51 protein-coding genes (2 of these 51 cut by a window edge) are annotated in these 56,621 nt (G+C 60.5%); 26 read left to right on the forward strand and 25 right to left on the reverse strand.

Going from position 1 to position 56,621, the window contains the following annotated elements:
- Positions 1-70 carry the 3' portion of a N(5)-hydroxyornithine transformylase PvdF gene (locus tag AOA59_RS19775; RefSeq protein ID WP_099488804.1) on the forward strand. It extends 758 nt beyond the left edge of the window, so 70 of the gene's 828 nt are visible here — the last part of the coding sequence; its start codon lies beyond the left edge, outside the window; its stop codon occupies positions 68-70.
- Positions 71-186: 116 nt separating this feature from the next.
- Here AOA59_RS19775 and AOA59_RS19785 read toward each other — a convergent pair whose 3' ends face one another.
- From AOA59_RS19785 to pvdM, 3 genes are read right to left on the reverse strand one after another with little or no spacing between them, the layout of a single operon-like run.
- Positions 187-1,059 carry a formylglycine-generating enzyme family protein gene (locus AOA59_RS19785; protein ID WP_099488805.1) on the reverse strand — a complete coding sequence of 291 codons (873 nt, stop codon included), beginning with the start codon at positions 1,057-1,059 and terminating at the stop codon, positions 187-189.
- A gap of 32 nt (positions 1,060-1,091) precedes the next feature.
- On the reverse strand, positions 1,092-2,372 hold the full coding sequence (locus AOA59_RS19790) for an aminotransferase class V-fold PLP-dependent enzyme (protein WP_099488806.1): 1,281 nt from the start codon (positions 2,370-2,372) through the stop codon (positions 1,092-1,094).
- An 18-nt stretch (positions 2,373-2,390) separates the two neighbouring features.
- Positions 2,391-3,740 (reverse strand): pyoverdine-tailoring dipeptidase-like protein PvdM, encoded by a 1,350-nt coding sequence (pvdM, locus tag AOA59_RS19795; RefSeq protein ID WP_099488807.1) that lies wholly within the window; start codon positions 3,738-3,740, stop codon positions 2,391-2,393.
- A 142-nt stretch (positions 3,741-3,882) separates the two neighbouring features.
- On the opposite strand from pvdM, the gene AOA59_RS19800 reads away from it, so the two are divergent.
- Positions 3,883-5,496: a twin-arginine translocation signal domain-containing protein gene (locus AOA59_RS19800; protein WP_099488808.1), complete on the forward strand. Its 1,614-nt coding sequence runs from the start codon at positions 3,883-3,885 to the stop codon at positions 5,494-5,496.
- Here the strand turns inward: AOA59_RS19800 and AOA59_RS19805 are convergent.
- Positions 5,489-6,436 (reverse strand): DUF1853 family protein, encoded by a 948-nt coding sequence (locus AOA59_RS19805; RefSeq protein ID WP_099488809.1) that lies wholly within the window; start codon positions 6,434-6,436, stop codon positions 5,489-5,491. The genes AOA59_RS19800 and AOA59_RS19805 overlap by 8 nt on opposite strands.
- A 144-nt stretch (positions 6,437-6,580) precedes the next feature.
- Here AOA59_RS19805 and AOA59_RS19810 point away from each other — a divergent pair, with 144 nt between their 5' ends.
- From AOA59_RS19810 to AOA59_RS19855, 10 genes are all read left to right on the forward strand, one after another.
- Complete coding sequence (locus tag AOA59_RS19810; RefSeq protein WP_010210870.1) at positions 6,581-7,471, forward strand: NAD(+) kinase; 891 nt, start codon at positions 6,581-6,583, stop codon at positions 7,469-7,471.
- The gene (locus AOA59_RS19815) at positions 7,471-8,442 is read left to right on the forward strand and encodes a metallophosphoesterase (protein ID WP_065931285.1); all 972 of its coding nucleotides are present in this window, start codon (positions 7,471-7,473) and stop codon (positions 8,440-8,442) included. Before AOA59_RS19810 ends, AOA59_RS19815 begins: the two co-directional genes overlap by 1 nt.
- Entirely contained in the window at positions 8,439-9,308 is an 870-nt protein-coding gene (locus AOA59_RS19820) for a rhomboid family intramembrane serine protease (protein ID WP_099488810.1), read from the forward strand. Before AOA59_RS19815 ends, AOA59_RS19820 begins: the two co-directional genes overlap by 4 nt.
- 14 nt (positions 9,309-9,322) lie before the next feature.
- Entirely contained in the window at positions 9,323-9,583 is a 261-nt protein-coding gene (locus AOA59_RS19825; RefSeq protein WP_017138108.1) for a YeaC family protein, read from the forward strand.
- Complete coding sequence (locus tag AOA59_RS19830) at positions 9,580-10,410, forward strand: DUF2797 domain-containing protein (protein ID WP_099488811.1); 831 nt, start codon at positions 9,580-9,582, stop codon at positions 10,408-10,410. Before AOA59_RS19825 ends, AOA59_RS19830 begins: the two co-directional genes overlap by 4 nt.
- A gap of 14 nt (positions 10,411-10,424) precedes the next feature.
- Positions 10,425-13,082, forward strand: a complete 2,658-nt coding sequence (pepN, locus tag AOA59_RS19835; protein WP_099488812.1) for an aminopeptidase N — start codon at positions 10,425-10,427, stop codon at positions 13,080-13,082.
- Positions 13,083-13,263: 181 nt separating this feature from the next.
- Entirely contained in the window at positions 13,264-13,980 is a 717-nt protein-coding gene (locus AOA59_RS19840) for a YafY family protein (protein ID WP_099488813.1), read from the forward strand.
- 51 nt (positions 13,981-14,031) lie between these two features.
- Positions 14,032-14,367 carry a nuclear transport factor 2 family protein gene (locus AOA59_RS19845; protein ID WP_056860303.1) on the forward strand — a complete coding sequence of 112 codons (336 nt, stop codon included), beginning with the start codon at positions 14,032-14,034 and terminating at the stop codon, positions 14,365-14,367.
- Positions 14,368-14,382: 15 nt separating this feature from the next.
- Positions 14,383-15,489, forward strand: coding sequence for a cell division protein ZapE (gene zapE / locus AOA59_RS19850; protein WP_099488814.1), 1,107 nt, complete (start codon positions 14,383-14,385; stop codon positions 15,487-15,489).
- A 157-nt stretch (positions 15,490-15,646) separates the two neighbouring features.
- Entirely contained in the window at positions 15,647-16,138 is a 492-nt protein-coding gene (locus AOA59_RS19855) for a GNAT family N-acetyltransferase (protein WP_065931278.1), read from the forward strand.
- Positions 16,139-16,251: 113 nt separating this feature from the next.
- Here the strand turns inward: AOA59_RS19855 and AOA59_RS19860 are convergent, their stop codons facing one another.
- From AOA59_RS19860 to AOA59_RS32685, 4 genes are all read right to left on the reverse strand, one after another.
- A complete protein-coding gene (locus AOA59_RS19860) occupies positions 16,252-16,464 on the reverse strand; it encodes a hypothetical protein (RefSeq protein WP_069787268.1) in 213 nt (70 codons plus the stop codon).
- Between the two features lie 142 nt (positions 16,465-16,606).
- Positions 16,607-18,847 (reverse strand): TonB-dependent siderophore receptor, encoded by a 2,241-nt coding sequence (locus tag AOA59_RS19865; RefSeq protein ID WP_099488815.1) that lies wholly within the window; start codon positions 18,845-18,847, stop codon positions 16,607-16,609.
- Between the two features lie 126 nt (positions 18,848-18,973).
- The gene (locus AOA59_RS19870; protein ID WP_099488816.1) at positions 18,974-20,716 is read right to left on the reverse strand and encodes a phosphoethanolamine transferase CptA; all 1,743 of its coding nucleotides are present in this window, start codon (positions 20,714-20,716) and stop codon (positions 18,974-18,976) included.
- A 152-nt stretch (positions 20,717-20,868) separates the two neighbouring features.
- Positions 20,869-21,045 carry a DUF6026 family protein gene (locus AOA59_RS32685; RefSeq protein ID WP_256122271.1) on the reverse strand — a complete coding sequence of 59 codons (177 nt, stop codon included), beginning with the start codon at positions 21,043-21,045 and terminating at the stop codon, positions 20,869-20,871.
- A 270-nt stretch (positions 21,046-21,315) separates the two neighbouring features.
- Between AOA59_RS32685 and gnd the strand changes: the two genes are divergently transcribed.
- Genes gnd through AOA59_RS19885 form a run of 3 tightly spaced genes read left to right on the forward strand, consistent with a single transcriptional unit; the run spans position 21,316 to position 24,640 of the window.
- Positions 21,316-22,299 (forward strand): phosphogluconate dehydrogenase (NAD(+)-dependent, decarboxylating), encoded by a 984-nt coding sequence (gnd, locus tag AOA59_RS19875; protein ID WP_017138121.1) that lies wholly within the window; start codon positions 21,316-21,318, stop codon positions 22,297-22,299.
- Entirely contained in the window at positions 22,296-23,819 is a 1,524-nt protein-coding gene (gene zwf / locus AOA59_RS19880; protein WP_056860297.1) for a glucose-6-phosphate dehydrogenase, read from the forward strand. Before gnd ends, zwf begins: the two co-directional genes overlap by 4 nt.
- Positions 23,816-24,640 carry a Cof-type HAD-IIB family hydrolase gene (locus AOA59_RS19885; RefSeq protein ID WP_099488817.1) on the forward strand — a complete coding sequence of 275 codons (825 nt, stop codon included), beginning with the start codon at positions 23,816-23,818 and terminating at the stop codon, positions 24,638-24,640. Before zwf ends, AOA59_RS19885 begins: the two co-directional genes overlap by 4 nt.
- A 67-nt stretch (positions 24,641-24,707) precedes the next feature.
- On the opposite strand, the gene AOA59_RS19890 is transcribed toward AOA59_RS19885, so the two are convergent.
- Positions 24,708-24,968: a hypothetical protein gene (locus tag AOA59_RS19890; protein ID WP_056860295.1), complete on the reverse strand. Its 261-nt coding sequence runs from the start codon at positions 24,966-24,968 to the stop codon at positions 24,708-24,710.
- A gap of 344 nt (positions 24,969-25,312) precedes the next feature.
- Here AOA59_RS19890 and AOA59_RS19895 point away from each other — a divergent pair, with 344 nt between their 5' ends.
- On the forward strand, positions 25,313-26,638 hold the full coding sequence (locus tag AOA59_RS19895; RefSeq protein WP_065931272.1) for a sigma-54 dependent transcriptional regulator: 1,326 nt from the start codon (positions 25,313-25,315) through the stop codon (positions 26,636-26,638).
- Positions 26,639-26,744: 106 nt separating this feature from the next.
- On the opposite strand, the gene AOA59_RS19900 is transcribed toward AOA59_RS19895, so the two are convergent.
- The 7 genes from AOA59_RS19900 to AOA59_RS19930 all read right to left on the reverse strand — a co-directional run bounded on the left by AOA59_RS19900 (position 26,745) and on the right by AOA59_RS19930 (position 32,697).
- On the reverse strand, positions 26,745-28,043 hold the full coding sequence (locus AOA59_RS19900; protein WP_099488818.1) for a transporter: 1,299 nt from the start codon (positions 28,041-28,043) through the stop codon (positions 26,745-26,747).
- Between the two features lie 49 nt (positions 28,044-28,092).
- The gene (locus tag AOA59_RS19905) at positions 28,093-28,842 is read right to left on the reverse strand and encodes a hypothetical protein (protein WP_099488819.1); all 750 of its coding nucleotides are present in this window, start codon (positions 28,840-28,842) and stop codon (positions 28,093-28,095) included.
- A 37-nt stretch (positions 28,843-28,879) separates the two neighbouring features.
- Entirely contained in the window at positions 28,880-29,557 is a 678-nt protein-coding gene (locus tag AOA59_RS19910; protein ID WP_099488820.1) for a C39 family peptidase, read from the reverse strand.
- Between the two features lie 62 nt (positions 29,558-29,619).
- Entirely contained in the window at positions 29,620-30,303 is a 684-nt protein-coding gene (locus tag AOA59_RS19915; protein ID WP_065931268.1) for a heme utilization protein, read from the reverse strand.
- A 67-nt stretch (positions 30,304-30,370) separates the two neighbouring features.
- Positions 30,371-30,931 (reverse strand): adhesin, encoded by a 561-nt coding sequence (locus tag AOA59_RS19920; protein WP_099488821.1) that lies wholly within the window; start codon positions 30,929-30,931, stop codon positions 30,371-30,373.
- The gene (locus tag AOA59_RS19925) at positions 30,928-31,386 is read right to left on the reverse strand and encodes a hypothetical protein (RefSeq protein ID WP_099488822.1); all 459 of its coding nucleotides are present in this window, start codon (positions 31,384-31,386) and stop codon (positions 30,928-30,930) included. Before AOA59_RS19925 ends, AOA59_RS19920 begins: the two co-directional genes overlap by 4 nt.
- 315 nt (positions 31,387-31,701) lie before the next feature.
- Complete coding sequence (locus AOA59_RS19930) at positions 31,702-32,697, reverse strand: FecR family protein (RefSeq protein ID WP_099488823.1); 996 nt, start codon at positions 32,695-32,697, stop codon at positions 31,702-31,704.
- A gap of 152 nt (positions 32,698-32,849) precedes the next feature.
- Here AOA59_RS19930 and AOA59_RS19935 point away from each other — a divergent pair, with 152 nt between their 5' ends.
- Positions 32,850-33,119, forward strand: coding sequence for a PepSY domain-containing protein (locus tag AOA59_RS19935; RefSeq protein WP_099488824.1), 270 nt, complete (start codon positions 32,850-32,852; stop codon positions 33,117-33,119).
- Positions 33,120-33,138: 19 nt separating this feature from the next.
- Here the strand turns inward: AOA59_RS19935 and AOA59_RS19940 are convergent, their stop codons facing one another.
- Positions 33,139-38,283: a dermonecrotic toxin domain-containing protein gene (locus tag AOA59_RS19940; protein WP_099488825.1), complete on the reverse strand. Its 5,145-nt coding sequence runs from the start codon at positions 38,281-38,283 to the stop codon at positions 33,139-33,141.
- A 183-nt stretch (positions 38,284-38,466) separates the two neighbouring features.
- Between AOA59_RS19940 and AOA59_RS19945 the strand changes: the two genes are divergently transcribed.
- On the forward strand, positions 38,467-39,504 hold the full coding sequence (locus tag AOA59_RS19945; protein WP_099488826.1) for an Ldh family oxidoreductase: 1,038 nt from the start codon (positions 38,467-38,469) through the stop codon (positions 39,502-39,504).
- A gap of 92 nt (positions 39,505-39,596) precedes the next feature.
- On the opposite strand, the gene AOA59_RS19950 is transcribed toward AOA59_RS19945, so the two are convergent.
- On the reverse strand, positions 39,597-39,917 hold the full coding sequence (locus AOA59_RS19950; protein ID WP_056860283.1) for a YqjD family protein: 321 nt from the start codon (positions 39,915-39,917) through the stop codon (positions 39,597-39,599).
- A gap of 163 nt (positions 39,918-40,080) precedes the next feature.
- On the opposite strand from AOA59_RS19950, the gene AOA59_RS19955 reads away from it, so the two are divergent.
- Entirely contained in the window at positions 40,081-40,335 is a 255-nt protein-coding gene (locus AOA59_RS19955; RefSeq protein WP_003190904.1) for a hypothetical protein, read from the forward strand.
- Here AOA59_RS19955 and AOA59_RS19960 read toward each other — a convergent pair.
- Positions 40,328-41,227 (reverse strand): LysR family transcriptional regulator, encoded by a 900-nt coding sequence (locus AOA59_RS19960; protein ID WP_099488827.1) that lies wholly within the window; start codon positions 41,225-41,227, stop codon positions 40,328-40,330. The genes AOA59_RS19955 and AOA59_RS19960 overlap by 8 nt on opposite strands.
- A gap of 91 nt (positions 41,228-41,318) precedes the next feature.
- Between AOA59_RS19960 and AOA59_RS19965 the strand changes: the two genes are divergently transcribed.
- Positions 41,319-42,245, forward strand: a complete 927-nt coding sequence (locus tag AOA59_RS19965; RefSeq protein WP_099488828.1) for a carbon-nitrogen hydrolase family protein — start codon at positions 41,319-41,321, stop codon at positions 42,243-42,245.
- Between the two features lie 111 nt (positions 42,246-42,356).
- Here the strand turns inward: AOA59_RS19965 and AOA59_RS19970 are convergent, their stop codons facing one another.
- Genes AOA59_RS19970 through AOA59_RS19980 form a run of 3 tightly spaced genes read right to left on the reverse strand, consistent with a single transcriptional unit; the run spans position 42,357 to position 44,816 of the window.
- The gene (locus tag AOA59_RS19970) at positions 42,357-42,914 is read right to left on the reverse strand and encodes a GNAT family N-acetyltransferase (RefSeq protein WP_099488829.1); all 558 of its coding nucleotides are present in this window, start codon (positions 42,912-42,914) and stop codon (positions 42,357-42,359) included.
- Positions 42,914-43,375, reverse strand: coding sequence for an LEA type 2 family protein (locus tag AOA59_RS19975; RefSeq protein WP_099488830.1), 462 nt, complete (start codon positions 43,373-43,375; stop codon positions 42,914-42,916). The genes AOA59_RS19970 and AOA59_RS19975 overlap by 1 nt, the downstream gene beginning before the upstream one ends.
- 13 nt (positions 43,376-43,388) lie before the next feature.
- Positions 43,389-44,816: a nucleobase:cation symporter-2 family protein gene (locus AOA59_RS19980; protein WP_065931257.1), complete on the reverse strand. Its 1,428-nt coding sequence runs from the start codon at positions 44,814-44,816 to the stop codon at positions 43,389-43,391.
- A gap of 235 nt (positions 44,817-45,051) precedes the next feature.
- On the opposite strand from AOA59_RS19980, the gene AOA59_RS19985 reads away from it, so the two are divergent.
- Complete coding sequence (locus tag AOA59_RS19985) at positions 45,052-46,677, forward strand: methyl-accepting chemotaxis protein (protein ID WP_099488831.1); 1,626 nt, start codon at positions 45,052-45,054, stop codon at positions 46,675-46,677.
- Between the two features lie 35 nt (positions 46,678-46,712).
- On the opposite strand, the gene AOA59_RS19990 is transcribed toward AOA59_RS19985, so the two are convergent.
- Positions 46,713-47,828: a Gfo/Idh/MocA family protein gene (locus tag AOA59_RS19990; protein ID WP_099488832.1), complete on the reverse strand. Its 1,116-nt coding sequence runs from the start codon at positions 47,826-47,828 to the stop codon at positions 46,713-46,715.
- A 429-nt stretch (positions 47,829-48,257) separates the two neighbouring features.
- Between AOA59_RS19990 and AOA59_RS19995 the strand changes: the two genes are divergently transcribed.
- The 5 genes from AOA59_RS19995 (at position 48,258) to AOA59_RS20015 (ending at position 53,559) form a co-directional block, all read left to right on the forward strand.
- Positions 48,258-49,295 (forward strand): YCF48-related protein, encoded by a 1,038-nt coding sequence (locus AOA59_RS19995; protein WP_178076275.1) that lies wholly within the window; start codon positions 48,258-48,260, stop codon positions 49,293-49,295.
- Between the two features lie 15 nt (positions 49,296-49,310).
- Positions 49,311-51,686 carry an RND family transporter gene (locus tag AOA59_RS20000; RefSeq protein WP_099488834.1) on the forward strand — a complete coding sequence of 792 codons (2,376 nt, stop codon included), beginning with the start codon at positions 49,311-49,313 and terminating at the stop codon, positions 51,684-51,686.
- A 79-nt stretch (positions 51,687-51,765) separates the two neighbouring features.
- Positions 51,766-52,062 carry a DUF5629 family protein gene (locus tag AOA59_RS20005; protein ID WP_099488835.1) on the forward strand — a complete coding sequence of 99 codons (297 nt, stop codon included), beginning with the start codon at positions 51,766-51,768 and terminating at the stop codon, positions 52,060-52,062.
- On the forward strand, positions 52,049-53,224 hold the full coding sequence (locus tag AOA59_RS20010; RefSeq protein ID WP_099488836.1) for a lactonase family protein: 1,176 nt from the start codon (positions 52,049-52,051) through the stop codon (positions 53,222-53,224). The genes AOA59_RS20005 and AOA59_RS20010 overlap by 14 nt, the downstream gene beginning before the upstream one ends.
- A gap of 155 nt (positions 53,225-53,379) precedes the next feature.
- Positions 53,380-53,559, forward strand: coding sequence for a hypothetical protein (locus AOA59_RS20015; RefSeq protein WP_065931250.1), 180 nt, complete (start codon positions 53,380-53,382; stop codon positions 53,557-53,559).
- Positions 53,560-53,701: 142 nt separating this feature from the next.
- On the opposite strand, the gene AOA59_RS20020 is transcribed toward AOA59_RS20015, so the two are convergent.
- A complete protein-coding gene (locus tag AOA59_RS20020) occupies positions 53,702-54,295 on the reverse strand; it encodes a glutathione S-transferase (protein WP_065931249.1) in 594 nt (197 codons plus the stop codon).
- A protein-coding gene (locus AOA59_RS20025) for an AAA family ATPase (RefSeq protein ID WP_099488837.1) crosses the window boundary here: on the reverse strand, positions 54,292-56,621 show its 3' portion. It continues 1,309 nt past the right edge of the window; only the last 2,330 of its 3,639 coding nucleotides appear in the window; its start codon lies beyond the right edge, outside the window; the stop codon is at positions 54,292-54,294. Before AOA59_RS20025 ends, AOA59_RS20020 begins: the two co-directional genes overlap by 4 nt.

Consider the following 56,621-nt stretch of genomic DNA (forward strand, 5'->3'; position numbering starts at 1 on the left):
GAACAACTTCAATAACAGCCTGTTCCCGGCGTTGCATGAAGGGTTGGAGTTGTTGGCCAAGCAGGCTTAAGGCGATCCAAGTGTGGGAGCTGGCTTGCCTGCGATGGCATCAACTCGGTGTACCTGATGTACCGAGGTGTCTGCATCGCAGGCAAGCCAGCTCCCACATTCTGCTCGATGTGCTGCTTAAAGGTCGCGCACTACCCGAAACCCGATCCAGTCCCCGCGCGTTTGCGGGTAGATGGTGTTGCGGTTGCCGGAGCGTGAGAATACCGGCGCTTCGCCCCAGTCATTGCCGCGGATCTGGTAGCCCTCGCAGTGGGGCTCCAGCCAGGCGCTGCCGTCGGTAGGAGCGCCGATGTAGTTGGGGTGCTCACAGTCTGCCACCCGCTCATACACATTGCCGTGCATGTCGTACATGCCAAATGCATTCGGCGGGTAGCTGCCCACCGGCGAGGAATAACTGTAGCCATCTGCCGGGCCGTAGGTGTTGGCGTGCTGGGCGATGCTGTAGCCCTTGCCCTCGTCGAACGGGAAGGGGAACGGCCCGGTGGAGCCGGCGCGGGCGGCGTATTCACGCTGGGCTTCGCTGACCATGTGGTACTTCTGCCCGGTTTTCTTCGACAGCCAGGCGATGTAATTTTTGATGTCGTCCATGTCCATGCACACCGCCGGCTGGCGTGGCCCTTGCGGGTAGCGCGGCTTGCTGGCGATGCATTCGCGGCCGGGGCGGGTGTCGCCGTCGGCGATCTTGACGCCGGTCTGGCGGATATAGCTGTCCCACTCGCCGGCGGTGATGTGGAAGCGGCTCATGGCAAAGGGTTTGGCGAAGGTCACGTCGTGCATCGGGCCTTCATCGGGCTCGCGGCCGACTTCGTCTTCCGGCGTGCCCATGGTGAAAGTGCCGGCGGGCAGCACCACCATTTCCGGGCAGTCCTTGCAGTCCTTGAACACTTTGCCGGGTTGTGGCGTGGCGGCTTGCGCCAGGTTGGGCAGCCATGCCGTGCACAGGGCCGTCAGCGCCAGGGCGGTCAGGGGTTTGAGTCGGGATGGATTCATGGGGGCATCTCGTTCAAAGGAAAAAGTGGGCATCACAGGCGTTGGCTCAACAGGGCCATGAACTGCTGGATTTCGTCCGTGTTGTTAAGCAAACCGGGGGAAGTGCGGATCACCGGGCCAACGTCACGGTCGACGGCATCGATCACCACGCGGTTTTTCAGCATATGGGCGACGACCGCTTCGCTGTCCTGGTCCTTGACCCGAAAGAAGGTAAAGCCGGCCGACAGGTCGGCGCTGCGCGGTGTCACCAGTTCGACCTGCGGATGCGCCAGCAACTGGGTTTTGAGTTCGCTGTTAAGTGCGTGGATGCGCGCCTCAACCTGGGCCTTGCCCAGTTGCAGGTGCAGCTTGAAGGCCTCGTCCGCCGCCCAGCGATGTTCAAAGGCGTGGTAGCCGCCGGGCGTCATGGTGGTAGCAAAATTGGTGTCTTCGGAGAAGGTCGGCACCATGGGCGTGACGTATTTGTTTTCGGCATCGCGGGCGCAGACCAGCCCGGTGCCGCGTGGGCCGAACATCCATTTATGCGTGCCGGCGATAAAGAAGTCGCAGCGCATGGCCGGGAAGTCGAGGTTTTCCACGCCAAAACCATGCACGCCATCGACCACATACAGGATGCGGTCGTTGTCGTCGCGGTTGCGATTGAGTTCCTCCACCAGCTTGCCGATTTCGCCGATCGGCAGCTTCACGCCGCTGCCGGACTGCACCCAGGTCATGCCCAGCACGCGAGTGGTGGGGCGAATGGCGCGCTTGATGTTGCCCAGCACTTCGTCACTGGAAACCAGGCTGGCCCGCTCGAACAAGCGTATGCGCCGCACCTGCGTGCCCTGGCGGGCGACGCGAAAATCCAGCACGTTCTGGGTGGCGTAGTGTTCGTGTTCGGTGGTGAGGATTTCCTGGTCAGGGCGCAGTTTGATTCCGCCGTAGATCATCGCCAAGCCTTCGGAGGTGCTGCCGGTCAGCGCGATCTGCGCCGGCTGGGCGTTCAGGTAACGACCGGCCCATTCGCGCACCTGACCTTCACGTTTCCAGGTTTCTTCCAGGCCCCAGTCCATGGCCAGGCCGGGGTTGCGGTCGATCTGCTGGCGGTAGCGCTCAATGGCTTCGCGCACGGGGCGTGGGTGGGAGGTCACCAGGAAGTTGGAAAAGTGCAGGTAGTCCGGGTCCTGAGTGAACAGCTGTTTGAAACCCGTCCATGGGTCGTTGGTGGCGGGCGCCTGAGTGGCTGCCTGGGCGTGCGCGAGCAATGCGCTGCCCAAAGGCAGGCTGGCGGCGAGTACCCCGGCCTGCTTGAGGAATGTACGGCGGTCGGTCATGGACTGGCTTCTGGGTAATTAGCGGTTGGCCAACGGCTTGGCGGCTTTTTGCACCTGGTCCCACACCCGCAGGAAGTTGCCTCCCCACAGCTTGGCGATGTCGGCCTCGGAGTAGCCGCGCTGGATCAGTTCGGCGGTGACATTGCGCACGTCGCCGACGTTCTCCCAGCCCTGGATGCCGCCGCCGTCGTTGAAGTCCGAGGCGATGCCGACGTGGTCGATGCCGATCTTGCGCACGGTGTAGTCGATGGCATCGCCCCAATCCTTGAGGGTGGCCTTGGGTTCTTCCTCAAGAATGGCGTACAGCCCTTGAGCGTACTGGCCGAACTTCTGCTCGGACCAGGCGGCGATGATGGCGTCGCCGGGCATCAAGGCCATGGCCAGGTTGGGCAGCGGCGGCAAATCGAAGCGCGCACGCAAGGTGTTGAGCTTGTCCTGAGTGGGTTGGCTCAATGGGCGCAAATAGGCCGGGAAGCCCACCACCTGCACCACGCCGCCGCTGTTTTTGATCAGTTGCAGTTCTTTGTCGCTGAGGTTGCGCGGGATATCCACCGAGGCACGCGGCGCCGAGTGCGAGGCAATCATCGGGGTGCGGCTCAATTGCGCGACTTGTTCCAGCGCCTTGGTCGACATCTGCGACACATCGATGATCACGCCCAGGTCATTGAGGCGGTGCACGGCTTGTTGGCCGATGGGTGACAGCCCTTCAAGTGCGTCGGTGGTGTCATTGAAAAAAGGCAGCGGGCGTGACGAGTCGGACCAGGCGTTGTTGCCGATATAGCTGAAGCCGAACATGCGCATGCCGCGTGCGGCCCACAGGTCCAGCTGGTTGAGGTCGTCGCCCAGCGGGTAGGCGTTGAGCATGCTGATAAAGATCGCAAACTTGCCTTCGCCATGCAGGCGCCGCATATCGTCCGGGGTGTAGGCGATGCCGACCTGGTTGGGGAAGTCGCGCACCATGCCGGAGATGATCTTGTAGCGCACCTCCTGCTCGTGACGGGCCTCCTCGACAAAGCCGTCGGTGGGTTTGTGTGGTGCGTTGGGGCCATTCCAGATTTCCGGCCAGCCGAAAATCGTCAGGGCCGCGCCCGACAAGCGCCCGCGTGCCGCCTTGGCGAGGTCAAACTGGCCGCTGCCATCCTTGTCGGCTTCGTTGCCGGCCGTGCCGAAATCCATGGGCACGGTGATATGGCTGTCGAACGACAACAAGCGGTCCTGCATTTCATTGGCCTGCTTGATCACCTCCAGCGGGTAGCCGGCATTGCCTTTGAACCAGTGATCCCAGACCAGGAAACCGGCCCCGGCGCCGATGGCCAGTGCCAGCGGCAGGCCGATATACAGCGCCTTTTTCGAACGTGGTTTTGTCATTGCCATCTCAGTCAGTTGAGGCCTTTGCTATCAGGAAAGAACGAGCCATGGCCGGGGAAATTTAGGCCTGGGCGCGGCACCGCTAAATTTCTCGCGGCCGTCAACGTTCTAGCTCTGATCAAGCTGTTTCCTAAGGTAGACAATGACCCTCTCTCGACGTGGCTTCATCGCCGGCCTGGCGCTGACCGGCGCTGCCGTGCCCGCGGCCCTTTATGCCCACCGCGAGCTGACGCGTGAAGCATTCCCGATCACGCCGGGCGAGGCCACGGTGGACCTGGCCGACACCGCCGGCCAACACTTGGCCGATACCCTGCGCGGCGTGTGGAGCTTGCGCCTGGAAGGCCGCGATGCGGGCCTTAAGGGCTTGCCGCTGCAGGGCCTGCAGCTGTTGCTCGACATCGCCCCGCGCGGCCGTGGCTTGCGCGGCTATCTGGACACCGCTGAAAACCTGCGTGCCGAGGGCGAACCGCGTTACCGCGTGCTCGGTGATCTGCTGACGGGCGAGGGCGCCGTACTCTACTGGCGCCTGATCGACCGCGACGCTGTGCAGGGCGCACCGGCCTATGAGTTCAAGATGACCCTCGACGAAGTCTGGGCCGACTTCGCCAATGCCGGCAGCAGCACGTTAAGCGGGCAGATTCTCGACCTTGAACGCCCCCTGGCCTTGACCGAGCGCGACAACCGCTTTATCGCCCACAAGCAGCTGTTCCCCGAAGCGCGCCAGCGTATCGGCCTTGACCCGACCCTGCTGGCGTGGCTGATCGCCCCCGAACACCGGCTGTTTCATCAGCTGTGGCATGCCACCCGCGACCAATGGCACAAGCTGTCCGAGGAAAAACGTGATGCCCTGCGCGGTATCGGCTGGCAACCAGGCCCACGCGGCCAGGAGCGCGACGCACGGGGCAAACGCAAAGACCGCAACGGTTCGGGTATCGACTTCTTTTTCATGCACCGGCATATGCTCGGCACTGCGCGCTCCCTGCAAGAGCTGCCATCCTGGCCGCAATTCCCGGAGCCACAGCCGGCGCTGGAGCGCGACCGCCTGGGGTTTTTGCGTTATTTCGACAACCACGACGGCTTTGCGCTGCCGCCCTGTTGGTCGGCACCCGATGACAGCGACTACACCCAATGGGTCAGCGATATCAAGGCAGCCGAGACCTACCACAGCAACTTCCAGGTGTGGGAGTCGCAGTACCGTGACCCGCGTTACCTGGCCAAGCTGACCTTGGGCCAGTTGGGCTCCGAGATGGAGCTGGGCCTGCACGACTGGTTGCACATGCGCTGGGCATCGGTGCCCCGCGACCCGTCCAACGGCGCGCCGGTGCCGTTCGCCCGTGACCCGGCGGACTTTGCCGCGCGTTGGTACGCGCCGGAGAACGACTTCCTGGGCGACCCGTTCTCATCCCATGTAAACCCGGTGTTCTGGCACTTTCACGGCTGGATCGATGATCGCATCGAGGACTGGTTTCGCGCCCATGAGCGGTTCAATCCAGGCGAGGTCAGCCGGCTGCAGGTCAACGGGGTTAACTGGTTTGCCCAGGGCCGCTGGGTGGAAGTCGCTGACCCGTGGCTGGGGCCGGACACCCACGGTTGCAGCACCACGCCGGGGCTGCAGATGGGGCGGTCGATGGAGATGGACCCGGAGACCATGAAGCTGGCGCTGCGCATCACCTTCGCCGAAGACGAAGGATTGCAGGGCTTGTTCAAGCGCGTGCCGAAACGGCCCTGGTATGCACGCCACTTGAAGCTCAAGTAATGCCCGGGACGTTTGGCCACAGGTCTGCAACGAGGAACAAACGTTCGGCTTCTTCCCAGTCTTCTCCCGTCTGCACCAGTCGCACCAGCAACTGGGCCGGCGCCATCGGGTCCAGGTCTGCCAGCCAGGCTTGCATCTGGTCTTCGCTCCACACCTGATCCGCCGGGTAATGCGCCGGCGCCAGCCAGGCATGCCGAGGCAGGGGTTGCCAGCGCCCTGGCGGGCTCTGGCTGACGAAATCGCGCCAGTCACGCTGATGCAGCCAGCGCCCGCGCAGGTGCTGTGGGTCGACGCCCAGCGGGGATTCGGCGGTGCCGGGCCATGGATAGAGCAAATACCCGCCCAGCCACAAATGTGCATCGAACTGCGCAATATCCAGCGCCGCCAGGGCTTCGCGGCTCTCCGGGCGGGCTGAAATCGGCAATTGATGCTGGGCCAGGTGCGCGAGCTTGCGGTCCAGCCGGTCATGACAGCCGGGGCCGAGCCATTGCGCGGGGTCCTGGCCGTTGCCGTCCTGCGGCCCCAAATACAGTTTGATCGCCAGTTCCAGGTGGTGCACACCGTCGCGGTCGCGCACTAGCATGTCCAGCTCACCCAGCGTATGCCCGGCGCGGCGGATCGGCAGGTTGGCGGCCAGCAACTCCACACCCGGCGCATGCCGCACCGCAAATTGCCACAGGCGTTCGTAGTACAGGCCCAGGCGCCGCGTGCGCGAAAGGCTGAGCCAGTGCTGCAAGGCGCTGCTGTCCTGGTCGAGGGTGCGTAACCACTGTTCGAGCCGGTGCGGCGCCTGCACCCAGTCGCTGCCGGCCAGCGGATGGCGCTGGGGCCAGGGCGTTTGCGCAAGCATCGGTGGGGCGAGCATCACCCACGCCAGGTCGCGCACCTCGGGGTGCCGTAATTGGCGGGGCAGGTTGAGCAGGGCGGGGAACACAGTCATGGTCCGAGCATAGCCTTTTAGAGCGCCTACGGGTGGCTGAGAACCATTGTCATCAAGGCCTTGAGGCGACAAAGGGTTTTGCCTGACGCGGCCTTTCGCCCATAATCGTTCTTTTCGCCACACCCCACATCCCGCAGGAGCCCCATGGAGCAATTTCGCAATATCGGCATTATCGGTCGCCTGGGCAGTACTCAGGTGCTGGACACCGTCCGCCGACTGAAAAAGTTCCTGCTGGAACGCCACCTGCATGTGATCCTCGAAGACACCATCGCCGAAATCCTCCCCGGCCACGGCCTGCAAACTTCCTCGCGCAAGATGCTCGGCGAAGTTTGTGACATGGTGATTGTGGTCGGCGGCGACGGCAGCCTGCTGGGCGCCGCCCGTGCCCTGGCGCGGCACAACGTGCCGGTGCTGGGGATCAACCGTGGCAGCCTGGGGTTTCTCACGGATATCCGTCCGGATGACCTGGAAGTCGAAGTCGCCAAGGTGCTCGACGGCCATTACCTGGTGGAAAACCGCTTCCTGCTGCAAGCCGAAGTGCGCCGCCATGGCGAGGCCATCGGCCAGGGCGACGCGCTCAATGACGTGGTGCTGCACCCCGGCAAATCCACGCGGATGATCGAGTTCGAGTTGTATATCGACGGCCAGTTCGTGTGCAGCCAGAAGGCCGACGGGCTGATCGTGGCCACGCCGACCGGCTCCACTGCGTACGCGCTGTCGGCCGGCGGCCCGATCATGCACCCCAAGCTCGACGCCATTGTGATCGTGCCGATGTACCCCCATATGTTGTCCAGCCGGCCTATTGTGGTCGATGGCAACAGTGAGCTGAAAATTGTGGTGTCCAAAGATATGCAGATCTACCCGCAAGTCTCCTGCGACGGGCAGAACCATTTCACCTGCGCCCCCGGTGACACCATCACCGTGAGCAAAAAGGCACAGAAGTTGCGGTTGATCCACCCGCTGGACCACAACTACTACGAAGTGTGCCGCACCAAGCTGGGCTGGGGCAGCCGCTTGGGGGGTGGAGGCGACTGATGCTCGATCCCGCGCGTAGCTATGACCTGATCGGTGACGTGCACGGTTGCGCTCATACCCTTGAGCACTTGCTCGACCGGCTGGGCTACCAAAAACAGGCTGGAACCTGGCGCCATCCGACGCGTATGGCGGTGTTCCTCGGCGATATCATCGACCGTGGGCCGCGCATCCGCGAGGCGCTGCATATCGTCCACGATATGACCGAGGCCGGCCAGGCGCTGTGCATCATGGGCAACCACGAGTTCAATGCGCTGGGCTGGACCACACCGGCGCCGCCGGGCAGTGGCAAGCAGTTCGTGCGCGAGCACAACCCACGCCATGCGCGGTTGATCCACGAAACCCTGACCCAGTTCGAGCACCACCCGGCCGACTGGCACGACTTCCTCGGCTGGTTCTACGACATGCCGCTGTTTGTCGACGCCGGGCGGTTTCGCGTGGTGCATGCGTGCTGGGACGAAGGCTTTATCCAGCCGCTGCGCGCAACGTTCCCGGATGGCTGCATCGACCAGCACTTTTTGCAGGCGGCCGCCGTGCCGGGCAGCTTTGCCTGCAACGCCTTCGACCGCCTGCTGCGCGGCACCGACATGCGCCTGCCGGACGGTTTGACGCTCACGGGTGGCGATGGCCTGACGCGCTCATTTTTCCGCACCAAGTTCTGGGAAGACGACCCGAAAACCTACGGCGATATCGTGTTTCAACCCGATGCACTGCCGGAGCCGGTGGCGCGCACGCCGTTGTCGTCGACCGAAAAAAATGCCCTGCTGCGTTATGGCGTCGACGAACCGTTGCTGTTCGTCGGCCATTACTGGCGCAGCGGCAAACCGGCGCCGATCCGCGACAACCTGGCCTGCCTGGACTACAGCGCGGTGCTGTACGGCAAGCTGGTGGCGTACCGACTGGACCAGGAAACACGCCTGGATCCGCGTAAATTTGTATGGGTCGACGTTGAGCGGCCTGAGGTGATTGCATGAGTTCCGTAGCTGTATTGCGCTTGCCGCTGAGTGTCGACCTGGGCGGTTTCGTCAAACTGCTGCAACGCATGCAAGTGCCCCATCGCGTCAGTGAAGAAGCAGGCGAGCAAGTATTGTGGGTGCCCGAGAACATCAGTGCCGACGTACAAGTGTTGTATCAACGCTTTCCCGCCGGTGATCCGGACCAGCAACTGGATATTCCCGAGCAGGCGCCGGTTAAGCGGCCAAGCTTTGTTCAGCAAGTGCGTTTCAGCCCGGTGACGGCGCTGGTGCTGCTGGCGAGCATGATTGTCGGCGCAGTGACCTTGCTGGGTGAAAACCTGCAGACCATGAGCTGGCTGACCTTCCTGCCGTTTCACGTGATGGGCGACTACATCCAGTTCACCCCGTTTGCCGAGACCATGGCGTCGGGGCAGTGGTGGCGGCTGGTCACGCCGATGCTGATCCACTTCGGCATCCTGCACCTGGCCATGAACGGCATGTGGTACTGGGAGCTGGGGCGGCGCATTGAAGTGCGCCAGGGCAGTATCAACCTGCTGGGCCTGACCCTGTTGTTCAGCCTGGTGTCCAATTATGCGCAATACGCCTATGGCGGCCCGAGCCTGTTTGGCGGCCTGTCCGGCGTGTTGTATGGCTTGCTCGGACATTGCTGGATCTTCCAATTGTTGTCGCCCAACCCGGCTTATCGCCTGCCGCGCGGCGTGCTGGCGATGATGCTGATATGGCTGGTGCTGTGCATGTCGGGGCTGATCTCGATGATCGGTTTCGGCGAAATCGCCAACGCGGCTCACCTGAGCGGCTTGGTCATCGGTTGCCTGACGGGTTTGCTGGGCGGGTTGTACAACCGCCGCAAAGCCTCTATTTGATAAGGAAGAGCCTTATGTCCTCTTTTGCTGAAATGATCGAAAACATCACCCCGGACATCTACGAGAGCCTCAAGCTGGCCGTGGAAATCGGCAAGTGGTCCGATGGCCGCAAGCTCACCGCCGAACAGCGTGAGCTGTCGCTGCAAGCGGTGATCGCCTGGGAAATCCAGAACCTGCCCGAGGAGCAGCGCACCGGCTACATGGGCCCGCAGGAATGCGCGTCGAAGTCGGCGCCGGTGCCGAACATTCTGTTCAAGTCGGATGCGATCCATTGATTGAAATTGGTCGCGGTGCAGTCAACAAAATGTCGGCGCAACTCGGTGAGCCGACTGTTCAATATGCGTTTCGCCTGGGCGACACCGAGGTGCCGGTCAACCCGTTGATCGGTACCCACGTGCGCCTGGAGTACCTCGGTGCCATCCATTGCAGCCATTGCGGCCGCAAGACCAAGACCAGTTTCAGCCAGGGTTATTGCTACCCGTGCATGACCAAACTGGCCCAGTGTGACCTGTGCATCATGAGCCCCGAGCGTTGCCATTACGACGCCGGCACCTGCCGTGATCCGGGCTGGGGCGAACAATTCTGCATGACCGACCACGTGGTGTATCTGGCCAATTCGTCGGGCATCAAGGTCGGCATCACCCGCGCTACCCAGTTGCCGACCCGCTGGCTCGACCAGGGCGCCAGCCAGGCGCTGCCGATCATGCGCGTGGCGACCCGTCAGCAATCCGGTTTCGTTGAAGACCTGTTTCGCAGCCAAGTGGCCGATAAAACCAACTGGCGTGCTTTACTCAAGGGCGATGCGCAATCGGTGGACCTCAAGCAGGTACGCGATGAGCTGTTCGCCAGCTGCGCCGGGGGCCTGCTGGGTTTGCAGGAACGCTTTGGCTTGCAGGCCATCCAACCGGTGACCGACATTGAGCCGATCGAGATTCGTTACCCGGTCGAGCAATACCCGGCCAAGATCGTCAGCTTCAACCTGGACAAGAACCCGATTGCCGAAGGCACGTTGCTGGGGATCAAGGGCCAATACCTGATCTTCGACACCGGCGTTATCAACATTCGTAAGTACACGGCCTACCAGCTCGCCGTGCATCAGTAAAAAGGATGCTATCCATGCGCACCGAACAACCGAAGATGATCTACCTGAAGGACTATCAGGCGCCGGACTACCTGATCGAAGAGACGCACCTGACCTTCGAGTTGTTCGAGGACCACAGCCTGGTCCATGCGCAGCTGGTGATGCGCCGCAACCCTGAGCGCGGGCCCGGCCTGCCGCCGCTGGTGCTCGATGGCCAGCAGTTGGAGCTGTTGACGGTCAACCTGGGTGACAAGGAGCTGACCGAGGCCGACTACCAGTTGACCGACAGCCACCTGACCCTGCACCCGACCCGCGAAACCTTCACGGTCGACACCAGCGTGCGTATCCACCCGGAAACCAACACCGCCCTGGAAGGCCTGTACAAATCCGGCGGCATGTTCTGCACCCAGTGCGAGGCCGAAGGTTTCCGCAAGATCACGTATTACCTCGACCGCCCGGACGTAATGAGCACCTTCACCACCACGGTGATCGCCGAGCAACACCGCTACCCGGTGCTGCTGTCCAACGGCAACCCGATTGCCAGCGGCCCTGGTGAAGACGGCCGCCACTGGGCGACCTGGGAAGACCCGTTCAAGAAACCGGCCTATCTGTTCGCGTTGGTGGCCGGCGATTTGTGGTGCGTTGAAGACAGCTTCACCACCATGACCAACCGCGAAGTGGCGCTGCGCATCTACGTCGAGCCGGAAAACATCGACAAGTGCCAGCACGCCATGACCAGCCTGAAAAAATCCATGCGCTGGGACGAAGAAACCTACGGCCGCGAGTATGACCTCGATATCTTCATGATCGTCGCCGTGAATGACTTCAACATGGGAGCCATGGAGAACAAGGGCCTCAATATCTTCAACTCCAGCGCCGTGCTGGCCCGCGCCGAAACCGCCACCGACGCCGCGCACCAGCGTGTCGAGGCGATTGTTGCCCACGAATATTTCCACAACTGGTCGGGCAACCGCGTGACCTGCCGCGACTGGTTCCAGCTGTCGCTCAAGGAAGGCTTCACCGTGTTCCGTGACTCGGGCTTCTCCGCCGACATGAACTCGGCCACGGTCAAGCGCATCCAGGATGTGGCGTACCTGCGCACCCATCAGTTCGCCGAAGACGCCGGCCCGATGGCCCACGCAGTGCGCCCGGACAGCTTTATCGAGATCTCCAACTTCTACACCCTGACCGTGTACGAAAAGGGCTCGGAAGTGGTCGGCATGATCCACACCTTGCTCGGCGCTGAAGGCTTCCGTAAAGGCAGCGACCTGTACTTCGAGCGCCATGACGGCCAGGCCGTGACCTGCGACGACTTCATCAAGGCCATGGAAGACGCCAACGGTGCCGACCTCAGCCAGTTCAAACGCTGGTACAGCCAGGCCGGTACCCCGCGTCTGGCGGTGAGCGAGTCGTTTGATGCCGCCGCCAAAACCTACAGCCTGACGTTCCGTCAAAGCTGCCCGGAAACGCCGGACAAGGTTGAGAAACTGCCGTTCGTGATTCCGGTGGAGTTGGGCTTGTTGGACGGGCAGGGCGCCGCTGTCGCCTTGCGCCTGGCCGGTGAAGCGGCAGCTGGCGGCACGTCACGGGTGATTTCGGTGACAGAGGCCGAGCAGACTTTCACCTTCGTCGATATCGCCGAAAAGCCGTTGCCTTCGCTGCTGCGTGGCTTCTCCGCGCCGGTGAAACTGAGCTTCCCGTACAACCGCGACCAGCTGATGTTCCTGATGCAGCACGACAGCGATGGTTTCAATCGCTGGGATGCCGGCCAGCAATTGTCGGTGCAAGTGTTGCAGGAGCTGATCGCCCAGCACCAGGCGGGGCAGGCGTTGAAGCTCGACCAGCGCCTGATCGACGCACTGCGCACGGTCTTGAGCGATGAAAGCCTGGACCAGGCCATGGTCGCCGAAATGCTCTCGCTGCCAAGCGAAGCCTACCTCACGGAAATCAGCGAAGTGGCGGATGTGGAGGCTATCCACGCCGCCCGTGAGTACGCCCGCAAGCAACTGGCCGACAACCTGTTCGAAGCGCTGTGGCTGCGTTACCAGGCCAATCGCGAGCTGTCCAAGCAGACGCCTTATGTGGCGGCGGCCGAGCACTTTGCCCGGCGCGCCTTGCAGAACATTGCGCTGTCGTACCTGATGCTCAGCGGCAAACCCGAAGTGTTGGCCGCCACCCTGGATCAGTTCGACACCAGCGACAACATGACCGAGCGCCTCACGGCATTGGCGGTGTTGGTGAACTCGCCGTTCGAAGCGGAAAAAGCCCAGGCGCTGGCGGTGTTTGCCGAGAACTTCAAGGATAACCCGTTGGTCATGGACCAGTGGTTCAGCGTACAGGCGGGCAGCACGTTGCCGGGCGGGTTGGCGCGGGTCAAAGCGTTGATGGAACACTCGGCGTTCAACATCAAGAACCCGAACAAGGTGCGTGCACTGGTGGGCGCCTTTGCCGGGCAGAACCTGATCAACTTCCATGCGGCGGACGGCTCGGGTTATCGCTTCCTGGCGGACCTGGTGATCCAGCTCAATGGCTTCAACCCGCAAATCGCTTCGCGCCAGTTGGCGCCGTTGACCCGCTGGCGTAAATACGACAGCGCCCGTCAGGCGCTGATGAAGGCGGAGCTGGAGCGCATTCGCGCCTCCGGCGAGCTGTCGAGCGATGTGTTCGAGGTGGTCAGCAAGAGCCTTGCATAAAAGTTGGGCGCATAAAAAAAACGGCCTGTTCAGGCCGTTTTTTTTGTCTCAAATAACCGGTGGTCGCGGTATGTCTGCGCCTTGGTCGAGTGCGAAGCGCTCCGAGATAAATACTGCTGACGTTTTCTGACAGGAGGCTCTGCTAAGCTGCGGCACTTTTGGCTGTTTCGGCGGGGTCCACGTGTCGCGCACTACTCGTTTACTGACCTTGTTGCAGGCCCTGCGGGGCAAGAAGCGCCCGGTAACCGCGGCCGTACTGGCTGAGCAACTGGAAGTGTCCGAGCGCACGCTGTATCGCGATATCGCTGAGTTGACGGCCCTCGGCGCGCCGATTTTTGGTGAGGCCGGGGTGGGCTATGTGTTGCGCAGTGGGCTGTTCCTGCCGCCATTGATGCTCAACGCCGAGGAAACCGAAGCCATCGTGCTGGGCTTGCGTTATGTGGACCAGCGCGGCGATGACGTGCTCAGCCGTGCGGCGGCCAATGCCTTGGCAAAAATTGCCGATGTGCTCGACCCGGCGGCGCAGGAAGCCTTGCGTAACCCCACGCTGCTGCCAGGGCCGCCGGGGTTTGGCTACCCGGAAAACCGCGTGCCGCTGAATGTGTTTCGTGAGGCGATTCGCAACCAGGCCAAGCTGCATATCGATTATGCCGACGCCAGCCAAACCCAGAGCCAGCGGCTGATCTGGCCGCTGGCATTGGGGTTTCTCAATGAGGTGCGTGTGATCGTGGCCTGGTGCGAGTTGCGTGGTGCCTATCGTACGTTTCGCACCGACCGGGTGGCCGCAGCTGACGCCCACGGTGAGCGTTACCCTGGCCGGCGCAGCGACCTGCTGCGCGGCTGGCGCAAGTTGATGGAACAAAACGATTCAGGACCCTTTACTCCTGACAAAAACTGACACAGGGCTGGCTTAGCATGGCGCCATAAATCACTAAAAAGGAGCTGTGCCATGTCATTTCCAGCGTTGGCCCCTGCCATTGCAGCCTACATAACCGCGACCAATACCGGCGACACCTCTGCTATTGCCCAGTACTTTGCCGACGATGCCAATGTGTTCGATGAAGGCGAGCATCAGGTCGGTCCGACAGCCATTGCCCGCTGGGTCGAAGACACCGGGCGGCGCTATCAGCCCCGTGTAGAAGTGCTCAACGTGCAGCACCGCACCGGCAAGGTATTGGTCAGTAACCGGGTCTCGGGCAATTTCCCCGGTAGCCCACTGGAGCTGCGCTATACCTTCCGCCTGAACGAGCAGGGCAAGATTTCACGGCTGGATATCTCGCTGTAAGTCATACTGGCAGGCATGACTTTCGACTCGCCGCTCGCCGCCTACCAACACGCCATCGCCCAGCAAGGCTTCGTGCCCGACGACGCCCAGCGCCGCGCGGTACAAGCCCTGCAAACCTGCTTTGAGGCCCTGCACCAAGGCCGCTCGCCGATTCCCGGGGTATACCTGTGGGGGCCGGTGGGCCGGGGCAAGACCTGGCTGATGGATCAGTTTTATCAGAGCCTGCGCGTTCCCGCGCGGCGCCAGCATTTTCATCACTTCATGGGCTGGGTGCATCAGCGGTCTTTCCAGCTCAGCGGCATCCAGGATCCCTTGCAGGCTTTGGCGCGGGAACTCAGCCGGGAGGTGCGCGTGCTGTGTTTCGACGAGCTGTTCGTCAACGACATTGGTGATGCGATCATTCTCGGCCGCCTGTTCCAGGTGATGTTCGAGGAAGGCGTGGTCATGGTCTGCACCTCCAACCAACCGCCGGACGAGCTGTACGCGGGCGGCTTCAACCGCGAGCGATTCGTGCCGGGCATCGAGGCTATCAAGCGGCATATGCACGTGGTGGCGGTAGACGGCGGTGAAGATCACCGTTTGCACCCTGGTGTGGGGTTGCAGCGCTATTGGGTGAATCAACCGGAGGCACTCGCTTCGGTGTTCAAGCAATTGAGTCAAGGGCAGGTGGTCAGCTGCGGGGCGGTCGCCGTCGGTTTTCGCTCGATCACGGCGGTACAGTCCTGCGATTCGGTACTCTGGTGTCGTTACGCCGATCTGTGCGAGCAGCCTTTGGCGGCGATGGACTTCATGCTGCTGTGCGATCGCTACAAGGCGATCCTGCTGGGCGAGGTGCCCAACCTGAGCGCACAAAAACGCCCGGCGCGGATTGCCCGTGGCACCGAGGATGCGGCTCAACGTGTGGTGGCGGGGGATCGAGAGCTGCCTGAATTGTCGGTACACGATGACAGTGTGCGGCGCTTCATCGCACTGGTCGATGAATGCTATGACCGCAAGGTGCCGTTGTTTATCGAGGCACAGGTGCCGTTGGCAAGCCTTTACACCGAGGGTTATCTGGAGTTTGCGTTCCGGCGCACCCTGAGCCGTTTACAAGAAATGCAACTGCAGCGGTTCGGCGCCTAGGAAATATCCCAGGCCAGAAGCGCTTGTTGGGCGGCACAAGCCTCGTCATTTCCGTCAGGTATTTGTAGCTAATCTCCTTCATCTGCGACTGGCTCCCCGCTTACAATCATCCTCTCAAAGGGAACAGACTCCCTTGTTGTCGTGATTGAGGAAGGAAATGGATACCCCAGACATCCTGGTGCTGCAAGCCAGCTACACCAACCCTGTGCACGCTGACGCCATTGGCTTGGTGCTCAACCATTACGCTGAAGACCCAATGGGCGGCGGCCACGCGCTGCCGGCCGATCTGTTGCTGCAACTGCCAGCCGAACTGGCCAAGCGCCCCCACGCATTCAGCGTATTGGCGTTTGTCGGCGGGGAGCCGGCGGGTCTGGTCAATTGCTTCGAAGGGTTCTCGACGTTTGCCTGCCGCCCGTTGATCAACGTGCACGATGTGGCGGTGATGAATCAGTTTCGTGGCCTGGGGCTTAGCCAGAAAATGCTGCTCAAGGTCGAGGAGATCGCCCGTCAGCGCGGTTGCTGCAAGATCACCCTGGAGGTGCTCGAAGGCAATGACGTGGCGCAAGCGGCCTATCGCAAGTTCGGTTTTGATGATTCGATCTTTGATCCCGCCCATGGCCGCATGCTGTTTTGGAGCAAAGCGCTTTAATCACGGCGATAAATATCGGCGGCATAAAAAAAGGCGCCATTAACTGGCGCCAAATTAACCTTTGCCAAAGGAGCGGATTGGCACAGGGGCATGCGGATTAACTAAAGATTAAATCAGCTGTTAGGTTGTTGCTCCGCGCGGGACTGTTCGGTCTTAACACTCTTGCCGTCGGCCAGTGCGGTGTTATCCGTGGTGCCGTGAATTTGCTGCTGGGTGAAGGCGAAGTTGTTATAAAACTCCTTGGAGCGCTCTGAGCCGCCCTCTGCGAAGGCCGCTACGGAGGTCAGGCTCATCAGGCCGGCAAGCATCAAGGTCGAAAGTTTCATGGCAGTATTCCCATTAAGAGTGATTGGTGTCTGATCGCTCCGTGATCCGATTCATGGCGCGACTATGCCGCCATCTTATTAAGTGGGAATTAACATGGAACTGCCCCGAAGTTAACGTTTTTGTTAACTTCGGGGTTGCAGTTTATAGCTGCCAATCCAGTGCCAGTGTGATGGAGCGTGGGTCTCCCCAATACACACCATTATAAAAGCCGACGCGCTCGTAATATTTTTTATCAAATAGATTGTTGACGTTAACTGACGCGGAAACATGCTCGTCGAATTGATAGCGCGACATCAGGTTGACCACGGTGTAGGCCTGCTGGGTGATCCTGGCTCGTGTGGTGATCAGGTTGCCGTTGTCGTCCCGGGCGCCCGTCGGCCGATTGCTGAGGCCGTAGAAATCGCTCTGCCAGTTCACCGCACCACCCACGGTAAGGTTGCGCCATTCGCCTGGCAGCCGGTAGGCGCTGGAGACTTTCAGCAGGTTGAGGGGCTGTTCGGTATTGTTGCGTTTGCCCGTGCCGTACGTTGAGTGGGTGTAGGTGTAGCCGGCTGTCACATTCCAATCGGGCATGATTTCACCGGCGGCCTCCAGTTCGAAGCCCTTGACCTTGTTACCTTTTCCACCGGTTTTGTAGTACTCCTCACCCGTGACTGGATTGGGTGGCACCGAGTCGTCCAGCTCTGCGACATTGTCCTGACTGCTCCAGAAATACGCCGCCGCCAGGTTCAAGCGTTCGTCCAGCACGCTGCCTTTGAGTCCCACCTCATAGTTGCTGCCCACCACAGGCTCGAGGTATTTCTTGTTGGCATCCCGGTTGCTTTGTGGCTTGAATATATCCGTGTAGCTGGCGTAGACCGTGTAGTGCGGCGTCAGGTCATAAAGCAGCCCGGCGTAGGGGGTCCACATATCATTGTGGGTCTGGCGGGTTTTGTTGGCAGCAGTCAGTTGATCATTGGCGTTGTAGGCCGGTTCTGCGCTTTCCAGCGACCAGCTGCCGTAGCGGCTGCCGAGCACGGCGTGCAAACGATCTGTCAGGCTCAGGCGCGTGGCCAGGTAGCCAGCTTTCTGTTCCTTACTGCTGTGCTCACCCTTGAGGCCCGTGACGGTGTCGGGAAATTTGCCGATTCCGCCCATGTATTTCCAATCTGGAATAGTTTCGTAACCCGCAGGGTTTTGGCCTCTACGCAGAAAGGGTGATACATCGCGTTGGGCGGCTTCGCCATACCCCACCATCAGCGCGTGTTCGCGGCCCAATAGCGTGTAGCTGCCGGCGAGATTGAGGTCGATGGCTTCCATGGTTGATTTGCCGAGCATATGGCTGGACCAAGAATACATGCCGCTGCGATCTTCATTCGGGAAGCCCGCACCGCCGTAGTAAACCTTGCCGTCAGTGTCGCTTTGCCGATGGGTGTAGGCTGCCTTCAAATGCCAGTCACCGGCGAACCGATGGTCCAGTGTCGCGAAGGCGGTTTTGTCCGTCAGCGGCCACGAACTCCAGTCTGCCGCCATGTTGGTTGAGCGCGAGAGACCGGCCTTGCCGCCCTGGCTGTTCCAGTAGGGCACAGTGCCCCAGGAGGTGCCTTGCACATGCTTGTCTTGGTAATCAAACCCTACAGCCAGCACGGTATCGTCTGAAAGGTCGCCTTCCAGAATGCCGTAGCCCACCGACCGCTGCAGCCCGTAGTTGTCTCGGAACGATTTGCTGTCGCGGTAAGCCAGTACGGTGCGTCCGCGCAATCGCCCGTCAAATGCCAGCGGCCCGCCGACATCCACGTAGCTGTAATAGTTGTCATGGCTGCCGCCACTCACGCCGGTTCGCGCCTGCCATTGGGCGGCGGGGCGCTTGCGCACCATATTGACGGTGGCCGAAGGGTCGCCTGCACCCGTGGTCAACCCCGTGGCGCCGCGTACCACTTCAATGTGGTCGTAAATGATGGTGTCCGAATCCGACTTCATGTAGCCGAAGGTATTGAGCATCCCGTCAATCTGGTAGTTATTGATGCCGTAGCCACGGGCGGAATAGTAGACACGGTCGGAGTCATAATGCTGGACGTTGACACCTGTGGTCTGGCGCAGCACTTCGGTGAGGGTATTGAGGTTGAAGTCATCCATCTGCTGACGGGTAATCACCGAAACCGACTGCGGGGTTTCCTTGATGGACAGGTTCAGCTTGGTGGCCGTGTTCATCGAGCCGGTGGTGTAGGCACCGGTGTGTTCGGTGGTCGCGCCCAGGCCTTCGGCGGTGATGCTGGTGGCACCCAGCTCAAGGGCGCGTGGCGGGGCACGCTCGGGGTCGGTTTCAGCCAGCAGGTCCGGGCTCAGCGCGACGCTGAACAGGCCAATGGTTAGAGTCATGGAACGGGTAAAGGGCGCGAACATCGCAGCAGACTCCTTGTCGTCTTTGCGGCCTTCCAAAAGGGAAGGCCATGGCTCAAAGACGAAAGGAGGCGCGGGACTTTAGGCTTAAACGAGAATGATTGTTATCTTTCTGTTACAAGGCTCAGTCTATTTGGCAACCACTTCGGCGGTGTCCGACTTCTTCGGTTTGATCAGGCTGAAATCAATCAAACCCTTTTTCTGGCCGATGTAAGGGTCACCAATCAGTAACGGGCGCGGCTTGAAGCTGTCGTTGACCAGGCTCTTGCTGCGGTCCCATTCATCGAAGCTCAGCCCGGCCAGGTCGGCCCAGGTGTGGATCAACTGCGAACTGCTGTAAGGCCGTTGCAGGTCGCCGGCAAAGCTCCAGTCGTGGGTTTGACGCCACTTCGGCGAGGCGTAGGCCATGAACGGGATGGTGTACATCGGCGCCGTCGGCTTGCCTTCGTTACGGCCCAAGGTACTGTGGCCGGCCGAGTCGAACACATCTTCGCCGTGGTCCGAGAGGTACAGCAAAAAGCCGTTCGGGTCGGTCTTGGCGTAATCCTTGATCAGGCTCGACACCACGAAATCGTTGTACAGCACCGCATTGTCGTAGCTGTTGTAGGTCGGCAACTGATCATCGCTGATGCCGGCCGGTACGCCCTGGCGATCGGTGAACTTGTCGAAGGTCGGCGGGTAACGGTACTGGTAGCTCATGTGAGTGCCCAGCAGGTGCACCACGATGAACTTGCGCTCGGCGGGCTCGGCCAGGGCCTTGGCGAACGGCGCCAGCACATCACCGTCGTATTGGCGGGCGTTCTGGTTGCGGGTGTTGTTGAGGTACACCTGCTCGTCAGCCTGCTCGGAAAAGGTCGTGAGCATGGTGTTGCGCTTGGTCATGGTCTGCTGGTTGGTGATCCAGTAGGTCTTGTAGCCGGCCTGTTTCATCACGCTGACGATCGACGGCGTCTTCAAGTACAAGTCCGGGTTTTCTTCGTCGGCAAACGTCAGCACCTGTTGCAGCGCTTCGATGGTGTAGGGGCGCGGGGTGATGACGTTGTCGAACACCGCCAACTGGTCGCGCAGCTTGTCCAGTTCCGGCGTGGTGTTACGCGGGTAGCCGTAGAGGCTCATGCGCTGACGGTTGGTGGATTCGCCGATCACCAGCACCAGGGTCGACGGCTGGTCGACCATGGTGTCCTTGAGGTTCTTCAAGGGCGGAATTTTGCTGGCGCTGGTGAGCATGCCCTGCATGCTGTTGAGCTGTTCGGTGTAGCGGCGGTAGGCAACGATCATCTGCCATGGCACGGCCGGTTCGACGCGGCTTTCGAAGCCGTCGATGGCCAGTTCCATGGTCGGGTTGGTCGCAATCTGCTTGACCAGCGGGTAACCGACCACCGCCAGCACAATCGCGGTGGCTGCCAGCAGCGCCTGGCCACGCGGCAGGTAAACCGGGCGCAGGCGGGTCCACAGGAAAATGGCCGCGGCGGTATGGGCGATGAACGCCAACACGATCCACCACGCGAAGTACTGGGTCGCGTATTCGCCCGCTTCAGAGATGTTCGACTCGAACATAATGAAGATGACGCTTTGTGAAAATTCCTGCTGGTAGATAAAGAAATAACCCAGGCTGGCCATCGAGCAGGCCCATAGCACCACGCCGATCAAGCCCGCGAGCAAGCGTGTACGCTTTGGGAACAGCAGCATCGGCGCGAGCCAGAACGCACTCAGGAAGAAGGCTTGGCGAAAGCCACTGAAACCGGAGGTGCCGGTCAGTTGGATCAGGAGTTGGGTAATACCCGAGAAATACCAGAAAAACAGGAACAACCAGCCAAGACCGGCCCAATCAAAGCCTTTCGCAGACTTGGTGCTGCGTTTGAACATCGCCATCCAGTACTCCAACCCGATAATTGCTCAGTCGCTGCGCAGGAATGCACGCGACAGTGGGCCGCCGCGTGTGCGTGGCCCTATTCGGCGGGAGTATCGGGAGGAGGATGTGAAAACTTTGTGAGTTATTTCTGAAGGCTTCGTTCAGCTCAGGTTCAGCAAAGCGCAGGATGGGTGCCGGATGCCTGATTGACCTGTGCTTGAAGGTGTGCGCGCAGACGCAGAACCTCCTGCTGCAGTTGATCGCGTTCTTCTTTTAATTGGCGCAATTCATCGCGACGCACGCTCACGTAGAGGGTCTGTGGCGGTCGGGTCATCTGTGCTGTGCTCATTGCTTACCTCGCAAATAGCCGGTAGATCGCGGTGCCGGAACGCGTCAATCGAAGTTCTCGGCAACAGTCGGAAGCAATTCTGAATTCTTTTTTAGGTCAATGGAACTTTTTTATTTTTGGTGGTCGCTGTGACTTTTTTGGCGGTGATGCTGAAACGATGGCATTTTTTTGTCATGAAACTACACGGATCCGCTCTGGACTAACCCTCATTAGCCTCATTGCGCTATAAACTATGTCACACATTTATTTAGTAGTTAGGAGCATCAGCACATGCAACTGGGGATTATCGGACTAGGCCGCATGGGCGGTAACATTGCGCGGCGCCTGATGCTCAATGGGCATACCACCGTTGTATACGACCGTAACGAAGCATTCGTCAAAGGCCTGAGCGAGGAGGGCGCCACCGGCGTCGCCGACCTTAAGGCCCTGGTAGCCGGCCTGCAAAAGCCGCGCGCTGTTTGGGTGATGTTGCCGGCAGGCGCGCCCACCGAAGACACCATCAATACACTCAGTGAGTTGCTCGAAGACGGTGACGTGATCATCGACGGCGGCAACACCATGTATAAAGATGACATCCGTCGTGCCAAGGCTCTGTCGGAAAAAGGCCTGCACTACGTCGACGTCGGCACCTCCGGCGGCGTCTGGGGCCTGGAGCGCGGCTACTGCATGATGATCGGCGGCGACGTCGAGACCGTGCAGCGCCTCGACCCGATTTTCGCCAGCCTGGCACCGGGCCTGGGCAGCATCCCGCGCACCAAGGACCGTTCGGCCTCTGCCGACAGCCGCGCCGAACACGGTTACATCCATGCAGGCCCAGCCGGTTCCGGGCACTTTGTGAAGATGATCCACAACGGCATCGAGTACGGGATGATGCAGGCCTTTGCTGAAGGCTTCGACATCCTCAAGACCAAAAACTCGGAGAACCTGCCGGAGCATGAGCGCTTCGATCTCAATGTTGCCGATATTGCCGAAGTCTGGCGCCGTGGCAGCGTGGTCTCGTCCTGGTTGCTGGACCTGACCGCCGACGCATTGGCCACCGACCCGAAACTGGACGGTTACTCCGGCTCCGTGGCCGACAGTGGCGAAGGCCGCTGGACCATCGAAGCCGCCATGGAGCAGGCCGTGCCGGTACCGGTGCTGTCCACCTCGTTGTTCGCCCGCTTCCGTTCCCGTCAGCAGAGCACCTACGGTGACAAAATGCTGTCTGCCATGCGCTTCGGCTTTGGTGGCCATGTGGAGACTTCCAAAAAATGACCGCTAACGGCAAGAAACCCAAGGCCGAACCCGCTCCACCCACTACCTTGTTTCTGTTTGGCGCCCATGGCGACCTGGTCAAGCGCCTGCTCATGCCGGCGCTGTACAACCTGAGTCGTGACGGGCTGCTGGGCGACGGCCTGCGTATTGTCGGCGTTGACCACAACGCCATCAGTGATGCCGATTTCGCCAAGAAACTTGAGGACTTCATCCGCACCGAGGCCGCCAGCAAAGTCCGGGGCAATGCCGAAAACGCCCTGGATCCCGAGCTGTGGGCGCAGTTGGCCAAAGGCATCAGCTACGTAGAGGGTGATTTCCTCGACGACAGCACCTACGCCGACATCGGCAAGAAGATCGCCGACAGCGGCACCGGTAACGCGGTGTTCTATCTGGCCACGGCACCGCGCTTCTTCGGTGAAGTGGCGCAGCGCCTGGGCAGTGCCGGTTTGCTTAACGAAACCGATGACGGTTTCCGTCGTGTGGTGATCGAGAAACCGTTCGGGTCGGACCTTGCCACCGCCGAAGCGCTGAACGCGTGCCTGCTCAAGGTGATGAGCGAGAAGCAGATCTATCGCATCGACCATTACCTGGGCAAGGAGACGGTGCAGAACATCCTGATCAGCCGTTTCTCCAACGTGCTGTTCGAAGCGTTCTGGAACAACCATTACATCGACCACGTGCAAATCACTGCGGCGGAAACCGTCGGTGTCGAGACGCGGGGTAATTTCTTCGAGAAAACCGGCACCCTGCGCGACATGGTCCCCAACCACCTGTTCCAGCTCCTGGCGATGGTAGCCATGGAGCCGCCGGCGGCGTTTGGCGCTGATGCGGTGCGCGGTGAAAAGGCCAAGGTCGTGGGGGCGATCCGCCCGTGGTCGTTGGAAGATGCGCGCGCCAACTCGGTACGCGGCCAGTACAGCGCCGGCGAAATCGGCGGCAAGTCGTTGCCCGGTTATCGTGAAGAAGCCAACGTTGCGCCCGACAGCAGCACCGAGACGTTTGTCGCCCTCAAGGTGATGATCGACAACTGGCGTTGGGTCGGCGTGCCGTTCTACCTGCGTACTGGCAAGCGCATGAGCATTCGCGACACCGAAATCGTGATCTGCTTCAAGCACGCGCCGTATGCGCAGTTTCGCGACACGGACGTGGATGAGCTCAAGCCTACTTACCTTAAAATCCAGATCCAGCCGAACGAAGGCATGTGGTTCGACCTGTTGGCCAAAAAGCCCGGGCCGGCCCTGGAAATGGCCAATATCGAATTGGGTTTCGACTACAAGGACTTCTTCGAAATGCAGCCGTCGACCGGGTATGAAACCCTGATCTACGACTGCATGACCGGTGACCAGACCTTGTTCCAGCGCGCCGACAACATTGAAAATGGCTGGCGTGCGGTGCAGCCGTTCCTGGATGCCTGGAAGCAGGATGACGCGATCCAGACCTACAAGGCCGGTGAAGACGGCCCGGCGGCCGCCGACGAATTGCTGGCCCGCGATGGCCGCAGCTGGCATAGCCTCGGATGAGTGATGCAGCGATTCATCCCATCCAGTTGGTGCTCAGTGATGTAGACGGGACCTTGTTGCATCCTGACCACAGTTTTAGTCAGCGCACCGCCGATACGGTCCGGGCGTTGCGTGACGCCGGGGTGTTTTTCAGCCTGGCCAGCGGGCGCCCGCCCAAAGCCATGCTGCACCTTATCGAAACGTTCGGTATTGATGTGCCGGTCGCAGGTTTTAATGGCGGTACGTTGATCAACCCGGATGGCAGCATCCTGGTTGCTCATCACCTGCCGGCAGAAGCCGCGCTGGTGGCCCTGGCGCTGTTTTCGGCCGAGCCGGACGTGGAAGTCTGGGTGTTCGCCGATGGCGATTGGCTGCGCCGTGACCCGCCTGGGCCGATGATGCAGCGCGAAGCCGATGGCCTGGGCTACGGGCCAGTGGTGGTGGAGAGTTTTGAGCCGTACCTGGACCGGGTCGACAAGATTGTCGCGGCGAGCAACAACACGCAGTTGTTGATCGAGCTGGAAGCGCAGCTGCAGCCCAAGGTGCAAGGGCTCGCACAGGTATCGCGGTCGCAGCCGGTGTACCTGGACGTCACGGCCATGCTCGCCAACAAGGGCGAGGCCTTGAAAACCCTGGCTGCGCACCTCGGCGTGCCGATGCAGCAAACGGCGGCTATCGGTGATGGCGGCAATGATCCGGCGATGTTTGCCGTGGCGGGTTTGTCGATCGCGATGGGGCAGGCGGAAGAAACCGTCAAGCGCCAAGCCAGTGTGGTCACCGGCAGCAATGTCGAGGACGGCGCAGCCGAAGCGATCGAGCGCTTTATTCTTGCGCCGCGATAAGTCGCTTAAGTTGTGATGCTCAACTTCCGATCATTGTCAGGCAATGATCGGAAGTTACTGCCGCGTCTTACTTGGGCATGGCCCACGACAACAACTGATGGCCATCTTTGTCGAGTTCGGCACGCGCCTGCAACAACAAATCTTCCAGTTGAGCCGGATCGGTATAGGTACTCGAAGACAGCTGTTTGCTGCCGATACGGGTGTTGGTACGGTCGATGACGCTCAGGCTCAGGGCGCCATTGCCATCGTGCCAGGCCACGCACTGAAAGGGCTGGAAGGCACGGTCTGCAATCAAAAGAGCTTCGTTGATGCGCAGCGGGGCGTTCATGTGGGTCTTCTCTCTAAATGCCCAGTCAGTTAAGTCCCGTCGGTTGGGCGAGCCAGACGGTGAGTTACTTGTACTGATGCACGATGGCAGGGTACGGGTCACATCTTAGAGCAAGAAATTTCAACTTTTCGTGATTGGCGTCATGTAAGCGGCTGTTTTGAAAGCGCATTGAGTGTGCGGGTGGTTGCTGATTTTTTTGTCCGCAGCGACGCCGAGGTGGCTTTGTGCCCAGACTTATAGCGAAACGATACAAAGGCTGCGTCAATAACTTGCTAGTGTGAGCGACAGGCTGCACAAACCGTTGTTTATAAATAACTTTAATAATTTGGCGCCAAGGAATAGTCATGGTTGTTACACCTGTCCAACGACGCTTGCTCGTAGTCGACCCGTGCGACGACTGCCACCAGCTATTGCCTGGGCTGCACGGTGCAGGGTGGGAAGTGGACAGCTGCGCGCTCGGCGCCGTGGGCGACAGATCGTGTGATGTGGGCTTGTTGCGCCTGCAGCCTTATCATCTGGAGCGCCCCGAGGCGGTGAAGGAGTTGATCAGCCGCAGCGGCACCGAATGGATTGCCGTGCTCAGCCAGGACGTTTTACGCCTGCAAAATGTCGGTGATTTTGTCTGCGAATGGTTTTTTGACTTCCACACGTTGCCGTTTGATGTGGCTCGCGTGCAGGTCACCCTGGGCCGTGCATTCGGCATGGCGCGTTTGCGCGGCAAAGGCCATGCGCTGATTGACGCGCAGGAACATGAACTGCTGGGCGACAGCCGGCCCATTCGTGAACTGCGTAAATTGCTCGCCAAGCTGGCCCCTACAGAGTCGCCGGTGCTGATTCGCGGCGACAGCGGCACCGGCAAAGAGCTGGTGGCCAAGACCCTGCATCGCCAATCCCAGCGTCATGCCAAGCCCTTTGTCGCGATCAACTGCGGCGCCATTCCCGAGCACCTGATCCAGTCCGAGCTGTTCGGCCATGAAAAAGGCGCGTTCACCGGCGCTCACCAGCGCAAGGTCGGGCGTATCGAGGCGGCCCACGGTGGCACGCTGTTTCTCGATGAGATCGGCGACTTGCCCATGGAACTGCAAGCCAACCTGCTGCGTTTCCTGCAGGAAAAGCAGATCGAGCGCGTCGGTGGCAGCCAGCCTATCCCGGTGGATGTGCGGGTGCTGGCGGCGACACACGTGGACCTTGAAGCGGCGGTTGAGAAGGGCACGTTTCGCGAAGACTTGTATTACCGGCTGAATGTCCTGCAGGTGATCACCGCGCCACTGCGCGAGCGGCATGGCGACGTGGCGATGTTGGCCAACCATTTCTCGCGCTTCTACAGCCAGGAAACCGGGCGCAGGCCGCGCAGCTTCAGCGAGGATGCACTGGTTGCCCTGGGCCAACACCCGTGGCCGGGCAATGTGCGCGAATTGGCGAACCGCGTGCGACGAGGCCTGGTGCTGGCAGAAGGGCGCCAAATCGAAGCCGGTGACCTGGGGTTGCAGGGGCAGCAGGCAATTGCGCCGCCAATGGCTACACTGGAAGATTACAAGCACCGCGCCGAACGCCAGGCGTTGTGCGATGTGCTCAACCGGCACAGCGATAACCTGAGTATCGCGGCCCGCGTGCTGGGCGTGTCCCGGCCGACCTTCTACCGGTTGCTGCACAAACACCAGATCCGCTAGGGCGGGTAAACCGAAAAGCCCCGCAACGACCCTTATCGTTGCGGGGCTGATCGTTCCCACGCTCCGCGTGGGAAGGCCGCCAGGAACGCTCCGCGTCCCCATACCACTAAAAGTAATACGGGAATTTCAGGCTGAACGTAAAGTCCGGCGCATCATCCGTCATCCCAATCGACAGGTTCGGCACGATCGTCAGGTTATCCGACGCCGCAATCGTCATACCCACGTTGAAATACCCGGCGTTGGCATCGCTGGACACCACCGATTGCCAGTCCTGGCCGCTCTGCTTGACCTTGCTTTTGCGTTGCACCAGATCGGACACCGAGAACGACATACTCATCTTCTCGTTGAGCGCGAAGGCCACCCCAACACCAAGCTGGAAGCTGTCACCCAGGCTGACTTTGCCAGGGATCTTCTGATTGAGGTTGGGGCTGATATCGCTGAACGAGTCTTCGAAGTTGTGGGTGTAGGAGAGCGAGCCGAACAGCACCGCCGGGTCGAAGGTCTTGACCAGGGAAATACCTGGCGTTACCGACCACACCCCGTTGCCGGTCGGCAGGCTTTCCGGCACGGCGAGGTTGTTGTTGCTGGCTTGCTCGATCAGCTTGATGCCGTAGGGTTCCTTGCCGGTGGGTGCCTTGACCCGCAGCGACACCACCGCATCCGGCAGGCTGGCGCTCTCATCGAGGAACTTGTAGGCGATGCCGAAGTTGACATCACCAATGGTCGGGTCGCGGCTGACGGAGGCTTCCGACGTATTCTTGGCATCGCCGCCGGCACCACCGGATTGGTACGTCGCTTCGCGATACACCACCGGCACGTTCAGGTCGAACTGCCAACGGTTGTCCAGGTTATAGCGGCCGGTGAGGTCCAGGGTCCAGCTGTCCGACTTGATCCGGTCCAGGTTGATATTGCCGAGGAAGATCGAGTCCAGTGCCAAAAAGCCGTTGAGGGACAATTGCCGCGCGTCGTAGCGGGCATAGGTGAGTCCGGTTTCAAAGCTGAACTTGCCATTGCCGAAAAAGCCGCTGGCTTCGTTGTACAAGTTGCTAACACTTTGGGCCGGAGCGGAATCGTCCTTCAGGTTTTGCCCGTAGGAGCTGCTACCCGCCGCACCACCGGACGCGGCGGCTGCACCGACGCCGGCCACCGCCGTACCGCCTTTTTGGAAGTCGGCAGGGGATTTGGCCAGGCGTTTGGGCGTTGGTGTTGCGGGCTGATCTTCGACTTGCCTTACACGTTGCTCCAAGACGGCCAGTGCTTTTTGCTGCACTTCATAACGTTGCTTGAGCTCCAGCAGTTCCTGTTTCAGTGTTTCGATATCGGCATCCGGCGCGGCGTACAGCACCGACGCGGGCAGGAGTGTACTCAAACAAATCACGGCACGTAACGATAAAGATCGATGCATGAAATAAGCCGTCCCTTTCTAATGCGTAAGTGTCGAGGCTCAGCGTAGTTCAATAACCGGAGGGGCGTAGGCCTTTGAGTTGATCCAGGTTGAGGTTCTGCGTGATGTTGTTCAAACCGTTGTTGCCCATGACCACATTAAGTTGGGTCATGTTGTTCACGAAGTTGCTGTTGCCTTGAATAACCGTGCCTTGCAGCACATTGCCGGCACCGATTTGCTGCACCACATTGCCTTGATTGTTATTGGCCTGGAGGGCCATTTGCAGTCCGCCGTTTTTAGCCGTGACCGTGACCTGGCCGGCGGCAGTACCACCCGTGATCGGCTGGCCGGCAATCAGTGCCTGGCCGGACTGCACGTAATTGGCAGGCGCAAGGCCGTTTTTCGTCACGTTGATATCCACGCCATTGTTGGCCGTGTTGCCATCGCCCGCCGCGCGCACACTTTGCGTCACACCCTGGCCAGTGCCGAGGCCGGCGCCGCCGACGACGGTGCCCTTGCCGTCAGGCTGTTTGATCACCCCTGTGCCATCGTTACCGGCGATTTGCACATAAAACTGTGGCGTGACGGTGGAGGCATTGACTTGCATGTTGGCGCTGCCGGTCACGGTTGCGCCGGCGGCATTGGTCCAGGTGCTGCTCATCACAATGCCAAAGCTGATAATCCGCCCGGGCATCACATAGCGCCCGCGCAACTCGGCCATTTCCGCGTCCTTGAGCTCGATCGGCTTGAATGCCGAAGAAGCATAGGCAGGTGCTGCGGCTGCCAGGCATATCACCGTCAGCCAGCGTCGAGTGTTCATCGTTTGCTCCTGGAGCGTCCTGCTCCTTATTGCGCTTCTAGAAGAAGTCGCTCTGGATAAAACCGAAGTCCATCAATTCACTGTCGCGTACCGGGCTGAACTCGTTGAACTGGTTCTTGGCCGTCAGCGGCGCGCGGGGTGTGAGCAAGGCGTTGGCCTTGTCGTAACCCTCACCAATCACCGCGAACACGATGCCGTTCCAGCCCTTGACGAAATCGTCCTTGGCATAGCGCTTGTTGCCCAGTACGGGGTCGCCGATATACACCCAGTCTTTGTCGGCCCGTTGCAGCACCACAAAGTGCTTGTAGCCGCGAATGTCCAGCAACACCACCACCGGCACTTTCACGGTGACCAGCACTTCAGGCGTAATCCGGTAGCCCTTGGCGCGCATGTGGATGCTTTCCAGGTAGCGCTTCATGTCGAGCATCGAGAAGCCTTGGGTGCGCACCAGGTCCTGGTTGGCGTTGACCAGCATGCCCTTGATCACGTGGTCTTCATCCACGTCCATCCAATAGGCTTGGCGCAGGATGGTCGCCAGCGCGGCGGCGCCGCAGCTGAAATCGGTTTTCTGTTCCACCAGGTTGGCGAATTTGCGCTCGCGGATGCTTTCGACCTTCTTGTAGACCACTGCACCGTTAGGCATGACAACGGCCATTTGCGCCGCCCAGGTTGGGCCGGTGAGTGCGAACAAGAGGAGGGCAGCTGTGAGGCGCATGATCGTATGACCTGCTGGACTCTGGAAATAAAAAGGGCCTTGTTGCCAAGGCCCGATCTGGATCAGAAGCGAGTGATTGCTACGTTGTTCTGACCCTGGTTGTTGCTGCCCGACAGAACGTTGGAGTTCGAGACCCCGGAGCTGTAGTTCATCGAGTTGTTCACGCTGGCGTTGTTGACCACCGGTTTGGTGCTGCCCCAGCCGTGGCCGCTGGCCAGGTTGAGGGTCAGGTTGCCCGACACATCCTGCACGCCAGTGACGGCAGCAGCACCGCTGTCGCCATTCCCAGAAGCAATTGCAACGCTGTTGCTGCCTTGGTTGGAGGTGCCCGATGCGGCGTTCAACTGAATCACGCCTGAAGCGTGGTTGCCGCTGTCGTTAAGGGAAGCGTTGTTTTTAGTGCCGCTGTTGGCCACAAAGTTACCGGTGTTCGATTGAGCGGTGCCGGTGGTGGCGAACACGAAATCCGCATCCCCGGAAACGATGGCAACGTCGTTTTTGCCTTGGTTGTTGTCGCCGCTCAGCACGTTGCCGTTGGCCACGCCACTGATGTTGTTGTAGGAGTCATTAGCCGAGGCGTTGTTTTTGGTTTTGTCATTGAGCACCACGTTGCCATGGTTGCTTTGACCGTCCAGTGTGGTCGCGGCAGCTGTGGTAGGCGCGTGATAACCGCCCGCTTGAGCAGCAACAGCCATGAGCGCAGCCAGAGCAAAAGCCAGTGGTTTAAGAGCCATTGAAGTTTTCATGGTGTATCTCCTTGCTTCTAATTAGTTGGTTAAGTGTTGGTACGGTCTAGCTATGGACTCAGCTCCATCAGTTGAGTCGTAAGTTCAGGGTGTTAGCCACTCGGTTCCCCACCCCGGCGCTCTGGTTGACCTGAACCACTCCACGGCTGCCGGTGAAGGCCTGGTCGCTGGTAACGACCTGGCGGCTGCCAGTGGTAGGGGTCAACCCTGAGTCGGTTGCAAGCGCAACGTTCTGTTGCGACATGACGCTGTCGTCGATGCTTTGCGGGCCAGCATTCACGCTGATGCGCACGGCATTGATCATCTGGTTCTGGGCCCCGGCGGACTGGTTGACACTCAGTGCACCGTTGCCATTACTGAAGGAGTTGCCCTGGATCGCCGCGTTGGCGTTCAGGGAGCGGTCGGCGGGCGCGCCGCTGATTTTTTGCGTGACGGCGATGTTTGCCTGGGCGTTGTGGCCCACTGCGATGGCAACGTTGTTGCTCAGTTGTTGCTGGTCACCGGCGGCCTGGTTGATCGTCACTACACCGTTGTACTGCTGGCCCGAGTTCTCAAGGGTTGCGTTGTTGCTGTCGGCCATCGCCGCGGTGCAACCGAACGCTGCAAGCAACATCCAGGAGTGGTTCATTTCATTGCCCCCCCGACCATGCCGCTGATGTTGTTCAGCGGCGCGAGGCCGCTGGAGATCGCGCCGTTGACCGTGCCGGCGATGCTGCTGCCGCTGCTGCCGTGGCCGGCTGCACCCGCTGCGCCGAGGTTGCTGGCGCCACCGATAGTGTTCAGGCCGGTAATGTCGCCATTGGGCATGATGCTGCGAGTGATGCTGGAGCCGCTGCTGATACCGGCGATGTCGTTATCGCTGAGCTCATGGTTCATGGCGCGATTGACTTGAACCGACGGGTTGGCATTGACGGTGTTGGGGTAGGGGTCCTGGCCGCGTGAGCGACCGATTGAATAAGGTTGAACCTGGCGTTCAACCACGATCACGCCATCACCCGCCGCGAGCACCGGAACGCTCACGCTGGCACTCAGTGCACAGCCGATCAGCAGGAGGCTCAGTGAGCCTGGATTGTGTGTGTCCATGGCAGTGTTCCTTATTCTTCACGCTGACCCTAAACAGCGTTGTCAGGAACAGAGCAGAACGCGTGCCGCTTTTTATTTATTGTTTGTATTCAGAGGGTTGAAGTTAAATCGAGGCAACGTGCTGGCGATACTGTTTCATGGTTGAAACAGTGCCGCCATCAAGGGACATGCCCGGCCCCGCCTCAAGGCTGTCTCAGCGATGAAACACTGCGCATGACAAACTCATGAATGCGCACCCGGCGGGCGATTCAGGCGAGGGCGGTGTTTCAAAAATGGACACATTGAGCGCGAGCGAACCTGCTGTTGCAGGCAGGCTCAGCCCTTGGGCGTTTTACGCGGGATGGAATTGAGTACCGGGTTGCCGTCCTGGTTCTGGGTCAGGTAGACCGGCAGCACCTTGGGCAGGGAAGGCACGAGGTTGTTGACCTCGTTGATGTTGTAGATGCCGCCGATGCGAATCGCGCCGGTGCTGGCATCTGCCAGCATCACCGGTTTGCTCAGGTAGCGGTTGATCAGCGGCAACGCGTCGGTCAATGCCAGGTTGTCGAGTACCAGTTTGCCCTGGCGCCAGGCCAGGGCCGAGTCATTGGGGTTAATCGCAGCGACTCGCGGGGTGGCGTCGCCCAGGTTGTAACTGGCCTGCATGCCTGGGGTCAGGGGCACGCTGGCGTGCTCCTTGTCGCTGGAAATCTGCACCGAGCCTTCCAGCAACATCACCCGCACCTGGTCTTCGTATTTCCAGACGTTGAACTGAGTGCCGGTGACCCGAACCTGGCCTTCGCCCGCCTTGACGATAAACGGGTGAAGGCTGTCATGGCTGACCTTGAAAAACGCTTCGCCCTTGTTCAAAGTCACGCGGCGCTGGTTCTTGTAACGGCTGTAGACCAGTTCGGTGCCCAGGTTCAATTCAACCTGGCTGCCGTCGCCGAGGGTGACCTTGCGCAAGCCAGTGCCGGCTTCGAAATGCTCATAGGCGCTGGGCAACCAGCCCGCTTCCCAGCCGGTAAAGACGGCCAGCGGCAGGGCGGCGAGGCATATCGCGGCGGCCACCGCGTAAGTGCGCAAGCGGCTGCGCGGTTTGAACGGCAGCACCACCGCAGCAGGCTCACTGCGCGGCAGGTGGTCGGCCACGTCCCAGATTTCCAGCATGGCCGCATACTCAAAGGCATGCAGCGGATGGGCGTCGTGCCATTGTTCAAAAGCCCGACGTTCGCCCGCCGTGCAATCACTGGCGTGCAGGCGCATGCACCAATGCGCGGCGGCATCGGTGATCGCGTCATATTCGTCTTCTGAAAGGGGCTGTTGAGTCATTAAACCGTCCTGATTTCCAACATTCTAACCTCCCGAGGCGGATGACGAGAACAGCCGTCATGGCGATTGCACATCAATTGGAACTTATTCTCGTTTGAAAACATCAGAAACCACAGGACACGAGTCCGTCATTCCCACAATGGAGAACGAATATGTTGAAGAAAACCTTAGCCGCCCTGTGTGCAACCACCGCGCTGCTCAGCGCCGGCGCCGCCCTGGCCGACAAGCCGGGCGCGGGCTGGATCACCGTCGAAAAGGCCATTGAAACCGCCAAGACCAAGGCCGGCTATGTCGAGGTCTACAGCGCCGAAGCCGATGACAATGGTTACTGGGAAGTCAAAGGGCGCAAGTCCGATGGCATCGTGTATGAAGCGCGTATCGATGGCGCTTCCGGCAACGTTTTGCGCGATCAGAAAGACTGATGCGCCTGACGGGGGCTGCTCAAGCCCCCGTATCCAAAACACGGCCCAACTGCGTAATCAAGTAAGTCACCGAGTCGGCATTGGCCAAAATCGTATCAATGCGTTTGTCGGCGTTACTCATGAAGACGTCGCGGGCATCCTTGAGGTCCTTGGTGCCGGTGGTTTTCAGGACTTTTTGTCGCACGTGAGCCGTTGCAGTGTCAGGCCCGTAGTCTTCCCATTGCGCCGAGTAATCATCCCAGGTCTTGAACAACATCGTTGCGGGCGTCAGGGTGGAGAGCGCCGTACTTTGCAGGTCCTCCAGGGTTGTTTTGAGGATACGGGCGCCCGGTTTGGCCGCGTTGATCAGGTCATGGAAAGGCCGCATCGAATCGAGGTAGGCGATGTCCTCGGTATCGAGCTTCAAGTGGGTCAATTCGTGGATAAGGGTACTGGCTCTGGCGTGGGCCGATATGTCGAAGGGGGAGTTCAGGCGGTTCTGGTAGTTATCCATACACGGGTCGAAGAACCGGTTGAGCAGATACAGCTTGCGCTCCCTGTCTTCAGGAATGATAAAGGCGTACTGGCGCGCTGCGCCGATACGGCTGGTCCCGCTGACAAAACGTTTGGAGTCGGGACTGGTCAGGGTGGGGTCGCTTAACTCATCCAATATCAGGTCGACTATTCTCTCGATTTTGCTCACGTGACCCGGCGTCAAACGGATGACCCCGAACAGCTCACCCAAAAACCGGCCGACTCGGCTATCGGGAGCGCGCTGTTTTGCAAACTCAACGATGTTGCGCTTGCACGTGACGGTGTAATACGTCGCAACATTCAGCGCTTCGTTGATTACCTGCGCTTTCCAGCTGGACAGTGCGGCAATTTCCCTTATGCCCGTTGCCTCAATATTAATCGCCTCCCGTTCGCCGGCCCGCGTCTGCATGCGCGACATGACTTTACCAAACCGCGGGTTGTGCAGGCTGAGGTCCAGCACCCATTTGCCCTGTGTGTTACGGCCCACGTAGGCGCCCACGTGTTCATCCTTGGCCAGTCGCCAGCGATCGCGGGTTTTCTTCACTGAGTACACCTTGCCTGCCAGCGGCACATAGTCTTTCAAGGTCGTCTTGTCCGTGTAAACATGGCTGAAAGTACTGCGCTGCAAGTCCTTCAGCGCGACATCATGCTCTTCGAAAGCCTGCAAACGAGTGCGCGAGGGCGCGGTGATATCCAGGGCAGCCAGGCTCGTGGCGGCAGGCAAAGTCTCATCTGAAAGGTCAGCGTCCGGCACTTCGGTTTCGGTGGGTGGCGCGGCTTCGGTGCCCTCAAGCTCACTGCGCAACGCGGCCATTTGCGCCACGCCCTTGATAAAGTGCTTCAGACCGGCCTTCCATTGGTGCAACTGCAATTCATCGGCTGAGCGCTTGAACAGCGTGTAGCTGCGCCACACCATCAGCGGGTACGCGAGTTTTCCGGCCATGAACTGCACAGCCGTAGGGATGCCCTCGCCCAAAAGAACCCTGATTCGGTCCCAGAGTGATTTGGCGCCTTCCTCGAACTGCCCGGCCAGCATCTTGAGCAATAGCAGGGTGTTGTCATTGAACAAGAAGTGAAGGGCATTGCCGGTGACGGCGTTAAAGGCTGTGCGGATATCGACGGGGCGATGACGGTTGTCTTGCAGTAGATTGCGGTAGGTAGCTTGATGCGGCGCCTCCAGGTGCAGGATGATCCACTCCTGAAGCGCTCCCGGCCTGCCCAATTCATCCAGCAAGGCTTGCTCGTTCGTGTACTCCTTGAGGGCATGGTTGTCGCTATAAGGTGCATACATCACCAACGGGCCAGCGTTGCCGGTCGTTGGACCTATCAGGTAAACGCCCGGCACCCTGGCGGGCGTGGCGCCTTCGGTTGCAATCAATTCCAAAGGTCGAAGCGTGGCCGCTGCACTGTCCAGCTCAGCTCGGGCCAGGGCGTCGGGCATGTCAAACACCTGTTGCACGTAACTCAGCCCTTGGGCTGTCAGCCGTTCCTGCAGCCTTTGCTCATGGGCAAATTGCAACGTTTGCCAGGGCAGCTGTCGGCAAAACAAACGCCGGCGCTTGAGGCCCTCATCCGTGTTGGTGTCCAGCTGCGTTTGCAACAGCTTTTGGTAAGCCGTTTTCAGGTCCAGCTGGCGGACCATTTGCACCACGGCGCTGGCATCGAGTGCAGCTGGCAGGGCGGTGGCGGTCCGTGAGCGTAAACGGATGTTTTCGGCATCCAGATCCGGCCAATGCCGCAAGGTAAAATCGGTCAGGCTGAAGACGTGCACGTCGAGCGCCTGATGCACCGGGATCAGCACGTTATCGGGGTCCAGCGTGTGATCGGGGAAGCGCGCCTTAAGCAATTTCAGCAGTGCCGCGTGCGTGTGTGCGCGCATCGACGTGATGCCATGCAGGTAGTCTTCTGTGTCTGGGGCGCTGTTGTGATATTGCTCAAGCAGTTCTGCTTGATGGATCTGCTCCTTGGGGGGCGCCATGCCCAGCCAGACCGGCAGGGCCTGTTGATGGGCCATGGCACTCGCCACCGCCGTGGCGCGTGCCAGGTTGGTGGGGGCAGGCTGCTCCAGCGCCGTTTCAATGCAGTCTTGCAGGGGACGAGCGGCCAATGGGGTCGAAAGCAACTGATCGATACTGTGCATGACCTGGTCGTTGTAAGTTTTCAGGCGATTGTCCAGCAGGTTGTCGTCAATGCGTTGCAGGGGGCCAAGCCGATATGCCTGGTGGGGCGCGCGCAACGAAATCGGCAGGTTTTCCAGCAGGACCAGGCGTTTGATCGGGTGCTGCAGGCGCCCGGTCATCGCCTTGTGCAAGGCCTGCACCGAAGCAAATACCTCATACCCGCGCCGCGGCGTCCAGAGCACGGCCTGCCCCGAACGCTGCGGGTCGATACCACCGCGCTCAGTCAGTACAAACAGGTTGGCAAGGGGTTGGGCGGTGTCGCAGGTGCCGAGGTTCAGGGTCAAGGCGTAGGCATCCGGCAGAAAGCCGTTGAGGCCATGTCGGGTCAGGCGCACAAGGCTCTCGGTGCGTAGCAGGGTATCCACCACCGCGTGGCTGCCGGACAACAGTGTTTTCCCTAACAGCCTCAGTTCGGCTTCACTGCGCAGGCCGAGCAGCATCGAGTGCGCCTGTTTGTTGCTCATGTTGCTGAGGAACAGCCTTGGAAGCCGGCGCATCTCGTGGTTGGCAAATACCTTCAAGACCTGGTTATTGATCATATTGAAGGTACTTAAGGTCATGCTCGGCAACTTCAGGGCCACGTGTGGTTCGAGCTTCCTGTAAAACCCGGTTGTGGGGACGCGGGGAGCGGGAGGTGCTTCACCGCTCAGGCGCTCGATGAAGTGTTCAACCATGCTCACCGACCTCAATGGCGGGCGCTCTTCACGCTCCTGGGCATGCGTTGGGTAAGTGTTGATATAGACCTCTTCGGCCTTGAGCGGCAGGCGCTGTGATTGCAGCTCTGCATTCAAGGCGACAGCGACCATTGAGCGCAATGTCGGCTGGTGCTTGCGCTCGTTGGCCAGCGCATCCTCGGCGGCGCGCAAGCGCTTGAGATGTAGTTTTGCGTGTTCGGCCTGCACGGTGGAGGGCCTGTCGTTGCCGCTGATAACGAGGTGCGTCGTCCAGCGCCCGGCGGTTTCCATTGCCGCCAGGCGACTGTCGAGCATCGTGCGTATGTCCAGGGCGCAATCGAGCAGCGCGTCCAGGTTGATCTGGCCATCACTGCGCCGGTAAAGGTCCAGTGCGTGGTTCATATTGCTGATTTGCTTGGTCGCAATGTCTTCGAGCATGCCGCCGAAAACCTTGCCCGTAACGGGCAGGGCGGTGATGTTTATCTGGTCCAGGCCTGTAAACGTGTCGCGCTCGTCCAGAGACAGAAAATTGAGCAGCTCATCTTCGTGGCCGGCGGCCTTGAGCATGCTCAACAACGTATCTTTGAGCGCCTGCATGTCCTTGAGCACCTGCACCCCACGCGATTGCGTGTACAGGTAGGCGTGGCCCTCGCTGATCAACAGTGTGCTGGCCAGTTCCACGTAGTGCTGATAGGGCGCATGCAGGCGTACGGTTTCCACGCTCAGTTTCCTGGCGTGAGCATTACGGGCGTGATGGTCTGGCAGGAACAAGGCTTGAAGGGTGTGGCTTTCGTCGGCGCTGAGGATTTGCTCCTGGCGCTTGAGCAACACATCCAGGCGAAATTTATCTGCCATCACCTGGGTAAAGAGTTCCAGGCGTGAGGTTTCATTGCCGATGTCTTCGTTCCAATAGGTTTTCAGCAGGCTGTCCAGCAGTTTCGAGAGGCTACCGGAAGTTTCCTTGATCAGGGTTTCCCAATACTGCTGATCTTGTTCGCGTTCTGCCGAGGTGAAGGTACTGGTGATGTGTTTCGGATTGAAATACTCACGGGTCTGGTCCTTGGGCCAGGCATGTTTCACATAAAACTGCAGCAACGCCTCGCTCAGCGGCAGGGAATTGGCCCAGCGTCGCTGACCGCCCGCCGGGTCCTGGATAAAAAAATTCACCCGTGTATCGCGTTGATCCAGGTTGGGGAAATACGAGCGCGCCATGATGCCGAGCAGCGTGTCGAGCATGCCGTACAACGTCGGGGTCTTTTGCAGGTGCTCGAGTACGGTGCGCACGTTATCCAGCTGGCAGGCCTCAAGGGCTTGCTCCTGGTCTTGCATGACGGCGCCTTCGACAACCGTGGTGGTCAGCGTTATCGGCGTGCCGGCGGGCAAGGCGTTGCGCTGCGCAACCGACAGAAAGCTCATCAAATCGACACGCTGCACCGTATTCGCCAATTGCTCGGCGACATCGACAAGCAGGCTGGCAGGGTCGTCAAACACCTGAATACCGCCATAAGGCGTGTAAAGCAGTGCTTTGCCGGCGTCCGGGGTGGGGCTCATCACAAAGGCGCCGGCCAGTGGAAAGGGCGCCTGGCCCGGCACATTGATCATTAGCCTTTCGACACTCATGGGGTAGGTTTGCCGTTCGGGGTCCTTACGCGCGGCATCGTTGGCCTGATACACCGTATGCAGCCAATCAAGGTCTTTGACGGTCAGCCCCAGCGCACGCTCGCGTGCGCTCGGCGAGTTTCTTTTAATCGGCAGTAAAAATTCGTCAAAAAAATACGCCGGGGTAACGCCGGTCATGGGCTTGCTCCAAAGGGCAGGGGAATGACAGGCTAAGGCCATATGAGCGGCGGGCGGGGGTAACTATTGAGGCCCGTCGCAAGTTGACAGCAGGCACAGTGCGTGGTGTTTAATCGGGCACTTGAATGTCCATTCGTTGCCTCTCCTAATCATAAAAACGCAATCATAAAAACGGAGCTTCAAATGTCTGCGCAGTCTCCGACAGTTGCCAAGGCTTCAACCGTAATCGGCTTCACCGAGTTAGTCGCGCTGCTGCAACAGGTCTTTGTGCTGCACGGCACATCCGCGCAGGTGGCGGCGATCCTTGCGCACAACTGCGCCAGCGCCGAACGTGACGGCGCCCATAGTCACGGCGTGTTCCGCATTCCGGGGTATGTATCGACGCTCAACAGCGGCTGGGTCAATGGCAAGGCTGTGCCCGTGGTCGAGGACGTCGCCGCAGGCTTTGTACGTGTAGATGCCGATAACGGGTTTGCCCAACCGGCGCTCGACGCCGCGCGCTCGCTGTTGGTAGAGAAGGCGCGCAGCGCCGGAATCGCGTTACTGGCGATTCGCAATTCTCATCACTTTGCGGCGTTATGGCCTGATGTCGAGCCCTTCGCCGAAGAAGGCCTGGTGGCCTTGAGCGTGGTCAACAGCATGACCTGCGTGGTGCCCCACGGTGCGGATCGCCCCTTGTTCGGCACCAACCCCATTGCCTTTGCCGCGCCGCGTGCCGATGGGCCGCCCATCGTGTTTGACCTGGCTACCAGCGCGATCGCCCATGGCGACGTGCAAATCGCGGCGCGCAAGGGCGAGCGCCTGCCACCGGGCATGGGCGTGGACAGCCTGGGCCAACCGACCCAGGACCCCAAAGCGATTCTTGAAGGGGGCGCACTGCTGCCATTTGGCGGGCACAAGGGCTCAGCGCTGTCGATGATGGTCGAGTTGCTGGCGGCGGCACTCACGGGCGGCAATTTCTCATTCGAGTTCAATTGGGCCGATCATCCAGGGGCGCGTACACCCTGGACCGGCCAATTGCTGATCGTGATCGACCCGAGCAAAACCGCCGGGCAAGGCTTTGCCGAGCGCAGCCAGGAACTGGTGCGGCAGATGCATGCGGCGGGGTTGCGGCGCTTGCCGGGGGATCGGCGCCATCGCACGCGGGTAAAGTCGCAGGAAACCGGCATCGAGATCGATGCGCAGGAGCTCAAGCAGTTACAGGCACTGGCCGAAGGGTAAAAGAAAAGGCTGCGCCAATGGCGCAGCCTTTATCACGCAGCCTCGATGGGTTGGTCTCGATGGCGTAATCTAGATGGCGTAGTCTCGATGGTTTAGTTACGACGACCCAGCAACAGGCCTACCACCAGGCCAAAACCTGCAGAAATCGCCACGGTCTGCCATGGGTGGCCACCGATATAGTTTTCGGTGGCATCCACCACCGGCTTGCTGCGTTCACGCACGTTGGACACCGAGTCCAGCGCTTGCTTGAGCTTGATGGCAACCTGCTCGCGCAGCGTCTCACCTTCTTCGCCTACCAGCGAAGCGCTGCTTTTGAGCAGCTTGTCCGACTCTTCGATCAAGGCCGTCAGTTCACTGAAAGCTTGATCCTTGATTTGATCTTCGACAGCTTGGGCGGCAGTTTTGCGGGCCATTGTGTGACTCCTTGCGAGTGAATGTGACAGTGAACAATGGAGTGTCGGGCTTGGCTAAAAGTTGCAGTTTTTTTGCCGTGAGCGGTTTGCAGGTAAAATCCGGATCAGGATGGTTCGACCTACAGTGTAAGATGTCGCCTATTTGTGCAGCAGGAAATTCAACATGAGCTTCAATCTGGCCAACAAAACCCTCGCCGAACGCGCCGAGCTGGAAGATGAAAAGTCCCGCCTCTACGACCTGTGGCAAACCAACCTGGGCAAGGCCAAGGGCGAAGCGGCGCGTTTGTTCGGCGAGCGTGCCAAGCGCAAAGGCAAGTGGGCTGAGTGGGTACGTGCCGAGCTTGATGGCATGTCGCCGCCGGAGTTTTCCAACATGGTGCGCAGCGAAGTCAACAAACTGATGGCCGCTGCTAAGTAAAGCTGGCCACAATCGCTTCGCGCACTTTGAGCAACAGCGGATCGAGCTGCGCCTGGGTGCGCCAGCCCAACTCCACCGGGTAGCGCGGCAGCGCCAGTGGGCAGGGCAGCACACGCAGGCCGGTCATCTGCGCAATCGCTTCGGCGGCATGCCCGGGAATCGTCGCCACTGCCGCGCTGCCCTTGAGCAAAAACGGCAGCCCGGCAAAGTGACTGGTGGACGCACACACCTGGCGGCTCAACCCGTGCGCCGCCAACCCTTCATCGGTAATCCCGATAAACCCGCCCGACGACACCAGCACATGCTCGCGTGCCACGAACTCCGCAAGGCTGATGCCGTGTTGCCCCGGCGCCAGGCTGTGCGGGTCGACCAGGCAGCGGTAGTCGCCTTCGCCCAGCACGTGCCGGCTCAACCTGCGCTCGGCAAAGCCGCCGGCGGTGATCGCCAGGTCCAGGCTGCGCTCGAGCAGGGCGCCTGCCACGATCTGGCTGTGGGTCTGGCGGAAGATCACCCGCAGTTTCGGCGCGCGCCGGGCAATTTCTGCCATCAGCCGCCGGCCATGGGCAATCTCAAAGTCATCGGACAAGCCCAGCACCACCGAGCGGCCCTGATAGTTCGGGTTGGCCGGGTTGACCATTTCCAGGCTCTGCCGACAACGGTCCAGCGCCTCGCTGATCACCGGTTTCAACTGATTGGCGCGCAAGGTCGGCGCCAGCCCACGCCCGGTGCGCACAAACAGTGGGTCGTCGTACACGTCACGTAAACGTCGCAGGCCGGCGCTGATCGCCGATTGCGTGACGCCCAGGCGCAAGGCTGCGCGGCTGGCGCTGGACTCGTCGTGCAAGGCTTCGAAGGTTTTCAGCAGGTTCAGGTCAACCTGGGCGATATTCATTTGGCTCATATCATTTAGCACTGAAGTGGGCTTTATTCATGATTGCCCCTCGCCGGAGAATGGGCAACCCCCTTTCTCTGGAGAGAACCTGATGCCCATTTCTACCGTAGCGGCGTTGCAGATCGGAGCCTTGCCGGGTGGCAAGGCTGACACCCTGGCCCAGATCCTCACCTACGAGGAGGCGATTGTGCGCAGTGGCGCGCAATTGGTGGTGATGCCCGAAGCATTGCTCGGCGGGTATCCGAAGGGCGAAACCTTCGGCACGCAGTTGGGCTACCGCTTGCCGGAAGGCCGTGAAGCCTTTGCGCACTATTTTGCCAATGCCATCGATGTACCGGGCGCCGAGACCGAGGCGCTGGCGGGGCTATCCGCGCGCACCGGTGCCAGCCTGGTACTCGGCGTGATCGAGCGCAGTGCCAGCACGTTGTATTGCACCGTGTTGTATTTCGAACCCACCGGCGGCCTGGTGGCCAAGCACCGCAAACTGATGCCCACCGGCACTGAACGACTTATATGGGGCACGGGCGATGGCTCGACCTTGCCGGTGATCGACGCTGCCGTCGGGCGCTTGGGCGGCGCGGTGTGCTGGGAAAACATGATGCCGCTGCTGCGCACGGCGATGTACGCCAAAGGTGTGCAAGTGTGGTGCACGCCGACGGTGGATGAGCGCGAGATGTGGCAAGTGAGCATGCGCCACATCGCCCATGAAGGCCGCTGCTTTGTGGTGAGCGCCTGCCAGGTGCAGGCTTCGCCGGCGGCGTTGGGCACGCAGGTTGCCAATTGGCCGTCAGAGCGCCCGTTGATCGCGGGCGGCAGTGTGATTGTCGGGCCGATGGGTGACATCCTGGCCGGGCCGCTGGTGGGGGAAGAAGGGTTGCTGACTGCGCAGATCAACACCGATGATCTGGTGCGGGCGCGCTATGACTATGACGTGGTGGGGCATTACGCGCGGCCGGACATATTCGAGTTGGTGGTGGATGAACGCGCCAAACCGGGTGTGCGCTACGTCACTGACTGAATGCGGTAAAAAACTGTGGGAGCTGGCTTGCCTGCGATAGCGTCGGCTCAGCAGCACATAGGTCGCCTGACACGCCGCCATCGCAGGCAAGCCAGCTCCCACATCAGGTCTTCAGCGATTGGGAGATCTGAATGCCAACCACTCCTCGCGGGTAATCTCCCAAATGTCGCGTGGGAAGGTGCCTTCTACAAACTCACCCATCTGCGTGCGGATCCAGCGCATCCCCGTGCGCTCGGAGATCCGCCGCGATGCCAGATTGGGCGCAGCCTTGGGCACGCGCATCCGCGGGCGCTTGAGCACTTCGAACCAGTATTGCGTCACCGCCGCACTGGCTTCGGTCATAAAGCCCTGGCCTTGCCATTGCGGGCCCAGCCAGAAGCCCCGGTTATCGTCTTCCTCGTCCGTCAGGTTGATATTGCCGATCATTGGTTGCGGCGCACTTTTAAGGCGGATCGACCAATGCCATTGGTCGCCACGGGCCATGCCCGGCAAGGCTACCTGTTCCAGGTAGCGGCGCGCGCCATCGGCCGGGTACGGCCAGGGCACCTCGGCAGTCAGGTAACGCACCACATCCCAATGCGCGAATTGCGCCTGGATGTCCTCGGCATCGTCCAGGGTCAGCGGGCGCAGGATCAGTCTTTGGGTAAACAACGTCGGTTGCATGGCCATTACCAGGTTGCGGTGTTGGGCAGGTTCAGGGTGCCACGCTCCACAAAGCGCATGGTGCCGAACAGGCCACCCGCCAGTTTGCCGCGCAGTGTGTAGGGCAGGTTGTTCAGGCTTTGGGTCTGGCTCAGCCCCAAGGTCTGACGCAACACGGAGAACGCCGAAACACTCACCGGCACCATCAGCACCCTCTCGGAAAACCGTGGGATGCTGCCGGCCTGGTCGCTTACCCCGGACGCCAAGGGGCGCCCATTGACGTCCAGGTCCAGGGCCACACCACTGTAGTCGATCGCCGTTTCATTGGGGTTTTGTACCCGCAACTTCACGGCGAAACGCACTTCCAGGTCCTGGCTTTGCAGCGGTTCGATGCCCACCACGCTCATATTGACCGGGTCGCGATTGGGGAACAGCGCGCAGGCGCTCAAGGTCAGCAACAGCAGCGATAGAACCATGAGCTTGCGCATACCAAAGGTGCTCCTATTTCGTGACGTCCGGATCCTGCATGACCTTGAGAGTAGAGGACTCCGGATCAAATTCATCCTCTTCCAGCTCTAAGAACTCCTCGGGCAGGAAAATGTTCAGCACGATTGCACAGAACGCGCCCACGGTGATCGGCGATTCAAAGATGTTGTGCAGCGCCTTGGGCAGGTCGCGCAGCACTTCCGGTACGGCGGCCACACCCAGGCCCATGCCCAATGAGATCGCCACGATCAGCACATTGCGGCGGTGCAGCCCGGCTTCGGCGAGGATCTTGATCCCGGCCACGGCCACGGTGCCGAACATGATCAGCGTGGCGCCGCCCAATACCGGCTTGGGCATCAGTTGCAGCACTGCGCCGATCATCGGGAACAGCCCCAGCAGCACCAGCAGGCCGGCGATAAAATATGCGACGTAGCGGCTGGCCACGCCGGTCAGCTGGATCACGCCGTTGTTTTGAGCGAAGGTCACCATGGGCAGGCTGTTGAACGTCGCCGCCATCGCCGAGTTGAGGCCGTCGGCCAGCAGGCCGGACTTGATGCGCTTGATGTACAGCGGGCCCTTGACCGGTTGCTGGGAAATCATCGAGTTGGCCGTCAGGTCACCGGCCGCTTCCAGCGGTGAAATCAGGAAGATCACCGCCACCGGGATAAACGCCACCCAGTCGAACGAAAAACCATACTTGAACGGCACCGGCACACTGATCAGCGGCACCTGGGGCAGCGCGGCCATGTCGACGCGGCCCATCCACCAGGCCACCACAAAACCCAGGGTCAGGCCGATCACGATCGAACCCAGGCGCACGAACGGGTTACTGAAGCGGTTGAGCACCACGATGGTCAACAGCACCAGGGCGGCCAGCCCCATATTGCCCGCGGCACCCAGGTCGCTGGCCCCGAAGCCGCCGGCCATGTCGGTGACCGCTACCTTGATCAGCGACAAACCCATCAAGGTAATGATGGTGCCGGTGACCACCGGGGTGATCAGCTTGCGCAGTTTGCCGATGAACTGGCTGAGCACCACCTCGATAAACGCGGCGAAAAAGCAGATGCCGAAAATCGTCGAGAGGATCTCATCGGTACCGCCGCCCCGGGCCTTGACCATGAACCCGGCGCTGAGGATCACGCTGATAAACGAAAAGCTCGTCCCCTGCAGGCACAACAGGCCGGAACCGATTGGGCCGAAGGTACGCGCCTGCACAAACGTGCCGAGCCCGGACACGAACAGCGCCATGCTTACCAGGTAAGGCACCTCGCTTTCCAGGCCGAGCACGCCGCCGACGATCAACGTCGGGGTGATGATGCCGACGAAGCTGGCAAGCACATGTTGCAGCGCGGCAAAGATCGCTGCGGTGAAATGCGGGCGGTCTTCCAGGCCATAGATCAGGTCGGATTTATAGCGCGGGCGGGGGGCTTGAGCGTCAGACAAAGTACGGGCTCGGGTCAGAAAATGGAGGCGCAGGATGCCAGAAAGTGCCAGCCCTCAGAAGTGTAAAAAAATATTTATAAAAGCCCTGCGCAAAACCTCAGGATCTGCCGATATCTCGTATAGGCCCACATTCCAACCATAACAGTGGTGACCAAAGATCAGAGCGGCGCGTTGACGCCCACTGATCGTTTCGCGGCATGGACGCTCGCAAACACTCCTTCTGAGAGCAACCCCTATGTCCCTACGTCATTTGAATATTGCCCCTCGCGCGTTTCTCGGTTTCGCATTCATTGCGTTGTTAGTGGTGTTGTTGGGGGTGTTTGCGGTCAGCCGCATGACGCAGATCCGTCAGTCGTCGGTGGAGATGACCTCCACGCAACTGCCCAGCGTCACGTACCTGGGCAACATCACCGAAAACGTGCTGCGCTTGCGCATCCTCTCTTTTCGCGTGCTGGTCAACCGCGAGCCCGCCGGCCTGCAGGAAGCCGAAACCCGCATGGGCGTCCTGACCGACAAAGTAAAAACCGCCCAGGCCGGGTATGCGCCGCTGCCGGCGGGGCCGGAGGAAGCAGCGTTGTACAAGGCATTTGTGAGTACGCTGGACAACTACCTCAAGGCACAGGCCGAAATGCTGGCCTTGTCCAAACAAAACAAAGTCGAGGAGATGCGTGCGTTAATTAACACGCGTATCAAGGACGGTACTGACCAGATGGGTGAGCAGCTCAACAAGCTGATCGCCATCAATGCCGCCGATGCCAGGGATGCCGACACCTTGGCCGGGTCGAGTTATCAAGGCGCGATTACCGGCGTAATTGTCTTCTCAGTCGCTGCCGCCGTGCTGACGGTCCTGCTCGCCTGGCTGCTGACCCGCAGCATCGTCACGCCGCTGCGCAAAGCGTTGGAAGTGGCCCAGACCATTGCCGGCGGTAACCTGACAACCGTTATCGAAGACGCCGGCAAGGATGAGCCTGCGCGCCTGCTGGGCGCCTTGTCGGCGATGCAAACCAACCTGCGCCAGACCATCCAGCACATCGCCGGCTCGGCCACGCAACTGGCCTCGGCCGCCGAAGAATTGAGCGCGGTGACCGAAGAAGCCTCCAAAGGCCTGCAACAGCAGAACAACGAAATCGACCAGGCCGCCACGGCCGTCAACGAAATGACCGCCGCCGTCGAAGAAGTGGCGCGTAATGCGGTGTCTACTTCAGAAGCTTCCAGCCAGTCCAACCAGGCGGCGCGGGAAGGGCGTGACCGTGTGGTGGAAACCGTCGGGGCCATTCAGACCATGACCCAGGATGTGCAAAACACCGCACGGATGATTGAAGGCCTGGCGACCCAGGGCCGTGATATCGGCAAGGTCCTTGACGTGATCCGCGCGATTGCCGAACAGACCAACCTGCTGGCACTTAATGCTGCGATTGAAGCCGCACGCGCCGGTGAAGCCGGGCGTGGGTTTGCCGTGGTGGCCGATGAAGTACGCGCCCTGGCGCACCGCACCGCGCAATCGACCCAGGAAATTGAAAAAATGGTCGCCGGCATCCAGAGTGGCACCGGCGACGCCGTGCAGTCGATGCAGCAGAGCAACCAGCGCACCCAGACCACCCTGGAACTGGCGCGCGCTGCCGGTGTGGCCCTGGAACAGATCACCGAATCGATCAGCCTGATCAACGAGCGCAACCTGGTGATCGCCAGCGCCTCGGAAGAACAGGCCCAGGTGTCCCGTGAAGTGGATCGCAACCTGGTCAATATCCGCGACCTCGCGACTCAATCGGCGGCAGGCGCCAACCAGACCAGCGCGGCCAGCCATGAACTGTCGCGCCTGGCGGTGGATTTGAATGGGATGGTCGCGCGGTTCGTTATCTGAATCGAGCACACGGGGGAGCGCGCCGCTCCCCTTGATCAGACCTCACCTACGTTGACCCAGCGCTCCTCGCGGGCGGCCAGACGAATCGCCGTGGCCAGCCGCTCGACCGCCCACGCGGCTTCAAAGTCAGTACCCGCAGCGCCTTGCCCCGCCAGCGCCATGACCAGCTCCTGAACTTCCAGGGTCTTCAACTCGTTGTATCCCAACTGATGCCCGGCGGCAGGGCTGAATGCGGCATAGCCGGGCAGGACGGGACCGGCGAGCACACGCTGGAAACCGTCCTGACCGGCGCGGCATACGCGCAGTTCATTCAAACGTTCCTGATCGAATGCCAAGGTGCCTTGAGTGCCGCTGATTTCAAAACTCAAGTGATTCTTGTAGCCCTGCTTGAGCCAACTGCTGCTCACGGTGCCACGGGCGCCGTTGGCAAAGCGCAGCAGGGCATGCACCTGGTCGTCCACCGCGATCGATTTCAGGTCGCTGCCGCCTTTGACGGCCGGGCGTTGCGCATGCACGGTGTGGGTGTCGGCACACACGCTCACCACATCGCCCACCAGATAACGCGCCATCGACAGCAAGTGGCTGCCCAGATCCGCCAGTGCGCCGCCGGCATGTTCCACTTCACAGCGCCACGACCAGGGCGAGGCCGGGTCGGCCATGAAGTCTTCGCTGAATTCGCCCTGGAAGCTGATGATCTCGCCCAGTTCGCCGTCGATAATCATCTGCCTGGCCAGGCCAATCATCGGGTTGTGCTGGTAGTTGTAACCGACACGCGTGACTACGCCGGCCGCATGTGCGGCGCGGCGCATGGCGTCGGCCTGCTCCAGGCTGACCGCCAAGGGTTTTTCGCAATACACCGCTTTGCCCGCCGCAATGGCCGCCATGGCCATGGGGTAGTGCAAGTGATTGGGCGTGGTGATGGCCACTACATCGACATTAGGGTCATTGACCAGCGCCTGCCAGTCACCGTGGGCCTGGGCAAAGCCCCAGGCCGTGGCGCAACGCTTGGCGCGTTCGGTGTCGGCATCGGCCAGCGCTGCCAGCTTGAGGTGTACCGGCAGTTCGAATACTGCGCGGGCATTGTTGAACGCCAACGCATGGGCGCGGCCCATGAAGCCTGTGCCGATCAAGCCGATTCCGAGTTCACGCATCGCCGTGGTCCTTTGGATTATTGTTGTCAGGAAGATCATTAATGGAATAAAAATTCGCTAAATTCAATAGATAGAATAAAAATTCATTAAGCTCGCTCGTTCCCACGCTCCGCGTGGGAACGCAGCCAAGGACGCTCTGCGTTCGCTCTTGAAGTCGTGACGCGGAGCGTCACAGGCCGCATTCCCACGCGGAGCGTGGGAACGAGCATCAAACGGGCATCAGTCTGCGTAATGCAGACATATTCAGGCCAACGCCAAACACCCTCAGTTAACAAAAGATAACGTAGCGCCGATTGTCAGACGATTCCAAAGCCCGATAGGATGGCCCCTGCTTCCTCCAGGCGCTCTAGATTGCAGGTTTCAGAGCCCGGGAAGGCGAGACCACCTAACAATAATAAATGGGGAGAAAGGTCTATGAGTGAGCCTGTCATGGGTTGGGCTGTTTGCCGCCCGCGCGCCGCACGCAAGGTTGCGATGCTGGCCACAGCGCTCTCGCTGCTTGGGGTGTTGTCGACACCCGCGCTGGCAGCCGGCGACACCAGCGGCGCACAGCCGGTATTTGCAATTGAATCCCCCAAGGCCGCCAAGGGCCTGATGATCGATGTGGCGCATGCCGGCAAGCGCCTGGTGGCGGTCGGCGATCGCGGGCACATCCTGTATTCCGATGACCAGGGCCGTTCCTGGGCCCAAGCCAAAGTGCCGACCCGGCAACTGCTCACGGCGGTGTATTTCGTCGACGATAAACACGGTTGGGCGGTGGGCCATGACGCGCAGATCCTCGCCAGCACCGACGGTGGCGCCACCTGGGCCCAGCAGTTTCAGGACCTCAAGCGCGAAGCGCCATTGCTCGATGTGTGGTTCAAGGACGCCGCGCATGGCCTGGCCGTGGGTGCCTACGGTGCGCTGATCGAAACCACCGACGGCGGCAAAACCTGGGACGATGTGAGCGATCGCCTCGACAACGAAGACCAGTTTCACCTCAATGCCATCGCCTCCATCAAGGGGGCCGGGCTGTTTATCGTCGGCGAGCAGGGCAGCATGTTTCGTTCCCGCGATGACGGCCAGACCTGGGAAAAACTCGAAGGCCCGTATGAAGGCTCGCTGTTCGGTGTGATCGGCACCGCCCAGCCGCAGACGCTGTTGGCCTATGGCCTGCGCGGCAATCTGTACCGCTCCAGCGATTTTGGCAGCACATGGGAGCAGGTCCAGTTGAATGCGGCCCGTGGTGCCCTGGAATTTGGCTTGTCGGGCGCGGCATTGCTCGATGACGGCGCCATCGTGGTGGTCGGCAACGGCGGCAGCGTGGTGGTCAGCCACGACGACGGCCGGACCTTCAGCGTGTTCAACCGCCCGGACCGCATTTCACTGTCCTCGGTCACGGCGGCGGGCAATGGCAACTTGATTCTGGCGGGGCAGGGCGGCGTTCGTGTTGCCCAGCCAACCGGCGCTGAACTCGAAAAACAATAAGAAGGCGGGGAAAGAATGAGCAGTCATCACAACGATAAAGCGACCTTTCTTGAGCGCCTGATCTTCAACAACCGCCCGGCAGTGATCGTCATCTGCCTGCTGGTGAGTATTTTCCTGTTCTGGCAGGCGACCTTGATCCGCCCGTCCACCAGCTTCGAAAAGATGATCCCCCTCAAGCACCCCTTCATCGAAAAAATGATGGAGCACCGTAACGACCTGGCCAACCTGGGCAACACGGTGCGTATCTCGGTGGAGGCCAAGGATGGCGACATCTTCACGAAGGAGTACATGGAGACCCTGCGTCAGATCAACGACGAGGTGTTCTACATCTCCGGCGTCGACCGCTCGGGCCTCAAGTCACTGTGGAGCCCCAGCGTGCGCTGGACCGAAGTCACCGAAGAGGGCTTTGCCGGCGGTGAAGTGATCCCGCAAAGCTACAACGGCTCGCCGCAAAGCCTCGACCAACTGCGCAACAACGTGCTCAAGTCCGGCCAGGTCGGGCGTCTGGTGGCCAACGATTTCAAGTCGAGCATCGTCGATATTCCGTTGTTGGAGTCCTACCCGGACCCGCAGGACCAAGGCAAGTTGCTGGCCCTGGACTACCGCAAGTTCTCCCATGAACTCGAAGACAAGATCCGCGACAAATTCGAAGCCCAGAACCCCAACGTCAAAATCCACATCGTCGGGTTTGCCAAGAAGGTCGGTGACCTGATCGACGGCCTGGTGATGGTGGTGATGTTCTTCGGCATCGCGTTTGTCATCACCTTGATCCTGCTGCTGTGGTTCACCAACTGCCTGCGCAGCACCGTCGCGGTGTTGAGTACCACCCTGGTGGCGGTGATCTGGCAATTGGGGCTGATGCACTTTTTCGGCTTCGGCCTCGATCCGTATTCGATGCTGGTGCCGTTCCTGATCTTTGCCATCGGTATTTCCCACGGCGTGCAGAAGATCAACGGTATCGCCCTGCAATCGAGTGAAGCGGACAACGCACTGACCGCGGCGCGGCGCACCTTCCGGCAATTATTCCTGCCCGGCATGATTGCGATCCTCGCCGACGCCGTGGGCTTTATCACGCTGCTGATCATCGACATCGGTGTGATCCGCGAGCTGGCCATCGGCGCGTCCATCGGCGTGGCGGTGATTGTGTTTACCAACCTGATCCTGCTGCCGGTGGCGATCTCCTATGTCGGCATCAGCAAACGTGCCATCGCCAGGAGCAAGAAGGACGCGCACCGCGAACACCCGTTCTGGCGCCTGCTGTCCAAGTTCGCCAGCGCGAAGGTTGCGCCCGTCTCGATCCTGCTCGCGCTGGTCGCCTTCGGCGGCGGCCTCTGGTACAGCCAGAACCTCAAGATCGGCGACCTGGACCAGGGCGCACCGGAACTGCGCCCGGATTCGCGCTACAACAAAGACAACAACTTCATCATCAGCAACTACTCCACCAGCTCTGATGTGCTGGTGGTGATGGTCAAGACCAAGGCCGAGGGCTGTTCGCGTTATGAAGCCATGGCGCCCATCGACCAGTTGATGTGGAAGATGCAGAACACCGAGGGCGTGCAGTCGGCGATTTCGCTGGTGACCGTGTCCAAGCAGATGATCAAGGGCATGAACGAGGGCAACCTCAAATGGGAAACCCTGTCGCGTAACCCCGATGTGCTGAACAACTCCATTGCCCGCGCCGACGGCCTGTACAACAACAATTGCTCACTGGCGCCGGTGCTGGTATTCCTCAACGACCACAAGGCCGAAACCCTCGACCGCGCGGTGCATGCGGTGCAGGACTTCGCCAAGGAAAACAACCGGGACGGCCTGGAATTTATCCTCGCCGCCGGTAACGCCGGGATCGAGGCCGCCACCAACGAGGTAATCAAGGAGTCGGAGCTGACCATCCTGATCCTGGTGTACCTGTGCGTGGCGACCATGTGCATGATCACCTTCCGCTCCTGGGCGGCGACCCTGTGCATCGTGTTGCCGCTGGTGCTGACCTCGGTGCTGGGCAACGCCCTGATGGCGTTCATGGGCATCGGCGTCAAGGTCGCGACCTTGCCGGTGGTGGCGCTGGGTGTGGGGATTGGCGTGGACTATGGCATCTACATCTACAGCCGTCTGGAAAGCTTCCTGCGCGCCGGCCTGCCGTTGCAAGAAGCCTACTACCAGACGCTCAAGTCCACCGGTAAGGCCGTGCTGTTCACCGGTTTGTGCCTGGCCATCGGTGTGTGTACCTGGATCTTCTCGGCCATCAAGTTCCAGGCCGACATGGGCCTGATGCTCACCTTCATGCTGCTGTGGAACATGTTCGGTGCGCTGTGGCTGTTGCCAGCACTGGCGCGGTTCCTGATCAAACCCGAGAAGCTGGCGGGGCAGAAGGGCAATTCGTTGTTTGCGCACTGAGTATTTAAACCATCGCCGCGAGGCACGGCGGGGGATTTGACCTATCATGTGTCATTTCCCCCCGCAGTGACCTCACACCATGACCGACGCACAACCAAACCTTAGCAGTGCCCTGACCGACAGCGACATGCTGATCATCAACGGCCTGCATGCCTTCGAGTTCAGCTTTGACCAGCATTTGCTGATCGAGAGCATGGACGGTCGGGAACTCAAGCGTTGGAAGTTCAGTCCAGAACAACTGAGTGCCGCCACCTTTGATGAAAGCTTGCAAAGCTGGCTCTTGAGCAACGAAGACGGTGAGTACCGGCTGGTCTGCTTAAGCGCTATCAAAGGCGACAACAATAACGACGAGGACGAAGCGGATGATGATGCGTAAATTCTGGCCCCTGCTGATGGCGGGCAGTGTCGGTGCGATGTCGGTGCAAGCCGCGCCGGCCGACACCTATGAATTGTTGGTGGGCAGCTACACCGCCGGCACCAGCGAAGGTATTTACCGCCTGCAATTTGACAGCCGTACCGGCCAGTTCAGCGGTAAACCGGTGCTGGCGGCCAAGGCGGCCAACCCGTCGTGGCTGACGATATCGAAAGACCAGAAGCACCTGTTTGTGGTCAACGAAAACGGCCCAGGGCAAAAAGACCCGGTCGGCCGCGTCAGCAGCTACAGCATCAACCCGCAGAATCATCAGCTCAGCCTGATCAACCAGGTCCAAAGCCTGGGCAACGAACCGACCCATTCCAGCCTGGCCGCTGATGGCCGTTACCTGTTTGTCGCCAACTATTCGGTGCTGGAAGATCCGGGCGGCAGCCTGGCGGTTTTGCCGGTTGATGCCAATGGCAAGCTCTCGGCGCCGGTGCAACTGAGCGGGCACCCGGCCAGCCGCGTGAACCCGGAGCGTCAGGCCTCCAACCACGTGCACTCGGTGGTGTCATCGCCGGACGGCAAGTATGTGTTTGTGCAGGACCTGGGCGCCGACAAGATGTTTGCCTACCACTACGACCCCAAGGCCAACCACGAACTGCCCTTGACCCCGGCCGATCCGGCCTTTGTGCAATTGCCACCGGGCAGCGGCCCGCGTCACCTGTTGTTCAGCGCCGATGGCAAGCATGCCTGGCTGACCACCGAAATGAGCGCCCAGATCGCGGTGTTCGATTACAGCGACGGCAAACTCAGCCAGACCCAGTTGGTCGATTTTGCCGCCGGGCAGCCGGTGTCCGACAAGGCCGGAGCAGCGGTACATGCCTCAAGCGACGGCAAATTCCTGTATGTGAGCAACCGCGGCACGGCCAACCAGATGCTGGTGTTCAGCGTCGACCCGGCCACCGCGCACCTCAAGGAACTGCAACGGCGTTCCGTTGAAGGCGACCACCCGCGCGAGTTCAGCCTGGACCCGAGCGGCAAGTTTTTGCTGATCGCCAACCAGAAAAGCAATGAAATCGTGGTGGTCGAGCGTGACCCCAAGACCGGCCTGCTGGGTAAAACCGTGCAGAAACAGTCGATCGATGCGCCCAGCGACCTCAAGTTCCTGGTGCGTCAATAAGCCACAGGCCCCGCAGTGCGGGGCCTGACCCTTTGTATTAATTCTATTGATAGCGGCTACTGTTTCAAAGCATTTCTAAGGTTCAACCCTCGGGCGTAAGTTTGGTTCCAAGGCCTTCCCGGCCACCTGACCAAACGAACACAAGGGTTACCGCCATGAACTTGAACCTCTTCTCCATCATCGCCGCTTCCGCCGTTTCCGCCACCGTGGCCCTGCCAGCTGCCGCCAGCGTGGAAGTCTCCGGCAAAAAATCCAACACCACCGCCTACACCCAGAAATACCTGCAACAAAGCGCCAACTTCTATGCCGCACTGGATCACAAAGCCCAGCACTGAGCTTGAGCCAAGCGACGGTCAAATGTGGGAGCTGGCTTGCCTGCGATGAAATCAATGCGGTGGATCAGTTGCACCGAGTCGTCGGCATCGCAGGCAAGCCAGCTCCCACACAAGCCAGCTCCCACATTTGATTGTGTGGATCTCAGGGTTTTGCCATCACCGCCACAAAAAGCGGCGATTCCAGAAAGCGCTGCAACCAATGCTGCAAGCGCTTGTACGGCGTCTGAGCAAACCACTCGCGGTCCACATGCGCAAACTGGCGCACAAATGGCGCCAGTGCCGCATCTGCCAGGCTCAAATGCTCGGCCAGCAAGTAGTCATTTCCCGCCAGCAAACCTTCCAGCTTCTGCAAAAACACCTCGCCCTCGGCCCGATAGTGCTCCATCGGCTGCTCCGGGTAGCGCTCGGCGTACTTGTATCGATTCAAATGATGTTTGAACACCTGGTCGTTCTCAGCAATCAGTGCCTGAACCCTCGGGTCGCCCTGTAGCAACCAGTTATCAGGGTCGTGCTGCGCCAGCGCCCATTGCATGATCTCCAGGCTTTCCTCGATCACCCGGCCGTTCACGCAAAGCACCGGCACCGTGCCCTTGGGCGACAGCGCGAGCATCTCGGCCGGCTTGGCCTTGAGGCTCACTTCGATGATGTGCACGGGCACGCCCGAGTAACGCAAGGCCAGGCGCGCCCGCATCGCGTACGGGCAGCGCCGAAACGAATAGAGCAGCGCCTCGCTCACTTGACCTCCAGCGTACTCAAGCCATTGCCCTGGCGCTTGACCTGGATCTGCACCGGGATGCGCTCATGCATTTCCTGCACGTGGGAGATCACCGCCACCTTGCGGCCCTGGGCCTGCAAACCGTCCAGCGCGTCCATTGCCAATTGCAGCGACTCGGGGTCGAGGCTGCCAAAACCTTCGTCGATAAACAGCGACTCGATCTTCAAGGTGCTCGACGCCATCGACGCCAGCCCCAACGCCAGCGCCAGCGACACCAAGAACGTCTCACCACCCGATAGCGAATGCACCGAGCGCAATTCGTCGCCCATCTCCGTGTCCATGACCAACAGCCCCAACATGCTGCCGCCGCGCTTGAGGCGATAGCGGCGCACCAGTTGGCGCAGTTGCACGTTGGCGTGGTGCACCAGCAGGTCGAGGTTATAGGCCTGGGCGATCTTGCGGAACGTGTCGCCGGTGGCCGAGCCAATCAGCGCATTCAGGCGTGCCCAGCGCTGCCATTCGTCATAGGCCTTGGCGATATGCTCGCCCAGGACATGGTTGGCGTCCTGGCGACGCTGGTCTTCAGACTGACGCGCACGCAATTCGGCGCAGCGGCTGTCGCCCTCGGCCAGTTGCTGATTCAGCGTGGCGAGACTGCTGTCCAGCTGTTCGGCGTCCAGGTTGCCATTGTGCAAGGCCTGGTGTTCGGCCAGGCGCTGTTCGCGCTCTTGCAGCAACACCTTGGCTTGCTCCACGGCTTTTTCGCTGTGTTGCAACTGCTGGCGCAAGGCGCTGACCTGGCTGTCATCAAAGGCCAGCAAACGCGTCAGCCCGTCGTTATCGAGTTCTGGATGAAGCGCGCGCCATTCACCCAGGCGCGCGGCGAGGGTGTGCTGCTCGGCGGTCAGCGCCTGTTGGCGTTCCTGCAAGGCCTTGAGGTCGGCGGCCAATTGGATCAGGGCATCGCGGCTGTCTTGCAGCTGTTGGCTGGCGTCGCTCTCGCTGCGGCGTGATTGCGCCACGGCCTGATCCAGCTGCTGTTGCCACTGTTCGGCAGTGGCGTGCTCGCCCAGCAATGCGCTGAGCTGTGCCTGGGCGGCCTGTTGCTGCGTGGTCAGCTCGCTGACTTGCTGCTGCAAGGCTTCCAGCTGCTGCTGGCGATGCTGCTGATGGGTCTGTTCTTTCTCGATGGCCTGCTGGCGCTCTTGCTGTTCGGCCAACTCATCGCGCTGATGGCCCAACTGTTCCAGGCGCTGGCTGACGTGCTGGTCCAGTTGCATAAAGGTCGCTGCCGGTTCACGGCGCAAACCCTCGAGGGTGTCGGCCGGTAGCAGGCCGGCGAAGGCATGCAGTTCTTCGTCCAGGCGCTCACGGTCGTTGGACAGTTCACGTTGCTGGTCCACCAGCAACTGACGGGCTTGCTGGCTGGCATCCTGGGCCGCTTGCAGTTGTTGCTGCAAACGCCCGGCATTTTGCTGCAGGTTGAGCAGGGCGCTTTGGCGTTGCTCATCCTGGGCAATGTTCTGCGTCAGCTGACTCAGCTGCTGGCCCAGCCAGGCGCTGCGTTTGGCGGCATCCTGGTTGAACAGCGAGGCGGACAACGGGTGCGCTTGCAGGCTCGGCGTCAGGCTCTGCTGTTGCGCCGCCAACTGCTCCTGCTGGAGCAGAAACTCCTTTTGCTGGGCGATCAAACCGCCCACTACGCCACGCAGTTCGGTGAGTTTTTCCTTGAGGGTGTCGACGGCCTTCTGCGCCGTGGCTTCTTCATTTTCATCATGGCGGCCAAGGCTTTGCAGCAAGGCTTCGGGCTGATGGTACGGATGCTCATGGCTGCCGCACACCGGGCACGGCTGGTCGTCCTGCAACTGCTCGCGCAACTCCTCGACACTGGCACTGCGCGCCAAACGCTGGCGCTCCAGCAGTTGCTTGGTGACCGACAGGGTTTGCTCGGCCACGGTCAGTTCGGCCTTGGTTTGCAGGCCGGTCTGGTTCAGCTGCTCGCGCTGTTGCTGCGCGTCTGCGAGTTTTTGCGTCAGCGCGGCGCTGTGTAGATCCAGCTGCTGTTGGCTGTCCCACAAACGGGTGAGGTCTTCAAAGGCGCGTTGCTGCTTGCGGTTGTCTTGCAAGAGGCCGGCGAGCAATTGGATTTGTTCGGCCACAGCGTGCGGTTCGGCACCGGCTTCCTGGTACAACAGGTCCAAGGCCTCGCGTTGCTGGGTGAATTTTTCGGCAGCGGTGGTGGCTTTGTGTTCGAGCTGCGGCAGTTCGGCCTGGCCCTTGTTCAGGCGGTTGCCGATCTGCATCAGCTGTTGCAGGCGGTCGCGGTAGGCGGCCCAGGCGTCGCTGA

The organism is Pseudomonas sp. 2822-15 (assembly GCF_002742515.1).
Classification (GTDB): domain Bacteria; phylum Pseudomonadota; class Gammaproteobacteria; order Pseudomonadales; family Pseudomonadaceae; genus Aquipseudomonas; species Aquipseudomonas salomonii.

Excerpts from the sequence above, each read along its gene's own strand:
- AOA59_RS19785 (WP_099488805.1), bottom strand. The coding sequence starts at position 1,059 with ATGAATCCATCCCGACTCAAACCCCTGACCGCCCTGGCGCTGACGGCC.
- AOA59_RS19790 (WP_099488806.1), bottom strand. The coding sequence starts at position 2,372 with ATGACCGACCGCCGTACATTCCTCAAGCAGGCCGGGGTACTCGCCGCC.
- pvdM (WP_099488807.1), bottom strand. The coding sequence starts at position 3,740 with ATGACAAAACCACGTTCGAAAAAGGCGCTGTATATCGGCCTGCCGCTG.
- AOA59_RS19800 (WP_099488808.1), top strand. The coding sequence starts at position 3,883 with ATGACCCTCTCTCGACGTGGCTTCATCGCCGGCCTGGCGCTGACCGGC.
- AOA59_RS19805 (WP_099488809.1), bottom strand. The coding sequence starts at position 6,436 with ATGACTGTGTTCCCCGCCCTGCTCAACCTGCCCCGCCAATTACGGCAC.
- AOA59_RS19810 (WP_010210870.1), top strand. The coding sequence starts at position 6,581 with ATGGAGCAATTTCGCAATATCGGCATTATCGGTCGCCTGGGCAGTACT.
- AOA59_RS19815 (WP_065931285.1), top strand. The coding sequence starts at position 7,471 with ATGCTCGATCCCGCGCGTAGCTATGACCTGATCGGTGACGTGCACGGT.
- AOA59_RS19820 (WP_099488810.1), top strand. The coding sequence starts at position 8,439 with ATGAGTTCCGTAGCTGTATTGCGCTTGCCGCTGAGTGTCGACCTGGGC.
- AOA59_RS19825 (WP_017138108.1), top strand. The coding sequence starts at position 9,323 with ATGTCCTCTTTTGCTGAAATGATCGAAAACATCACCCCGGACATCTAC.
- pepN (WP_099488812.1), top strand. The coding sequence starts at position 10,425 with ATGCGCACCGAACAACCGAAGATGATCTACCTGAAGGACTATCAGGCG.
- AOA59_RS19845 (WP_056860303.1), top strand. The coding sequence starts at position 14,032 with ATGTCATTTCCAGCGTTGGCCCCTGCCATTGCAGCCTACATAACCGCG.
- zapE (WP_099488814.1), top strand. The coding sequence starts at position 14,383 with ATGACTTTCGACTCGCCGCTCGCCGCCTACCAACACGCCATCGCCCAG.
- AOA59_RS19855 (WP_065931278.1), top strand. The coding sequence starts at position 15,647 with ATGGATACCCCAGACATCCTGGTGCTGCAAGCCAGCTACACCAACCCT.
- AOA59_RS19860 (WP_069787268.1), bottom strand. The coding sequence starts at position 16,464 with ATGAAACTTTCGACCTTGATGCTTGCCGGCCTGATGAGCCTGACCTCC.
- AOA59_RS19865 (WP_099488815.1), bottom strand. The coding sequence starts at position 18,847 with ATGTTCGCGCCCTTTACCCGTTCCATGACTCTAACCATTGGCCTGTTC.
- AOA59_RS19870 (WP_099488816.1), bottom strand. The coding sequence starts at position 20,716 with ATGGCGATGTTCAAACGCAGCACCAAGTCTGCGAAAGGCTTTGATTGG.
- AOA59_RS32685 (WP_256122271.1), bottom strand. The coding sequence starts at position 21,045 with ATGAGCACAGCACAGATGACCCGACCGCCACAGACCCTCTACGTGAGC.
- gnd (WP_017138121.1), top strand. The coding sequence starts at position 21,316 with ATGCAACTGGGGATTATCGGACTAGGCCGCATGGGCGGTAACATTGCG.
- zwf (WP_056860297.1), top strand. The coding sequence starts at position 22,296 with ATGACCGCTAACGGCAAGAAACCCAAGGCCGAACCCGCTCCACCCACT.
- AOA59_RS19885 (WP_099488817.1), top strand. The coding sequence starts at position 23,816 with ATGAGTGATGCAGCGATTCATCCCATCCAGTTGGTGCTCAGTGATGTA.
- AOA59_RS19890 (WP_056860295.1), bottom strand. The coding sequence starts at position 24,968 with ATGAACGCCCCGCTGCGCATCAACGAAGCTCTTTTGATTGCAGACCGT.
- AOA59_RS19895 (WP_065931272.1), top strand. The coding sequence starts at position 25,313 with ATGGTTGTTACACCTGTCCAACGACGCTTGCTCGTAGTCGACCCGTGC.
- AOA59_RS19900 (WP_099488818.1), bottom strand. The coding sequence starts at position 28,043 with ATGCATCGATCTTTATCGTTACGTGCCGTGATTTGTTTGAGTACACTC.
- AOA59_RS19905 (WP_099488819.1), bottom strand. The coding sequence starts at position 28,842 with ATGAACACTCGACGCTGGCTGACGGTGATATGCCTGGCAGCCGCAGCA.
- AOA59_RS19910 (WP_099488820.1), bottom strand. The coding sequence starts at position 29,557 with ATGCGCCTCACAGCTGCCCTCCTCTTGTTCGCACTCACCGGCCCAACC.
- AOA59_RS19915 (WP_065931268.1), bottom strand. The coding sequence starts at position 30,303 with ATGAAAACTTCAATGGCTCTTAAACCACTGGCTTTTGCTCTGGCTGCG.
- AOA59_RS19920 (WP_099488821.1), bottom strand. The coding sequence starts at position 30,931 with ATGAACCACTCCTGGATGTTGCTTGCAGCGTTCGGTTGCACCGCGGCG.
- AOA59_RS19925 (WP_099488822.1), bottom strand. The coding sequence starts at position 31,386 with ATGGACACACACAATCCAGGCTCACTGAGCCTCCTGCTGATCGGCTGT.
- AOA59_RS19930 (WP_099488823.1), bottom strand. The coding sequence starts at position 32,697 with ATGACTCAACAGCCCCTTTCAGAAGACGAATATGACGCGATCACCGAT.
- AOA59_RS19935 (WP_099488824.1), top strand. The coding sequence starts at position 32,850 with ATGTTGAAGAAAACCTTAGCCGCCCTGTGTGCAACCACCGCGCTGCTC.
- AOA59_RS19940 (WP_099488825.1), bottom strand. The coding sequence starts at position 38,283 with ATGACCGGCGTTACCCCGGCGTATTTTTTTGACGAATTTTTACTGCCG.
- AOA59_RS19945 (WP_099488826.1), top strand. The coding sequence starts at position 38,467 with ATGTCTGCGCAGTCTCCGACAGTTGCCAAGGCTTCAACCGTAATCGGC.
- AOA59_RS19950 (WP_056860283.1), bottom strand. The coding sequence starts at position 39,917 with ATGGCCCGCAAAACTGCCGCCCAAGCTGTCGAAGATCAAATCAAGGAT.
- AOA59_RS19955 (WP_003190904.1), top strand. The coding sequence starts at position 40,081 with ATGAGCTTCAATCTGGCCAACAAAACCCTCGCCGAACGCGCCGAGCTG.
- AOA59_RS19960 (WP_099488827.1), bottom strand. The coding sequence starts at position 41,227 with ATGAATATCGCCCAGGTTGACCTGAACCTGCTGAAAACCTTCGAAGCC.
- AOA59_RS19965 (WP_099488828.1), top strand. The coding sequence starts at position 41,319 with ATGCCCATTTCTACCGTAGCGGCGTTGCAGATCGGAGCCTTGCCGGGT.
- AOA59_RS19970 (WP_099488829.1), bottom strand. The coding sequence starts at position 42,914 with ATGGCCATGCAACCGACGTTGTTTACCCAAAGACTGATCCTGCGCCCG.
- AOA59_RS19975 (WP_099488830.1), bottom strand. The coding sequence starts at position 43,375 with ATGCGCAAGCTCATGGTTCTATCGCTGCTGTTGCTGACCTTGAGCGCC.
- AOA59_RS19985 (WP_099488831.1), top strand. The coding sequence starts at position 45,052 with ATGTCCCTACGTCATTTGAATATTGCCCCTCGCGCGTTTCTCGGTTTC.
- AOA59_RS19990 (WP_099488832.1), bottom strand. The coding sequence starts at position 47,828 with ATGCGTGAACTCGGAATCGGCTTGATCGGCACAGGCTTCATGGGCCGC.
- AOA59_RS19995 (WP_178076275.1), top strand. The coding sequence starts at position 48,258 with ATGGGTTGGGCTGTTTGCCGCCCGCGCGCCGCACGCAAGGTTGCGATG.
- AOA59_RS20000 (WP_099488834.1), top strand. The coding sequence starts at position 49,311 with ATGAGCAGTCATCACAACGATAAAGCGACCTTTCTTGAGCGCCTGATC.
- AOA59_RS20005 (WP_099488835.1), top strand. The coding sequence starts at position 51,766 with ATGACCGACGCACAACCAAACCTTAGCAGTGCCCTGACCGACAGCGAC.
- AOA59_RS20010 (WP_099488836.1), top strand. The coding sequence starts at position 52,049 with ATGATGATGCGTAAATTCTGGCCCCTGCTGATGGCGGGCAGTGTCGGT.
- AOA59_RS20015 (WP_065931250.1), top strand. The coding sequence starts at position 53,380 with ATGAACTTGAACCTCTTCTCCATCATCGCCGCTTCCGCCGTTTCCGCC.